This window comes from Ensifer oleiphilus (genome assembly GCF_013371465.1).
Taxonomy (GTDB): Bacteria; Pseudomonadota; Alphaproteobacteria; order Rhizobiales; family Rhizobiaceae; genus Ensifer; species Ensifer oleiphilus.
This window is the reverse complement of sequence record NZ_JABWDU010000002.1, coordinates 283008-339631: the sequence shown is the minus strand read 5'-3', so window position 1 is coordinate 339631 and position 56624 is coordinate 283008. Positions and strand designations below refer to the sequence as shown.

55 protein-coding genes (2 of these 55 cut by a window edge) are annotated in these 56624 nt (G+C 62.3%); 38 read left to right on the top strand and 17 right to left on the bottom strand.

Translation table 11 applies throughout. From position 1 onward, the window contains the following. A protein-coding gene (locus HT585_RS08350) for a lipoprotein-releasing ABC transporter permease subunit (RefSeq protein WP_176352479.1) crosses the window boundary here: on the bottom strand, positions 1–821 show its 5' portion. The gene continues 478 nt to the left of window position 1, outside the view; the window shows 821 of its 1299 coding nt (coding positions 1–821); its start codon is at positions 819–821; the stop codon falls past the left edge of the window. 354 nt (positions 822–1175) lie between these two features. Further along, positions 1176–1961 carry a TSUP family transporter gene (locus tag HT585_RS08345; protein ID WP_176352478.1) on the bottom strand — a complete coding sequence of 262 codons (786 nt, stop codon included), beginning with the start codon at positions 1959–1961 and terminating at the stop codon, positions 1176–1178. 455 nt (positions 1962–2416) lie between these two features. Between HT585_RS08345 and HT585_RS08340 the strand changes: the two genes are divergently transcribed. The 6 genes from HT585_RS08340 (at position 2417) to HT585_RS08315 (ending at position 7811) form a co-directional block, all read left to right on the top strand. Further along, positions 2417–2875 (top strand): cobalamin biosynthesis protein, encoded by a 459-nt coding sequence (locus tag HT585_RS08340; protein ID WP_176352477.1) that lies wholly within the window; start codon positions 2417–2419, stop codon positions 2873–2875. A 136-nt stretch (positions 2876–3011) separates the two neighbouring features. Next, the gene (gene cobA / locus HT585_RS08335; RefSeq protein ID WP_176352476.1) at positions 3012–3854 is read left to right on the top strand and encodes a uroporphyrinogen-III C-methyltransferase; all 843 of its coding nucleotides are present in this window, start codon (positions 3012–3014) and stop codon (positions 3852–3854) included. Continuing rightward, a complete protein-coding gene (locus HT585_RS08330) occupies positions 3851–5155 on the top strand; it encodes a cobyrinic acid a,c-diamide synthase CobB (protein ID WP_176352475.1) in 1305 nt (434 codons plus the stop codon). The genes cobA and HT585_RS08330 overlap by 4 nt, the downstream gene beginning before the upstream one ends. Next, the gene (gene cobD, locus HT585_RS08325) at positions 5152–6171 is read left to right on the top strand and encodes a threonine-phosphate decarboxylase CobD (protein WP_176352474.1); all 1020 of its coding nucleotides are present in this window, start codon (positions 5152–5154) and stop codon (positions 6169–6171) included. Before HT585_RS08330 ends, cobD begins: the two co-directional genes overlap by 4 nt. Beyond that, on the top strand, positions 6172–7146 hold the full coding sequence (cbiB, locus tag HT585_RS08320) for an adenosylcobinamide-phosphate synthase CbiB (RefSeq protein ID WP_176352473.1): 975 nt from the start codon (positions 6172–6174) through the stop codon (positions 7144–7146). Positions 7147–7421: 275 nt separating this feature from the next. Then, positions 7422–7811, top strand: coding sequence for a L,D-transpeptidase (locus tag HT585_RS08315; protein ID WP_246707644.1), 390 nt, complete (start codon positions 7422–7424; stop codon positions 7809–7811). Positions 7812–7931: 120 nt separating this feature from the next. Here HT585_RS08315 and HT585_RS08310 read toward each other — a convergent pair whose 3' ends face one another. Next, on the bottom strand, positions 7932–8669 hold the full coding sequence (locus HT585_RS08310; RefSeq protein ID WP_176352471.1) for a Crp/Fnr family transcriptional regulator: 738 nt from the start codon (positions 8667–8669) through the stop codon (positions 7932–7934). Positions 8670–8884: 215 nt separating this feature from the next. Here HT585_RS08310 and hemN point away from each other — a divergent pair, with 215 nt between their 5' ends. The 8 genes from hemN to HT585_RS08270 all read left to right on the top strand — a co-directional run bounded on the left by hemN (position 8885) and on the right by HT585_RS08270 (position 16905). Beyond that, on the top strand, positions 8885–10234 hold the full coding sequence (gene hemN / locus HT585_RS08305) for an oxygen-independent coproporphyrinogen III oxidase (protein WP_176352470.1): 1350 nt from the start codon (positions 8885–8887) through the stop codon (positions 10232–10234). A gap of 103 nt (positions 10235–10337) precedes the next feature. Next, complete coding sequence (locus HT585_RS08300; RefSeq protein WP_115420040.1) at positions 10338–10622, top strand: acyl carrier protein; 285 nt, start codon at positions 10338–10340, stop codon at positions 10620–10622. Positions 10623–10738: 116 nt separating this feature from the next. Continuing rightward, positions 10739–11224, top strand: coding sequence for a 3-hydroxyacyl-ACP dehydratase FabZ family protein (locus HT585_RS08295; protein ID WP_173420260.1), 486 nt, complete (start codon positions 10739–10741; stop codon positions 11222–11224). A gap of 2 nt (positions 11225–11226) precedes the next feature. Further along, a complete protein-coding gene (locus HT585_RS08290) occupies positions 11227–12429 on the top strand; it encodes a beta-ketoacyl-ACP synthase (RefSeq protein ID WP_176352469.1) in 1203 nt (400 codons plus the stop codon). Positions 12430–12441: 12 nt separating this feature from the next. Beyond that, the gene (locus HT585_RS08285; RefSeq protein ID WP_176352468.1) at positions 12442–13725 is read left to right on the top strand and encodes a beta-ketoacyl-ACP synthase; all 1284 of its coding nucleotides are present in this window, start codon (positions 12442–12444) and stop codon (positions 13723–13725) included. Between the two features lie 159 nt (positions 13726–13884). After that, positions 13885–14913: a zinc-binding dehydrogenase gene (locus HT585_RS08280; RefSeq protein WP_077503817.1), complete on the top strand. Its 1029-nt coding sequence runs from the start codon at positions 13885–13887 to the stop codon at positions 14911–14913. An 11-nt stretch (positions 14914–14924) separates the two neighbouring features. After that, positions 14925–15854 (top strand): lipid A biosynthesis lauroyl acyltransferase, encoded by a 930-nt coding sequence (locus HT585_RS08275; protein ID WP_176353234.1) that lies wholly within the window; start codon positions 14925–14927, stop codon positions 15852–15854. A 340-nt stretch (positions 15855–16194) separates the two neighbouring features. Beyond that, the gene (locus HT585_RS08270; protein WP_176352467.1) at positions 16195–16905 is read left to right on the top strand and encodes a PAS domain-containing protein; all 711 of its coding nucleotides are present in this window, start codon (positions 16195–16197) and stop codon (positions 16903–16905) included. A 259-nt stretch (positions 16906–17164) separates the two neighbouring features. Here the strand turns inward: HT585_RS08270 and HT585_RS08265 are convergent, their stop codons facing one another. Beyond that, positions 17165–17689 carry a hemerythrin domain-containing protein gene (locus tag HT585_RS08265; protein WP_176352466.1) on the bottom strand — a complete coding sequence of 175 codons (525 nt, stop codon included), beginning with the start codon at positions 17687–17689 and terminating at the stop codon, positions 17165–17167. Positions 17690–17878: 189 nt separating this feature from the next. On the opposite strand from HT585_RS08265, the gene ccoN reads away from it, so the two are divergent. From ccoN to ccoP, 4 genes are read left to right on the top strand one after another with little or no spacing between them, the layout of a single operon-like run. Next, complete coding sequence (gene ccoN, locus HT585_RS08260; protein WP_176352465.1) at positions 17879–19501, top strand: cytochrome-c oxidase, cbb3-type subunit I; 1623 nt, start codon at positions 17879–17881, stop codon at positions 19499–19501. Positions 19502–19514: 13 nt separating this feature from the next. Continuing rightward, a complete protein-coding gene (gene ccoO, locus HT585_RS08255; RefSeq protein WP_176352464.1) occupies positions 19515–20246 on the top strand; it encodes a cytochrome-c oxidase, cbb3-type subunit II in 732 nt (243 codons plus the stop codon). Between the two features lie 12 nt (positions 20247–20258). Next, positions 20259–20411: a cbb3-type cytochrome c oxidase subunit 3 gene (locus HT585_RS08250; protein ID WP_176352463.1), complete on the top strand. Its 153-nt coding sequence runs from the start codon at positions 20259–20261 to the stop codon at positions 20409–20411. Between the two features lie 2 nt (positions 20412–20413). Further along, positions 20414–21277 carry a cytochrome-c oxidase, cbb3-type subunit III gene (gene ccoP, locus HT585_RS08245; protein WP_176352462.1) on the top strand — a complete coding sequence of 288 codons (864 nt, stop codon included), beginning with the start codon at positions 20414–20416 and terminating at the stop codon, positions 21275–21277. A 365-nt stretch (positions 21278–21642) separates the two neighbouring features. Here the strand turns inward: ccoP and HT585_RS08240 are convergent, their stop codons facing one another. The 6 genes from HT585_RS08240 to HT585_RS08215 all read right to left on the bottom strand — a co-directional run bounded on the left by HT585_RS08240 (position 21643) and on the right by HT585_RS08215 (position 26375). Further along, complete coding sequence (locus tag HT585_RS08240) at positions 21643–22092, bottom strand: VOC family protein (RefSeq protein WP_176352461.1); 450 nt, start codon at positions 22090–22092, stop codon at positions 21643–21645. A gap of 164 nt (positions 22093–22256) precedes the next feature. After that, on the bottom strand, positions 22257–23153 hold the full coding sequence (locus tag HT585_RS08235) for a hypothetical protein (RefSeq protein ID WP_176352460.1): 897 nt from the start codon (positions 23151–23153) through the stop codon (positions 22257–22259). Positions 23154–23277: 124 nt separating this feature from the next. After that, complete coding sequence (locus tag HT585_RS08230; RefSeq protein WP_176352459.1) at positions 23278–23631, bottom strand: VOC family protein; 354 nt, start codon at positions 23629–23631, stop codon at positions 23278–23280. Beyond that, complete coding sequence (locus HT585_RS08225) at positions 23624–24046, bottom strand: SRPBCC family protein (RefSeq protein WP_176352458.1); 423 nt, start codon at positions 24044–24046, stop codon at positions 23624–23626. The genes HT585_RS08230 and HT585_RS08225 overlap by 8 nt, the downstream gene beginning before the upstream one ends. A gap of 80 nt (positions 24047–24126) precedes the next feature. Continuing rightward, the gene (locus tag HT585_RS08220) at positions 24127–24915 is read right to left on the bottom strand and encodes a helix-turn-helix domain-containing protein (RefSeq protein WP_176352457.1); all 789 of its coding nucleotides are present in this window, start codon (positions 24913–24915) and stop codon (positions 24127–24129) included. Between the two features lie 41 nt (positions 24916–24956). Beyond that, the gene (locus HT585_RS08215) at positions 24957–26375 is read right to left on the bottom strand and encodes an alanine/glycine:cation symporter family protein (protein WP_176352456.1); all 1419 of its coding nucleotides are present in this window, start codon (positions 26373–26375) and stop codon (positions 24957–24959) included. Between the two features lie 187 nt (positions 26376–26562). Here HT585_RS08215 and ccoG point away from each other — a divergent pair, with 187 nt between their 5' ends. From ccoG to HT585_RS08185, 6 genes are all read left to right on the top strand, one after another. Beyond that, complete coding sequence (gene ccoG / locus HT585_RS08210; protein WP_176352455.1) at positions 26563–28137, top strand: cytochrome c oxidase accessory protein CcoG; 1575 nt, start codon at positions 26563–26565, stop codon at positions 28135–28137. Then, positions 28134–28631 (top strand): FixH family protein, encoded by a 498-nt coding sequence (locus HT585_RS08205; protein WP_176352454.1) that lies wholly within the window; start codon positions 28134–28136, stop codon positions 28629–28631. Before ccoG ends, HT585_RS08205 begins: the two co-directional genes overlap by 4 nt. Further along, positions 28628–30916, top strand: coding sequence for a cation-translocating P-type ATPase (locus tag HT585_RS08200; RefSeq protein ID WP_176352453.1), 2289 nt, complete (start codon positions 28628–28630; stop codon positions 30914–30916). Before HT585_RS08205 ends, HT585_RS08200 begins: the two co-directional genes overlap by 4 nt. Beyond that, on the top strand, positions 30913–31071 hold the full coding sequence (gene ccoS, locus HT585_RS08195; protein WP_077503804.1) for a cbb3-type cytochrome oxidase assembly protein CcoS: 159 nt from the start codon (positions 30913–30915) through the stop codon (positions 31069–31071). The genes HT585_RS08200 and ccoS overlap by 4 nt, the downstream gene beginning before the upstream one ends. A 180-nt stretch (positions 31072–31251) precedes the next feature. After that, the gene (gndA, locus tag HT585_RS08190) at positions 31252–32682 is read left to right on the top strand and encodes an NADP-dependent phosphogluconate dehydrogenase (RefSeq protein WP_176352452.1); all 1431 of its coding nucleotides are present in this window, start codon (positions 31252–31254) and stop codon (positions 32680–32682) included. A 179-nt stretch (positions 32683–32861) separates the two neighbouring features. Then, positions 32862–33428 (top strand): dienelactone hydrolase family protein, encoded by a 567-nt coding sequence (locus HT585_RS08185; RefSeq protein WP_176352451.1) that lies wholly within the window; start codon positions 32862–32864, stop codon positions 33426–33428. Between the two features lie 12 nt (positions 33429–33440). On the opposite strand, the gene HT585_RS08180 is transcribed toward HT585_RS08185, so the two are convergent. Both HT585_RS08180 and HT585_RS08175 read right to left on the bottom strand, forming a co-directional pair. Continuing rightward, the gene (locus HT585_RS08180) at positions 33441–33887 is read right to left on the bottom strand and encodes a GNAT family N-acetyltransferase (protein ID WP_176352450.1); all 447 of its coding nucleotides are present in this window, start codon (positions 33885–33887) and stop codon (positions 33441–33443) included. Between the two features lie 134 nt (positions 33888–34021). Then, complete coding sequence (locus HT585_RS08175; protein ID WP_176352449.1) at positions 34022–35080, bottom strand: LacI family transcriptional regulator; 1059 nt, start codon at positions 35078–35080, stop codon at positions 34022–34024. 472 nt (positions 35081–35552) lie between these two features. On the opposite strand from HT585_RS08175, the gene HT585_RS08170 reads away from it, so the two are divergent. The 11 genes from HT585_RS08170 (at position 35553) to HT585_RS08120 (ending at position 48432) form a co-directional block, all read left to right on the top strand. Beyond that, positions 35553–36788 (top strand): ABC transporter substrate-binding protein, encoded by a 1236-nt coding sequence (locus HT585_RS08170; RefSeq protein ID WP_176352448.1) that lies wholly within the window; start codon positions 35553–35555, stop codon positions 36786–36788. A 211-nt stretch (positions 36789–36999) separates the two neighbouring features. Then, positions 37000–37908, top strand: coding sequence for a carbohydrate ABC transporter permease (locus HT585_RS08165; protein ID WP_176352447.1), 909 nt, complete (start codon positions 37000–37002; stop codon positions 37906–37908). Between the two features lie 124 nt (positions 37909–38032). Continuing rightward, positions 38033–38860 (top strand): carbohydrate ABC transporter permease, encoded by an 828-nt coding sequence (locus tag HT585_RS08160; protein WP_246707643.1) that lies wholly within the window; start codon positions 38033–38035, stop codon positions 38858–38860. Between the two features lie 4 nt (positions 38861–38864). Then, positions 38865–39956, top strand: a complete 1092-nt coding sequence (locus HT585_RS08155; RefSeq protein ID WP_176352446.1) for an ABC transporter ATP-binding protein — start codon at positions 38865–38867, stop codon at positions 39954–39956. A 90-nt stretch (positions 39957–40046) separates the two neighbouring features. Beyond that, positions 40047–42521 carry a glycoside hydrolase family 2 protein gene (locus HT585_RS08150; protein ID WP_176352445.1) on the top strand — a complete coding sequence of 825 codons (2475 nt, stop codon included), beginning with the start codon at positions 40047–40049 and terminating at the stop codon, positions 42519–42521. Between the two features lie 6 nt (positions 42522–42527). Further along, entirely contained in the window at positions 42528–43223 is a 696-nt protein-coding gene (locus tag HT585_RS08145; protein WP_176352444.1) for a D-lyxose/D-mannose family sugar isomerase, read from the top strand. Between the two features lie 75 nt (positions 43224–43298). Continuing rightward, entirely contained in the window at positions 43299–44060 is a 762-nt protein-coding gene (locus HT585_RS08140; RefSeq protein WP_176352443.1) for a sugar phosphate isomerase/epimerase family protein, read from the top strand. 16 nt (positions 44061–44076) lie between these two features. Beyond that, positions 44077–45255 (top strand): Gfo/Idh/MocA family protein, encoded by a 1179-nt coding sequence (locus HT585_RS08135; RefSeq protein ID WP_176352442.1) that lies wholly within the window; start codon positions 44077–44079, stop codon positions 45253–45255. Between the two features lie 114 nt (positions 45256–45369). After that, positions 45370–46398 (top strand): L-glyceraldehyde 3-phosphate reductase, encoded by a 1029-nt coding sequence (gene mgrA / locus HT585_RS08130; protein ID WP_176352441.1) that lies wholly within the window; start codon positions 45370–45372, stop codon positions 46396–46398. Between the two features lie 377 nt (positions 46399–46775). After that, positions 46776–47882 (top strand): TRAP transporter substrate-binding protein, encoded by a 1107-nt coding sequence (locus tag HT585_RS08125; RefSeq protein WP_176352440.1) that lies wholly within the window; start codon positions 46776–46778, stop codon positions 47880–47882. Between the two features lie 136 nt (positions 47883–48018). Then, positions 48019–48432, top strand: a complete 414-nt coding sequence (locus tag HT585_RS08120; RefSeq protein ID WP_176352439.1) for a cupin domain-containing protein — start codon at positions 48019–48021, stop codon at positions 48430–48432. Positions 48433–48758: 326 nt separating this feature from the next. Here HT585_RS08120 and HT585_RS08115 read toward each other — a convergent pair whose 3' ends face one another. After that, a complete protein-coding gene (locus HT585_RS08115) occupies positions 48759–50606 on the bottom strand; it encodes a TRAP transporter large permease (protein ID WP_176352438.1) in 1848 nt (615 codons plus the stop codon). Further along, a complete protein-coding gene (locus HT585_RS08110) occupies positions 50603–51178 on the bottom strand; it encodes a TRAP transporter small permease subunit (protein WP_176352437.1) in 576 nt (191 codons plus the stop codon). Before HT585_RS08110 ends, HT585_RS08115 begins: the two co-directional genes overlap by 4 nt. Before the next feature lie 354 nt (positions 51179–51532). Here HT585_RS08110 and HT585_RS08105 point away from each other — a divergent pair, with 354 nt between their 5' ends. Both HT585_RS08105 and HT585_RS08100 read left to right on the top strand, forming a co-directional pair. After that, entirely contained in the window at positions 51533–53164 is a 1632-nt protein-coding gene (locus HT585_RS08105) for a glycoside hydrolase family 43 protein (protein ID WP_484840037.1), read from the top strand. 112 nt (positions 53165–53276) lie between these two features. Continuing rightward, positions 53277–53669 carry an RcnB family protein gene (locus tag HT585_RS08100; protein WP_176352435.1) on the top strand — a complete coding sequence of 131 codons (393 nt, stop codon included), beginning with the start codon at positions 53277–53279 and terminating at the stop codon, positions 53667–53669. 46 nt (positions 53670–53715) lie between these two features. Here HT585_RS08100 and HT585_RS08095 read toward each other — a convergent pair whose 3' ends face one another. The 3 genes from HT585_RS08095 to znuA all read right to left on the bottom strand — a co-directional run bounded on the left by HT585_RS08095 (position 53716) and on the right by znuA (position 56293). After that, complete coding sequence (locus HT585_RS08095; RefSeq protein WP_176352434.1) at positions 53716–53934, bottom strand: hypothetical protein; 219 nt, start codon at positions 53932–53934, stop codon at positions 53716–53718. Continuing rightward, complete coding sequence (gene zigA, locus HT585_RS08090; protein WP_176352433.1) at positions 53934–55136, bottom strand: zinc metallochaperone GTPase ZigA; 1203 nt, start codon at positions 55134–55136, stop codon at positions 53934–53936. The genes HT585_RS08095 and zigA overlap by 1 nt, the downstream gene beginning before the upstream one ends. Before the next feature lie 113 nt (positions 55137–55249). Next, the gene (gene znuA / locus HT585_RS08085; protein WP_176352432.1) at positions 55250–56293 is read right to left on the bottom strand and encodes a zinc ABC transporter substrate-binding protein ZnuA; all 1044 of its coding nucleotides are present in this window, start codon (positions 56291–56293) and stop codon (positions 55250–55252) included. Positions 56294–56495: 202 nt separating this feature from the next. Here znuA and HT585_RS08080 point away from each other — a divergent pair, with 202 nt between their 5' ends. Then, on the top strand, positions 56496–56624 hold the 5' portion of the coding sequence (locus HT585_RS08080; RefSeq protein WP_176352431.1) for an ATP-binding cassette domain-containing protein. 777 nt of this gene lie beyond the right edge of the window; the window shows 129 of its 906 coding nt (coding positions 1–129); the start codon lies at positions 56496–56498; its stop codon lies off the right edge, out of view.

Sequence of the window (56624 nt, the reverse complement as noted above, 5' to 3'; positions counted from 1 at the left end):
TCGCGCCAGTCGGTGATGAAGATCTGCCGTCCGGCGGCGTCCTCGATCGGCTGGCGCAGTTCATGGACAAGATCCGGGTACTCGACGAAGATCTCGATGGACTGCGCAAGTCCTTTGGCATTGAAGAACAGCTGGGCCTCTTCGAGCGGCATAAAGACGATCGTCGAATCATATTCCCACATCCCGATCTCGTAGATCGCCGAAACGGTATAGGCTTTTACGAGCGGCAGCGTCCCGCCGCCATTGGACGATGTCAGTGTGATAGTGCCGCCCACCTGGATCCCGAGCTGGTGGGCCATGCGCGAGCCGATCGCCACGCCGGTGTCGGCTGCAAAGCCGACGAGATCGCCTGATTTGATATGTTCGGAGACCGATTTCATCTTGCCGAGATCGTCGGAGCGGATGCCGCGCACGAGCGCGCCGGTCGAGCTGTCGCCGACGCCCTGGGCCAGAACCTGACCCTCGATTAGCGGGATCGCCATCGTTACGCCCTTCACGCCGGAAAAGCGGGTGGCGAGGTCGGCGTAGTTGTTGAGCGGGCCGTCGATCGGCTGCACGATCACATGACCGTTGATGCTGAGAATGCGCGAGATCAGCTCGGTGCGAAAACCGTTCATCACCGCCATGACGATGATCAGCGTCGCAACGCCGAGCATGATGCCGATGAAGGAGAAGCCGGCGATCACCGAAATGAAGGCCTCCTTGCGCCGCGAGCGCAGATAGCGCCAGGCGACCATGCGCTCGAAGGCGGAAAAGGGGCGGCTGGCGGGCTTTGCGGACTGGCCTGCAGTCTGCACCTGATCTTCAGTCAAGGCGATCATCCTGCATCCCCTCGTCTCGTACTTGTCGTTATCAGCTTGTTGAGACCCGTCTCGACAGCCAGGGGCTCGCGTAGAGTTCGACTTCGCCATTAACGCTCGAACATTGCATGACGATGATCTGGATTGGCAGGCTGATCAGATCTCGTCATCGGTCTACAACCCGAACCGCGAGTGTCTGACCCACACCGACGTCGGTCTACTCGGGGCCACCGCTGGTGACAGCAGGAAAAGTGGTCTCTTCAACGGCCAGTGCGAAACAGGCTCCCCACTGGGGATGGTAGGCAGGTGGTCCGCGCCCGGTCAAAGCTGCAGGCCAAGCCGCGGTTCGATAAGCCGCGCCAAGGTCACTGCAGCTCAGAGCCCCACCCAGATCCGCAGTGGATGCGCCGGGTCCGCAAGCAACCGGATGGCGAGCGCGATCGAGACGATGACGAGCAGCGGCTTGATGATCTTGGCGCCCTTGGCCATGGCGTATCGCGAGCCGACCTGGGCGCCGAGAAACTGGCCGACGCCCATCATCAGGCCGACTTTCCAGAGGATCGCGCCGAAGAACAGGAAGACGGCGAAGGCGCCGACATTCGAGCCAAAGTTCAGGAATTTCGTGTGCGCCGTCGCCTTGAGGACGCCGAAGCCGGCAAGCGTGACGAAGCCGAGCATGAAGAACGAGCCGGTGCCGGGGCCGAAAACGCCATCGTAAAAACCGATCAGCGGCACGAGCGTCAGCGTGAACAGGAAGGGCGTGATGCGGCGATGCTGGTCGACGTCGCCCATGTTCGGCTTGAGGCCGAAATAGAGCGCGATGGCAATCAGCAGGAAGGGCAGGACCGCCTTCAGAACGTCACCGGGAACGATGGTCGCGAGCAGCGCGCCCAACACGGAGCCCGCCGCCGACATCAGCGCCATCGGCAATTGCTCTTTCAGGTTCACCTGACCGCGCCGGGCATAGGAAAGGGTGGCCGAGCCGGAGCCGAACAGCCCCTGCAGCTTGTTGGTGCCGAGCGTCTGGAGCGGCGGGATGCCCGCAATCAGCATGGCGGGAATGGTGATCATGCCACCACCACCGGCGATCGAATCGATGAAGCCGGCAATGAAGGCCGCAACGAACAGGAACACGAGCAGGTGGAAAGCGAGATCTTGCACGGGAGGGACTCGGAGAAGGGAGGAGTATGCAGGCCTTTCTGGCCTTGTGTCAGAGCCCGCGGCGAAATGCAAAGCCTTCTGTCATGCCGCATCTCTCACGCGCGTTTCGACGTGTGGATTCACGCAAGAAATCAGCGTCTTATCCAGATGTTCCGGGTGCCGGGGCGGGCGTCTGCCGCCTCCGGTCGATTGCCGGTTCTGGCGCTTTGCGCGCGCCCCGGTCGGGTGGTGAATTCCCCCAAACGCGACATGGTGATGGCGCAATCCGGTTTGACCCGTGCGATTGCCTCCGGTAAAAATGACGGATGTGCGACGGCGTCCGCTTCAGGCGGACTGAAAGAGCGTCCGGTGCGGCTGACCCAGGCAGGGGGCTTGAACCGGTGCTGTCCAGACCGACCCGGACTTGAGCCGGGCGGCGCTTCGTGTTGATTGCCGCGAAGGGGCCGAGGTCGAGCATGATATCATCCAGCATAACGCCGCCGCTGCCAGGGCCACTCGTCCTTGGGCTTGGCTGCGAGCGTGGCACGCCGGCCGATGAAGTGATTGCCCTTGCCGAAAAGGCGTTGGCGAAGGTGGGTGGCGCGAAAGCCGATATCGGCTTCGTCGCCTCGCTTGACGTCAGACGCGGTGAGCCCGCCATCCATGCCACCGCCGAGCACTTTGCCGTAGAGGCGCGTTTTTTCGATGCGGCCACGCTGGAGGCCGCAGCACCCAGGCTGCAAAACCCTTCGGCGATCGTCTTTGCCCACACCGGTTGCCACGGCGTTGCCGAAGGCGCGGCGCTGGTCGGCGCCGGCCCGGCAAGTGTGCTGCTCGTGGGCAAGCTCACCGCATCGCATGCGACCGCAGCAATCGCCGGACCTGTTGAGCGCCTGCCAGTGAGCGCTGCGACACCTGTGGTGGCGGCACCATGAGCTATTTGACGAGCCACATTTCGCAAAGAATGTGCGAACCATTTCAAATCTCTATGCGGATTTCTTGCGGATCTGAATCCGCTCCTTGCCAAGGCAAGTCAACGGCGGCGTGCAGGCGAATGGCAGGAGTTGCGGTATGAGCGAAACGATCTTTGCCGGTCTGCCTGAACTTGAGGCCGGTCACGTCTGGCTCGTCGGTGCCGGTCCCGGCGACCCCGGCCTCTTGACGCTTCACGCCGCCAATGCGCTCGGGCAAGCCGATGTCATCGTGCACGATGCGCTGGTCAACGAGGACTGCCTGAAGCTTGCCCGACCGGGCGCCGTGCTCGAATTTGCCGGCAAGCGCGGCGGCAAGCCGTCGCCGAAACAGCGCGATATTTCATTGCGGCTTGTCGAGTTGGCGCGTGCCGGTCAGCGCGTCCTGCGGCTGAAGGGCGGCGATCCCTTCGTCTTCGGGCGGGGCGGCGAGGAGGCTTTGACGCTGGTCGAAAACCGCATTCCGTTCCGCATCGTGCCGGGCATTACCGCGGGGATCGGCGGGCTTGCCTATGCCGGCATTCCCGTCACCCACCGCGAGGTCAACCACGCCGTCACCTTTCTGACAGGTCACGATTCCTCCGGTCTGGTGCCGGACAGGATCAACTGGCAGGGCATAGCTTCGGGCTCGCCTGTGATCGTCATGTATATGGCGATGAAGCATATCGGCACGATTGCCGCCAATCTCATCGCCGGCGGACGATCGCCTGAGGAGCCGGTTGCCTTCGTCTGCAACGCGGCCACGCCGGAACAGGCGGTGCTTGAAACAACGTTGGCGCGCGCCGAGGCCGATGTCACCGCTTCGGGTCTGCAACCGCCGGCAATCGTCGTCGTCGGCGAGGTCGTGCGGCTCAGGGCATCGCTCGACTGGATCGGGGCACTTGGCGGTCGCCAGCTTGTGGCCGATCCCTTCGCAAGCCGCGAGCTCAGGGATCCTGCATGAGCGGATTGCTGATCGCCGCGCCCTGTTCGGGTTCCGGCAAGACCACGGTGACACTCGGCCTGATGCGCGCCATGCGGCGGCGGGGCATGGCAATCGCGCCCGGCAAGGCGGGACCCGACTATATCGATCCGGCGTTCCACACCTTTGCCAGCGGCGAGCCATGCCTCAACTACGACCCATGGGCCATGCGACCCGACCTTCTGGCAGCAAACGCCGCGCACGCCGCAACAGAGGGGCGCACGCTGGTTGTCGAGGCGATGATGGGCCTGCACGACGGTGCGGCCGATGGCAGCGGCACGCCGGCCGATCTGGCTGCCGCCCTCGATCTTGCCGTCATCCTCGTGGTCGATTGCGCCCGCATGTCGCATTCGGTCGCCGCACTCGTGCGCGGCTATGCCGATTACCGCGGGGATATCCGGGTTGCCGGCGTCATCCTCAACAAGGTCGGAAGCGACCGGCATGAAATGATGCTGCGCGATGCGCTGACGCGCGTGGGCATGCCTGTTTTCGGCGTGCTCAGGCAGGACAGCGCCCTGAAACTGCCCGAGCGGCATCTCGGCCTGGTGCAGGCCGGCGAACATGGCTCGCTTGAGACATTTATCGATTATGCGGCTGATCGGATCGAGGCGACCTGCGATCTCGATGCGATCCGCGCTGCCTCCGCCCTCTCGCCTTCCGAACGTGCACAGAGCGAAGTCATCCGCTTCAAGCCGTTCGGGCAGCATATCGCGGTGGCGCGGGATGTGGCATTCGCCTTTAGCTACGAGCACCTCCTGTTCGGCTGGCGCCGTGCCGGGGCGCAAATCTCCTTCTTCTCGCCGCTTGCCGACGAAAGCCCTGATGCCACGGCCGATGCGATCTATCTGCCGGGTGGTTATCCCGAGCTTCACGCCAGCCGGCTGCAGGCGGCAGCAGCGTTTCGATCCGGCATGGCTGCGGCGGTCAAGCGGGGCGCGCGGATTTTCGGCGAGTGCGGGGGCTACATGGTGCTGGGCGAGGGGCTTGTCGCCGCCGATGGCGCGCGCTACCAGATGCTCGGCCTGCTGCCGCTCGTCACAAGTTTTGCCGAGCGCAGGCGGCACCTCGGCTACCGCCGTGTCGTGCCTCTCGACACCACGTTCTTCGATGGACCCATGACGGCGCACGAATTCCACTACGCGACCATCGTCTCTGAAGGTACCGCCGACCGGTTGTTTTCCGTCAGCGATGCCGCCAGCGTCGATCTGGGGCCGGCAGGTCTGAAGCGCGACAATGTCGCCGGCTCTTTCATGCACCTCATCGACATTATGGATCGGCCATGAGCGCGCCGATCGTGCATGGCGGTGGCATCACCGAAGCCGCCGCCCGATTCGGTGGTCGCTTCGAGGATTGGCTCGACCTGTCGACCGGCATCAATCCACGGGCGGTCGATCTGCCGCCGGTGCCGCTGCAGGCCTGGCACAGGCTGCCCGACAATCTGACGATCGACAGCGCCCGCGCAGCTGCCGCCGGCTATTACAGGACCAGCGGCATTCATCCCTTGCCGGTGCCCGGTACGCAATCGGTGATCCAGCTTTTGCCGCGCCTCGTTCCGGCCGGCCGCCGGGTTGCCGTTTTCGGCCCCACCTATGGCGAATATGCGCGCGTACTGACGGCAGCCGGTTTTGCCGTCGATCGGGTGGTGCGTGCCGAGGAGCTTGGGCCCGAGCACGGTCTTGCGGTGGTGGTCAACCCCAACAACCCGACCGGACGCGCCTTTCATCCGGCAGACATCCTGGCAATGGCGGCAGCGATGAAGGCGAACGGCGGCGCGCTTGTCGTCGATGAGGCGTTCGGCGACCTTCAGCCGGATTTGAGCGTCGCCGGCCATGTGGCCGCCAACGACAACCTCATCGTCTTCCGCTCCTTCGGAAAATTCTTCGGTCTGGCCGGTCTGCGCCTCGGCTTCGTCGTGGCAAGCGATGCCGTGCTCGAAGCCTTTGGCGAACGGCTCGGCCCCTGGGCGGTGTCCGGACCGGCACTGGTCATCTCCACGGCATTGATGTCCGGCGACACTGAAGCGATCGCCGCGGGTATTCTCGAGCGCCGCGCCGGCCTCGATGCGGTGCTTGATGACGCAGGTCTCAAACGTATTGGTGGAACCGGCCTGTTCGTGCTGGTGGAGCAAGCCGACGCCAGCGCCTTGCATCAGCATCTCTGCAAGGCACAGATCCTGACACGCAAATTCGACTACGATGCCCGCTGGCTCAGGATCGGGCTTGCGCCCGACGCAGAAGGCGACCAGCGGCTGGCGGATGCATTGCGCCACTGGAACACCCTGCGCCCTGGGGAGTGCTGAGTGTCAGGCGAGATCCTCCTCATCCTTGTGGCGGCGCTGCTGCTCGATCGCGTCGTCGGCGATCCGGACTGGCTCTGGTCGCGTCTGCCGCATCCCGTGGTCTTCTTCGGCAAGGCGATTGCGGTCTTCGATGGCGCGCTGAACAGGCATGAGACCCTTGGCGCCGGCGGCTTGAAGCTTCGCGGCGTCGTAGCGATCGGCCTGCTGTTGCTTGCAAGCGTGGTCTTCGGTTGCATCCTGCATAGATTGTTCGGCACGATGGGCCCACTTGGCTATCTGCTCGAGACTGTCGTCGTTGCGGTGTTTCTGGCGCAAAAGAGCCTAGGCGACCACGTCGGGCGCGTTGCCGAAGGCTTGCGGTACGGTGGCCTTGAAGGTGGGCGTGCCGCCGTCTCGATGATCGTGGGGCGCGATCCGAAGACGCTCGATGCGCCCGGAGTCTGCCGCGCGGCGATCGAGAGCCTTGCCGAGAACTTTTCCGACGGTGTCGTCGCTCCCGCCTTCTGGTATGCGGTTGCCGGCCTTCCCGGCCTGCTCGCCTACAAGATGCTGAACACCGCCGATTCGATGATCGGCCACAAATCGCCGAAATACCTCTACTTCGGCTGGGCCGCCGCCCGGCTAGACGACGTCGCCAACCTGCCGGCCGCAAGGCTGTCCATCCTTTTGATTGCCGCTGGCGCTCTGTTGCGCCGTGGCCGTCGCGCCGCGGTCGATGCGATCGGCGTGGCGCTGCGCGACCACGGCTTGCACCGCTCGCCCAATTCCGGCTGGCCGGAGGCTGCAATGGCCGGTGCGCTGAACCTGCAGCTTGCCGGGCCGAGAATCTATGGCGGTGTCAGGGTCAGCGAGCCGATGATCAATGGTCCGGGCCGTGCTATTGCCGCAAGCGAAGATATCGATGCAGGAATTGCCGTATTCTACGGCGCCTGTTCGGCGATGACTTTGGCTGTTCTTCTGATCGCCATGATTTGATGGGCACTCGCCATGTATCCACGCCACGTCGATCTTTGTGTTAAGACTCTGCTTTCCATATGTATTAAACTCGGATCATGACGAGCCGGTTATTCTTTGCGAACGTTTGGTTCCACCGTTTGCAGCGCGCGCGCCCGGTGACGCGTGAGAGACGCTGCTGCGCCTGAAGCCTGCTGCATGATCTTCCCGACAGGTCGGGATCTTGCGGTCGAGGTTTCGCACGCGGAGAGTGAAGCATGCGACACGCATTCCTGACTGTGCTGATTGCCGCTTTGATGCAGTTTCCCGCTCAGCCGCTGAGCGCCGCCAATCTCGTTGCCAAGATCAGCCTCTCCTCCCAGACGATGGTGGTGAAGCAGAACGGCGTGGTGATGTATCGGTGGAAGGTTTCCACGGCGCGCAAGGGCTATGTCACGCCCAAGGGAAGCTGGAAGGCGAAATGGCTTTCGCGAAACCATCGCTCGCGAAAATATGACAATGCGCCAATGCCTTACGCGGTGTTCTTCAACGGCGGATACGCCGTGCATGCAACCTACGACCTGAAGCGGCTCGGCCGACCCGCATCGCATGGCTGCGTGCGACTGCATCCAAACAATGCTGCGGAATTCTTCGCGCTGGCGCGTGAACACGGGCTTAGCAACACGCGGATCGTCATCACGCGTTAGAGCATTCCCAGGAAAAGTGCGCAGCGGATTTCCGCTAGGGAATGCGAAACAACAAAGGATGTAGCGCGTTTCTGCGACCGGCTTAACGCGGAAACGCGCTGAGATGCGGAATGGGAGGGCTCAGTCGATGCCGGCGACGTGCATCAGCCTATCCATGCTGGGCACGGTGACACGGCGGCTGTTTTCGATGCGGATGACATTGTCCTTGCGCAGCTTGGTGATCTGCCGGCTGACGGTCTCTATTGTCAGGCCGAGATAGTCGGCGATATCGGCGCGCGACAATGGCAGGTCGAACTCCGTTGCCGTGCCGTTTTCCGGATCGATGTGGGTGGCGATGATATAGAGGAAGCTTGCGACCTTCTCCTGCGCGGTCTTGCGACCGAGCGTGAGCATCCAGTCGCGCGCCTCGTCCAGTTCCTTCAGTGCCTGTTCGTGCAGGCGGTGTTCAAGCCCCGGCGCCTCGGCGACCAGCCGCTCCATGACATTGCGCGGGAACGAGCAGATGTCGGTGTCGATCGCCGCTTCCGCGGTCAACGCGCTTTCGCGCGTGAAGGGGCGCCCCATGAAATCGGGTGCGAACTGCAGGCCGACGATCTGCTGGCGCCCATCAGATAGAACCTTGCTGAGCTTGACGACGCCGCTGATGATGTTGGCGTAGCTGTCGGTCATCTCGCCCTGACCGACGACCTCGCGACCGGGCTCGACGCGCCTGCGGGTCGAATGCCGGCTAAGGTCAAGAAGCTGGTCGGGGGTCAGCGTGCCGCAAACGCCGCCGTGGCGCGCCTCGCAGGCAGCGCAGACGGATGGAATGTCCGAATTGTGGATATCCTTGCGGCGATGTTCGGTCACGATCTGCAAATCTTTCTTCCCTGCATCGGGTTTGTTCCGGGGACCAAAGAGGATGCGGGCGGTTAAATCAAGAGTTGACAGGTGCTAATTCCGGAAGCGCGAAACAATGTCTCATGCCAAATTGCGAATTGTCAAATTTAACGTGTTAATTCTGCAACTTGATCAAAATCAAAGGTCTCCTTCGCCATCCGTCCTATGCCTTGACCAACTTGACGGAGAGACCGATGGACGACGCTCTGATCCTGAAATATGCGAGCCCCGTGCCGCGCTATACCAGCTACCCGACCGCGCCGCATTTTTCCGAAACGGTCGGTCAGGCTGAATACCAATCCTGGCTCGACGCGATCGAACCTGGTGAGGCGCTGTCGCTCTATGCGCATGTGCCCTATTGCGACCGGCTGTGCTGGTTCTGTGCCTGCCACACCAAGCAGACGCTGCGTTACGACCCGGTGACGACCTATCTCAACGGTCTGCACCGCGAGATTGCGGCGATCGGCGGACGGGTGAACGGCCAGGCGAAGGTCACGGCGCTGCATCTGGGCGGTGGATCGCCGACATTGCTGAGGCCAGACGATCTGATCGCGCTCAGGCAGGCCTTCAACCGTCACTTTCAGTTTTCCAGTGATTGCGAAATCAGCGTCGAAATGGACCCGAACGATCTCGACGAGGCGCGCCATGATGCGCTGGCGGCGATCGGCATGACGCGGGCGAGCTTCGGCGTCCAGGATTTCGACCCGGTGGTGCAAAAGGCGATCAACCGCATCCAGACCTATGAGCAGACGCGCGACGCGATCGAGGCGTCGCGGGCGCGGGGCGTGCGCTCGGTCAATTGCGATGTGCTTTACGGCTTACCCTATCAGAGCCTGTCATCGCTTGAAGCCACGATCGATGCCGTTCTGTCCTTGGCGCCCGACCGTGTCGCGCTCTTCGGCTACGCCCATGTGCCGTGGATGAAGAAGCACCAGTCGATGATCCCGGACGAAAGCCTGCCCGGTATCGTCGAGCGCTTTGCCCAGATGAGCCGGGCAGCCGAAATGCTTGTCGCCGCCGGATACGAGGCTGTTGGCATCGATCATTTCGCCAAGCCCGGTGACAGCCTGGCGATCGCCAGCCGGGAAGGGCGCCTGCGCCGGAACTTTCAAGGCTATACCACGGACAGCGCCGAAACCCTGATCGGTCTCGGTGCCTCTTCGATCGGTCAGTTTCGTCAAGGTTATGTGCAGAACATGCCGGCAACCGGCGAATATCTGCGCCAGGTCGAGCAATCCGGTCTGGCGGCGATGCGCGGTTACATGCTGACGCCGGACGACCGCCTGCGATCGCGGGTGATTGCGGCGATCATGTGCGATTTCGCCTTTTCCTTTTCGCGACTCAGGGCCGAATTTCCTGAATGCGCCGGGACGGTTATCGAGGAGGCAAAGCTCTTTCGCGCAAGGGATGTGGACGGGTTGACGGCGATCGAGGACGGCTTCTTTCGACTGACCGAACGCGGCCGGCCATTTGCCCGGTCGGTTGCGGCGGTTTTCGACGCTCATCTTCAATCGGGGCGCGGGCGTCATTCGGTCGCCGTTTAGCAACACCGCAGTCAAATCGCGGCGCTTGTTATCAAGGCCATTGGCTTTTGCGGCGCATTTACCTATAGGATCGCCGAGACTCGGAATAAAATAATAAAGAGGTATGCGCGTGACTGCTACATTCGACAAGGTTGCCGACATCATCGCGGAAACGAGCGAGATCGATCGCGAGACGATCACGCCGGAAAGCCACACGATCGACGATCTCGGCATCGACAGCCTGGACTTCCTCGACATCGTCTTTGCGATCGACAAGGAATTCGGCATCAAGATTCCGCTGGAACAGTGGACGCAGGAAGTCAACGAAGGCAAGGTTTCGACCGAAGAATACTTCGTTCTCAAGAACCTCTGCTCCAAGATCGACGAGCTGCGGGCTGCCAAGGCCTGATTGGGCCAAGGTTCAAGCCTTTCCAATCGATTTCCAATGCCGCCGGTCGCGCCTCGCGCTTGACAGGCGGCATTGGCGTTTTTACTTGAGCCCGAAACCAAACGGGGTGAGCCTCCATGCTCCTTGAATACTTCCAGATGATCGATCGTGTCGAAACGGTCGATCTTTCGGCTGGCCGGCTGACGGCGCGATCCGTCGTTCCCGAAAAGAGCCCGGTATTCGAGGGCCACTTCCCAGGCTATCCGCTGGTGCCGGGTGTGCTTCTGATCGAGACGATGGCGCAGGCTTCGGGATTTCTCGTTCTGGCCTCGACCAATTTCGCGGCAATGCCGTTTCTGATGTCGGTCGACGGCGCCAAGATGCGGACCTTCGTCGAACCCTCGGCCGAACTCGATATCGAAGCCTTCCTCGAGCACGACGGTTCCGGCTTCGCGGTCACCAAGGCGAAGATCACGTCTGCGGGCAAGAAGGTCTGTGACGCACAGTTGAAACTCAGAACGATGCCGTTCGATCAGGTGCCGCTCGGCGATATCGTGCGCAAGCGCGCCGTCGAGGTGGGCCTGATGGCGGCGATTGCGGCAGACGCCGCTTCGGAGAAGTGAAGATGAGCAAATCCGCAAACGACGTGGTGATCACCGGTGTCGGTATCGTCACGAGCCTGGGTGTCGGCGTCGAGCCGCATATTGCGCTTCTGAGCGCAACCGAGACGCCGGCTGCACGCGTCGAGACGGAAAAGTTCAAGCCCTATCCAGTGCATCCGCTGCCGGAGATCGACTGGTCCCAGCAGATCGCCAAGCGCGGCGACCAGCGACAGATGGAAAACTGGCAGCGCCTCGGCGTCTTTGCCGCCGGTCTGGCGCTTGACGATGCCGGTCTCAAGGACAATCTCGACGCTTGCGGCAGCATGGACATGATCGTTGCTGCCGGTGGCGGCGAGCGCGACATCAACGTCGATTCGCTGATCGTCGACGAGGCGCTGAAGCGCAACGACCGCGAGCAGCTCTTGAACGAGAAGCTGACGACCGAACTGCGCCCGACGCTGTTCCTGGCCCAGCTTTCCAACCTTCTCGCCGGCAACATTTCCATCGTGCACAAGGTGACGGGTTCGTCGCGCACCTTCATGGGCGAAGAGGCAGCCGGCATTTCGGCAATCGAAACGGCCTTCTTCCGCATCAAGGCCGGACAGTCGACGCACACGCTGGTCGGCGGTGCGTTTTCCGCCGAGCGTCTCGACATCATGCTGATGATCGAGGCGATCCAGGGGCAGGCAACGGGCGACTGGCACCCGATCTGGTCACGCAGCCGTGAAAACGGTGGCGGCATGATCCCCGGATCCGTCGGCGCCTTCCTGGTGCTGGAATCCCGCGAATACGCCGAAGCGCGCGGCGCGCGCATCTATGCGACGATCGACGCGATCGGCAGCGACCGCGGCAGCCGCGTCGACGGCAAGCTGGAAGCGCGCCTTGCGGACCTAGCAAAGCCGGCGGAAAAGCTCGATCCGGCGCAGACGGTCGTCTTCTCCGGCACATCCGGTTTCCATGACCTCGTCGCCAGCGAAAAGGCGTTTCTGGAAGGTAAGCTCGCCGACGCGCCGGTGCGCGCCTATGGCGGTCTTGTCGGCCACAGCATCGAAGCACAGTTTCCGGCAGGCCTTGCGCTTGCAGCACTCACGCTCGGCCACGGCGCCAAGGTTCCGGCCTTCGACGCAAGCTTCGAAAAGCCGATGACGGCTGCCGCCCGGTCGGCGGTCGTGACCACCATCGGTCACTCCCGCGGCGAAGGCGTCGCGGTCCTTTCGGCCGAATAAGAGGAACGATTGATGAGCAATGCTTACAAGGATCATCTCGGTCGTCCGATCGTCGCCGTCACCGGCATGGGCGTCATCACCTCGCTCGGCCAGGGGCTCGAGGACAACTGGTCGGCGCTGACCGGCGGCGCCTCCGGCATCCGCAAGATCACCCGTTTCCCGACGGAGGGTCTCAACACCCGCATCTCCGGCATGGTCGACTTCATCGAGGTGCCGGTGGCCAATTCGGTCGAGCGCTCCTATGCCATGGCCCGCGAGACCACGCTCGAGGCGCTGGCGCAGGCCGGCCTGTCCGGCGATTTCAACGGCCCGCTGTTTCTCGCCGCTCCACCAATCGAGCCGGAATGGAGCGCGCGCTTCGAACTGGCCGACCGGTCGCCGCCGTCCACGCAGCCGGGCGACGCCTACAATCGCTTCCTTGCCGCCATGCGCGAGAAGGCCGATCCCGGCTTCCATGAAGCCGTGCTCTTCGGCGCGATCTCCGAGCGTCTTGCCGATCGGTTCGGCACCCGCGGCCTGCCGGTGACGCTGTCGACCGCCTGTGCTTCTGGTGCAACGGCGATCCAGCTCGGCGTCGAAGCCATTCGCCAGGGCCGCACCGATCGCGCGCTGACGGTCGCGACCGACGGATCCGTCAGCGCCGAAGCGCTCATCCGCTTTGCTCTTCTGTCGGCGCTGTCGACCCAGAACGACCCGCCGGAAAAGGCGTCCAAGCCCTTCACCAAGGATCGTGACGGCTTCGTCATTGCCGAGGGTGCTGCAACCCTGGTGCTGGAATCGCTGGACGCGGCCGTCGCACGTGGCGCCCGCGTCTACGGTATCCTGAAGGGTTGTGGCGAGAAGGCCGATCTCTTCCACCGCACGCGCTCGTCGCCCGATGGCGGGCCGGCGATCGCGACGATCCGCGCGGCGCTCGCCGACGCCGGCATTGACGAAGGGGGCATCGGCTACATCAATGCCCACGGCACCTCGACGCCGGAAAACGATAAGATGGAATATCTGTCGATGTCGGCCGTCTTCGGCGAACATCTGCCGTCGATCCCTGTTTCGTCGAACAAGTCGATGATCGGCCATACGCTGACGGCTGCCGGTGCGGTCGAAGCGGTGTTCTCGATCCAGACGATGCTGACGGGCACCTTGCCGCCGACGATCAACTACCAGAACCCCGACCCGGCGATCGTGCTCGACGTCGTGCCGAACGTGAAGCGCAGCCAGCAGGTCTCGGCAGTGCTGTCCAACTCCTTTGGCTTCGGCGGACAGAACGCCAGCCTTGTCATGACCGCCGAGCCGGCCTAAGCCGACGGCGACAGCGCTACGCGCCGGGTGTGGCGCGCAGCGGACGCTGCAATGCATTAGACCTGCTGCACGGTGTTTCCTTCAACCGGATCCGGTTTGAGGGAACAGGCAGCGGAACCTTCAAGACGAATTGATGCCGCCCAAGGCAGAGGAAAGATCATGCGCGCCCTGCAACTGCTCGATGACCGCAAGCTCGAAATCACCGACATTCCCGAGCCGGAAGCGCCGGGCCCGGGCGAGGTGACGCTCCGGGTCAAGGCGGTCGCGCTTAACCACATCGACGTCTGGGGCTGGCGCGGCATGGCCTTTGCCAAGCGCAAGATGCCACTCGTCATCGGCGCCGAGGCAGCCGGTGTCGTCGACGCCATCGGCCCGGGTGTTTCGAGCGTTTTGCCCGGCCAGCTCGTGTCGATCTATGGCGCGCGCACCTGCGGCCTCTGCCGCCCGTGCCGCGAAGGCCGCGACAACCTCTGCGAACATGTCGGCGGCGTGCACGGCTTCCACCTCGACGGCTTCGCGCAGGAGAAGATCAATCTTCCCGCCCGCCTGCTGGTGCCGGCACCTCCGGGTATCGATGCTGTTGCGGCAGCCCTTGCGCCGGTGACCTTCGGTACGGTCGAGCACATGCTCTTCGACAATGCCAAGCTCGAGCCCGGTGAAACCATTCTCGTCCATGCCGGCGGCTCCGGCATCGGCTCGGCGGCGATCCAGCTTGCCAAGAAGATCGGCTGCACGGTCATCACCACCGTCGGCTCCGACGACAAGATCGAGAAGGCCAAGGCCCTTGGCGCCGATCACGTCATCAACTACCGCACCGACCGCTTCGAAGGCGTCGTGCGCAAGCTCACCAAGAAGAAGGGCGTCGACGTGGTGTTCGAACACGTCGGCAAGGACACCTGGGCCGGCTCCATGCTCTGCATGAAGCGGGGAGGCCGCCTGGTCACCTGCGGCTCGACCTCGGGCGTGTCGACCGACATGAACCTGATGATGCTGTTCCAGCAGCAGCTGAAGCTGCTCGGCTCCTTCGGCTGCCGCATGGAGAACATGGCCAACGCCATGCAGAAGATGGCGCGCGGCTTGGTGCATCCGGTCATCGACACGCAGGTCGGTTTCGACGAGATCGACCGGGCTCTGGAGCGGATGGAATCGCGCCAGATCTTCGGCAAGATCATCCTGAAGATGGATTGATCCACGTGCGCATGCTGATCACACGGCTGGTTCTGGCGGCGGATCATTTCCGGCAGTGGCTGATTGCGCAATTCGTCTTTCTGCTTCTGACGATCCTGAAAATGTTTCCGGCCGACGGCGCGATCCGGTTCATGGATCGCGTCGCGCGCTTCATCGGCCCCAAGACCGGCCGGCACAAGCTGACGCTGACCAATCTGCGCAACGCCTTTCCCGAAAAGAGCGAAGCCGAGATCGAAGCGATCGCCATGGAGAGCTGGGGCAATATGGGCCGCATGGCGGCCGAATATGTCTTCCTCGACCGGCTATTCGACTTCGACCCCGAAGCGACCACGCCCGGCCGTGTCGAAGTTTCGGGTGTTCCGCTGTTCCTCGAATTGCGCGACAATCCGCGCCCCTTCATCGTCTTTACCGCTCACAGCGGCAACTTCGAGATGCTGCCCGTCGCAGGCTCTGCCTTCGGGCTCGAAGTGACGGTGCTCTTCCGCCCGCCGAACAACCCTTACGTCGCCGAAAAGGTGTTCGAGTTTCGCAAGCAGCGCATGGGCAATCTTGTGCCGTCGCATGCGGGCTCGTCCTTTGCGCTCGCGCGCCAGCTTGAACGCGGCAATGGTGTCGGTGTGCTCGTCGACCAGAAGTTCCGCAAAGGGCTGAAGACCAAGTTCTTCGGGCAGGACGTGCAGACCAACCCGCTGCTGGCCAAGCTCGTGCGCCAGTTCAACTGCGAGGTTTACCCCGCCCGCTGCATCCGGCTTCCCGGCAATCGTTTCCGGCTGGAACTGGAACCGGCGATCGACATCCCGCGCAAAGCCGACGGCGCCGTCGACGTCAACGCAACGGCACAGGTGCTCAACGACAAGGTCGAGAGCTGGGTCCGGGAATATCCCGGCCAGTGGTTGTGGTACCATGATCGGTGGCACATCAAGCGCCATCTGAAGGACTGATTCTCCTTGAAGTCGAAGAAGTGTTGCGCTCGTGGGTATGCAACGCTGGATTCCATGTCGTCTTTTTACCTCTGACGCCGGAAAACGTCGCCTTTGCGTTTCTGAAAACGTTTGCAGGCGCCAAGCTATCCTTTCTGATGTTGAACGGCGCGGCAATGAGTGTAAACTCACCGTTGTGTCGCGGGGGACAGACTGCAAGCGCTTTGGGTGATCAAAGTCGCGCAGTTTTCGCGAAAGGTGTGAGGGAGGCGTCAAAACCTGGATCAGCGTCTACACCATTAAAGCCTGTCGTTTAAGTGCATCGGCGCGGCCTCGGCCGTGGGGGAATTGGGGTTTCGAATTGAACGCACTGATTGAGCTGTTCTGGTTCAAATATTCACAGCTGCAGTATGCTGTACGTACGGCAGACGAGCATCTGATTGGACTTCTGGATCGCGAACTCGATCCGATTTTGAAGTCGGTCTATGACGAGAAGGCCGTGAGCGTCGAGGATGCCCGCCTTCAGTTCCAGTTTTTGATCGATATTCTGCGCGTCGAGGCCGACGACATTTCCTGCGTGCTGCGCCATTCGCAGCTGCTGCAATCGCTGATCAATCGCTATTTCGCAGCCACCGGCGCGGTCAACGCCGCCGAGCTGCGCCTGGAGCGCGCGCCTGCTGCGCCAAACAAGGGTCGGGCAGACGAGGGGTTGCTCAACGAAGCGATCCTCGACAGCTTTCCGGACCGCATCGCGGTCATCACGCCGGACTATCGGTATCTCTATACCAATCCGCTCAATGCCAACCATCTCGAAAGCCGTCCGATGGATCTCATCGGCCGGCACATCGTCGAATTCATCGGCATCCAGCGCTTCGAGCTGCGGGTGAAGAACTATCTGGATCGCTGTTTTTCGGGTGAGGTGGTCGACTACACGTTCGCCAAGACCGTTGATGCGCGGACGGTCGTCGTGCGCTGCCGGCTGACACCGTGCATGTCGAGCGGCGGCAAGCTCATCGGCGCCATCCTGGTCATCCAGGAACACGCGGACCGGCGCCGGGCTATTGCCGCCTGAGGACATTCGTCAGGCTGGTTGCGAAAAGGCGGCGGCGTCTGAGGCGCCGCGCGCCGAACGTGGCGCGTGGGCGCTGTGACGCATTGTACGTCTAGAATCATTTCGTCCCCGGATCGCATTCGACCCAGGGAATTAGGCCGCAGGGCTGTGGCGCCTTAGAGCGCGTCGCGATCTTTCTGAATCACTTTGCGCGCTTTACGTTCTTGTTTTCACGCATGTTGTTATCGCAAAACCGCGGAACACTTTTGCGCGAGATGCTTTAGTTTATGTCGGCGCGGGCGACGTCCGAACTGGCCGGAAGCAGCGTGCGAAGACATTCCTGCTCGAAGCCGATGTGCCTGCGTAGATTTGTGAAGAAGCCGCGCAGCATGTAGCCTGCGGTCTCCGCGTTCACGGTCTTATCGGCTGCGCCGAGCTTCACCAGCATCTCCGCCAGTTCCTCGGCAAAGCACTCGTCCTCGCAGTGCTCGTATTTCAGCCGCGCGAGCGTGGCTGATATCGCAGGGTCGTCGCCGCAGTTCTGCTCGACCCAGCGAAACACCGCACTTTCTTCGCCGGAATGCAGCTCGCGGATCAGCGGTTCCAGCATCTTGGCGGCGTAGGCGCATTTCTGTCGGTCGATTTCGGCCGGCAGGCTGTCGGCGATTTCTTCCAGGCTGTTGCAGAGCGCAAGCTGCTCCTGATGCGCGCGCGCCAGCCAGGCCCGCGGTTCGCCCGAAAGGGCAGGGCGTGGCGGCAAACCGGTCCATGGCCTGATCCGGCCGTTGTCATTCGTTCTCTTCATGCTGTTCTGACGCCAACTCCTATGGCGCTCCCTCATTGTTTCCTGAGGGTGATGCAAGTCGGCACCGCCGGCCTTGATCTGAATCAAGGTGGAGGCGCCCCGATTCTGACAGGTTCCGGCAAGCTGCGCTGCCATGCCACCTCTAGGTGTGTGCCCGCGTCTGCATCGGATAAAGTTGGGGACCCAACCATGAAATACACTTTCGAGACGATCCTGCTGGGGGTCGGCGCATTCCTGGCGCTTCTAGGCGCCGGATTTGCGCAGGACCGGCAGTTTGAGGCCCATATGTGGGTGCTGTTCTTCGTGCTGCTCGGTGGCACCATCGTAATGTTGCGGCGCCTCGATTTCAGCCCGGCATCCGCTGGCAAGGCGGCCGCACCGCTGTCGGAATATTCCGACGATGTGGTGAAGTACGGCGTCATCGCCACTGTCTTCTGGGGCGTCGTCGGCTTCCTCGTGGGCGTTGTGGTTGCGCTCCAACTCGCCTTTCCGGACCTCAACATCGAGCCCTGGTTCAACTTCGGCCGCATGCGGCCGCTGCACACCTCGGCCGTGATCTTCGCGTTCGGCGGCAACGCGCTGATCGCGACCTCGTTCTACATCGTCCAGCGCACCAGCCGCGCCCGCCTGTTCGGTGGCAATCTCGCCTGGTTCGTGTTCTGGGGCTATCAGCTTTTCATCGTCATGGCCGCCACCGGCTATCTGCTGGGCATCACCCAGTCGAAGGAGTATGCGGAGCCGGAATGGTACGTCGACCTGTGGCTGACGATTGTCTGGGTTGCCTATCTTGCGGTGTTCCTCGGCACGCTTCTGGTGCGCAAGGAGCCGCATATCTACGTGGCGAACTGGTTCTACCTGGCCTTCATCGTCACCATCGCGATGCTGCATATCGTCAACAACCTGGCGGTTCCGGTATCGTTCCTCGGCTCCAAGAGCTACTCGGCCTTTGCCGGCGTGCAGGACGCGCTGACGCAATGGTGGTACGGGCATAACGCCGTCGGCTTCTTCCTGACGGCCGGCTTCCTCGGCATGATGTATTACTTCATCCCGAAGCAGGCCAATCGCCCCGTCTATTCCTACCGGCTGTCGATCATCCACTTCTGGTCGCTGATCTTCATGTACATCTGGGCCGGCCCGCACCACCTGCACTACACGGCTCTGCCGGACTGGGCACAGACGCTCGGCATGGTCTTCTCCATCATGCTGTGGATGCCTTCGTGGGGTGGCATGATCAACGGCTTGATGACGCTCTCGGGCGCCTGGGACAAGATCCGCACCGACCCGATCATCCGCATGATGGTAATGGCCGTCGCGTTCTACGGCATGGCGACCTTCGAAGGCCCGATGATGTCGATCAAGACGGTGAACTCGCTCAGCCACTACACCGACTGGACGATCGGCCACGTGCACTCGGGTGCGCTTGGCTGGAACGGCCTGATCACCTTCGGCGCGATCTACTATCTCACACCGAAGCTGTGGAACCGCGAACGGCTCTATAGCGTGCGCATGGTCAACTGGCACTTCTGGCTCGCCACGCTCGGCATCGTCGTCTACGCGGCCGTCATGTGGGTAGCCGGCATCCAGCAGGGCCTGATGTGGCGCGAATACGACGACCAGGGTTTCCTCGTCTATTCCTTCGCGGAATCGGTGGCGGCCATGCTGCCCTACTACGTGCTGCGTGCTCTGGGCGGTGCCCTGTTCCTCGCCGGCGCTCTGCTCATGGCCTTCAACGTAACAATGACCATCCTTGGCCGCGTGCGCGACGAAGCTCCGATCTTCGGTGCGACGCCCGCGCTCAAGCCAGCCGAATAGGAGGGCAGTACCCATGTCCATTCTCGACAAACACGCCCTGTTGGAACGCAACGCCACGCTGCTGCTCGTCGGCTCGCTTCTCGTCGTCTCGATCGGCGGCATCGTTGAAATCGCGCCGCTGTTCTATCTCGAAAACACCATCGAGAAGGTTGAAGGCATGCGGCCCTATTCGCCGCTGGAGCTTGCCGGCCGCGACATCTACATTCGCGAAGGCTGCTACGTCTGTCACAGCCAGATGATCCGTCCGTTCCGCGACGAGGTGGAGCGTTACGGTCACTACTCGCTGGCAGCGGAGTCCATGTACGACCATCCGTTCCAGTGGGGATCGAAGCGGACTGGGCCGGATCTGGCCCGTGTCGGCGACCGCTACTCCAACGAATGGCACGTGCAGCACCTCATCGAGCCGCGCTCGGTGGTGCCGGAATCCGTGATGCCGAGCTACGCCTTCCTCAAGGCGACGCCGCTCGATGTGCGCAACGTCGCGGGCCAGTTGAAGGCCAACAGGGCCGTCGGCGTACCCTATTCGGACGAGATGGTCGAGAACGCCGCCGCCGACATCAAGGCGCAGGCCGATCCGAATGCGGACACGTCAGGCATCGAGGCACGCTACCCCAAGGCCAAGCTCGGTGATTTCGACGGTGACCCGCAGAAGCTGACGGAGATGGACGCGCTCGTCGCCTATCTCCAGATGCTCGGCACGCTCGTCGACTTCTCCACCTATGACGACACGACCGGCTATCGCTGAGGAGATACGCACATGGAAACCTATACGGCCATGCGCCAGTTCGCCGATAGCTGGGCGCTTCTTGCCATGACGCTCTTCTTCCTCGGCGTTGTTGCCTTCATATTCCGGCCCGGCGCCAAGAAGGCCGCCGAAGATGCCGCAGCCATCCCCCTGAAGGAGGACTGATAATGGCGGAAAAACATGTCGACGAAATCAGCGGCGTCGAGACCACCGGCCACGAATGGGACGGGATCCGCGAACTCAACAACCCAATGCCGCGCTGGTGGGTCTATACCTTCTACGCCACCATCGTCTGGGCGATCGGCTATATGGTCGTCTATCCGGCGGTGCCGCTTCTGACCGATGCGACCAAGGGCGTCTTCGGTTACTCCAGCCGTGCCGAACTCAGCGTCGAGCTTGCCGATGCCAAGGCGGCGCAGGCCGGCAACCTGGAAAAGATTGCGGCAAGCTCGCTCGATCAGATCATCGCCGACCCGCAACTTCACCAGTTTGCGGTTGCGGCCGGCGCCTCGGCCTTCAAGGTCAATTGCGCCCAGTGCCACGGTTCGGGTGCTGCCGGTTCGGCAGGCTTCCCCAACCTCAACGACGACGACTGGTTGTGGGGTGGCAAGCCTGAGGAGATCTACCAGACGGTGGCGCATGGCATTCGCTATACCGGCGACGACGACACACGCGTCTCCGAAATGCCGTCCTTTACCGAGATCCTGAAGCCCGAGGAAATCAAGCAGACGGCAGCCTATGTCGTCAGCCTGACTGGCACGCCTTCGGATGCGGCAATGGTCGAGCCGGGCAAGGCGCTGTTCGAGGCCAACTGCGCCTCCTGCCACGGAGCGGATGCCAAGGGCAACCGCGAGTTCGGTGCGCCCGATCTTGCCGATGCGCTGTGGCTCAATGGCTCGAGCGAACAGGCAATCATCGCCCAGATGAAGGCACCCAAGCACGGCGTCATGCCCGCCTGGCTGCCGCGCCTCGGCGACACCACGGTCAAGCAGCTTGCGGTGTTCGTGCATTCGCTGGGTGGGGGCGAGTAAGACTCAACGGCGGTCGTTTCGCTGGAGGCGCCCCTCACTGTCCTGCCGGACATCTCTCCCCGCCAGCGGGGAGAGAACTGCTGGAGCGACACTTTCGCCAAACTTAGACGTTGACGAATGGCGCTGCCGTTCAGGTTTGCTCCCTTCTCCCCGCAGGCGGGGAGAAAGTGCCGGCAGGTGGATGAGGGGCGGCGCAGACCGTCAAGCTACAAGAGAAGGCCGCGTCGAACGACGCGGCCTTCGGCCTAAATGCTGTATCGCAGAGCCACCTGTCGCGATGCCGCTCTGACACCCGATGTCGGGACATTTCCTATGCCGAACGTTCCAAGGGAGCGCCGATGGCAACTGTGGGCCATAGGCGGTCGTCAGCATCTCGGTCGATTACAGATCTGCTCAAGCTCCACGACGTTTCCCTCGGGATCGCGTGCATAAGCGATAAGAAATGGCCTATCCGGTGTCCCAAAGTCCGTGATTTCGCCGATCTGCGCCCCGCCAGCTTGGATGATCTCCTCGATCACGACGCTGATATCTTCCATCTGGAACGATAGGTGACCAAAGCCGGGCTCGTTCACCCTTGGCTGGGCCCGGTCATGAGTGAACTTGTGCTCATGTATCTCCAGGAAAGGACTTTCGATTCCGGGGAATGTGAGCCAGATCGTATATATCTCAGAGTTCGAAATCCCATTGCCTCGGGACACTTTTTCCCCGGACAATATCTTGGGTGCACGAAGGGATTCGCATTTCATGACATTCGTGTAGAACGCTGCGAGCGCTTTCGCATTTCGGGCTACCAGGTTGATGTGAGCAAGCTTCATGATCGTTGATATCCCTGGCTATAAGGCAGCCAATTTCCATAGGTCGAAACACCGAAAGACGTCTCCTTCGGGCCAACAGGGGCATCGATCAAGAATGCGGGAACCGCGAAACCTGAGTGATTCCACATTTATGTTGGTGGCCACGTCGAAGGACGCGGCCTATCTCATTCCAGCGCTGCAGCGATGGTGGCGCCGACCACAACGCTCGAAAGGGCGGCACCCAAAAGCAGCGGCGCGTTGACCGGCCGGCGCACGACGGTGCCGAAGTTGAACAGGTTCATCGGCAGCAGGTGAAAGCCGCCGCCCTCGGGCTTGCTGCGCGGCGCTTCCATGAAACATTCGTCATCGAACCAGATCCAGTCGTCGCGCCAGGTCCAGCAGCCGTTGTCGCGATAGACGGCAGCGACCTCCTCGGCAAAGGCCTTGTCGGCCGGCAGCCTGATGTAGTTGACCGGCTTTCGGCTGAAATACTGCATGGCGAGCGGCATCGAACGCTCGGTGCAATAGTTCGACATCCATAGCTTGAAACCGATCTCGTCGCGCAGGCGGTCCAGCACGCGAAAAACCTGCACATGATCCTCGTGGCCATATTCGCCCCAGGGATTGTGGGTGAAGACGTTCATCTCGGGCTTTAGCAGCGGCAGCAGCGTACGGTAGAGCGTTTCGTAGTTGTCGCGATAGGCCTGGGCAATCGGTCGCGTCGAATGTCGGAAGCTGCCGGGCATGAACTGTGACAGCGACTTTTTCACCACCCGCTTTGCCTCGCGCCGGGTCCCCTCGGTGCCGAACTCCATACCATAGGGGCCGGGCTTCGGGCTCGCCCAGTCGGCGCAATCGAAGGAGCCGGTCTCTTCCATCTCGAGGAAGCGGACATTGCCGCGCGGGTAGGCCTTGATGGCGGCAACGCGCGCGTTGCCCATGTGCGGCTCCGACCAGATGTCGCGATAGAGAATGATGACTTCGTCGACCTTTTTCAGGATCGAGGTGAACCAAAGGAGTTCGTCGTCGGGATGGGCGCCGATGATGACGGAATTGCGCAGAAAATCGTGTTCGCAAGACATTGCCCAGCACCTTTTGCCGCGATCTTTCTTCGGCGCAATCTTGAGGTGCAAAGATTAAACCGGCGTAAAATCTCAAGACGTAAGCGCCGGCTGTCCACAGGGGCGAAGCCGGCGCGTGGGGCGATTACTGCGCCGACCAGACCGCAAGTTCGTAACCGTCGGGATCGGCGAAGTGGAAGCGACGCCCGCCGGGGAAGGCGTAGATCGGCTGCAGGATCTTGCCTCCGGCCGTCTCGACCTTTTTCAGGGCTTCCTCCAGGTTGTCCGCGTAGATGATGATCAGCGGTCCGCCTGATCTGACCGGGCCTGTCGTGGTAAAGCCGCCGGTGAGCCGCCCATCCTGGAACTCGCAATATTGCGGCCCGTAGTCGGTGAAGGTCCAGCCGAAGGCGCCGCCATAAAACGCCTTACTGGCGGCGATGTCGGAGACGTTGAATTCGACATAGTCGATGCGGCGGTCGTTGCCCTTGTTACCCATGATGTGTCCTGCCGTTTTCAGATTCCAGAATTGACTTCAGCGCGGCCAGATCCTTTGCCACCCATTCCCCGTCGCCGGCGAATTGTTCATCGCTCATATCGGCTTGCCGCAGAAGCGTGAACATCACCTCGGCGCCATCGCCGTTTGGCACGACGCGCAGGGCGTTCTGCACCTTCAGGCCGTTCTCGAGCGTCACCAGATGGTCGACGACGCCGAAGGCGTTGTCTGGCGCAAAGCGCACGCGCGCGTTGCCGAGGGGACCGGGGGCGATCCATTCGTCACCGTCGCGCGTCAGGCCGGACGACAAGCCTGATGCCCAGAGCGGCATGTTTTCCGGCGTGGCCATGAAGGCGTAGACGTCGTGCCAGTCGCGCTCGATGGAGATGTGGATGATGGTCGCTGCCAGTGTCGTCATGCGTTCGCTCACCTTGCCTTTGCTGCTGCAATCAAGGGGATAGCATCGCACGGCTTTGCCGTCTTGAACGAAACGGCCAATCAGTTCGCGAGTTGACGCCGGATTTCTCGTGGCGACAGCGAGGTCAGCTCCCGGGTCTCCCGGGTCAGGTGTGCCTGGTCGGCATAGCCGGCGTCAAGGGCAAGCGTGGTCAGGCTTGGCTGCGCATCGCTTCGGCAGGCGGCGAGAAAACGCTGCAGGCGGAGGATACGGTCGAGCGTCTTGGCGCCATAGCCGAAGTGTTCGTGGCAGCGGCGGCGCAGCGTGCGCGCGCTGCTTCCTGTTGCTTGCGCCAGAGACCTGATCGGGTTGTCCGACGACGTGGGGCGCACCTGTCGGAGTTGCGCGAGGCAAGCGCCGATGTCGGCAGGCGGCGCGGCGATCATCGGCAGTCTTTGTTCTGCCGCTTGTGCAAGGATAGCGGCCCGCGCAGCCACGCTGCCGGCCTCGGCCATCCGCGCAAAGAGCTCGCCTGCCGCAGCACCCCAGAAGGCTTCCAGTGGCACGACCGAGCCGGTCAGCTCGCAGAGCGACGTGCGTAGCCAGGAGGCTGCCATGCCGGTGCGAAAGCGCAAGCCCACCACGGTCTCGCCGGGCCCGATGGCCGGAAAGGCGGCAACCCGGTCTGGCCCAACGACGGCAATGCCCACGCTCGACCAGATGATATCGACGCAACCGTCGGGAACGACAGCCATGGGTAAGCGCGGCCCTGCTGGTATGGCATGGCTCCAGAGGCATTCGACGTGGGCGGCGAGCGAGGCAGGCGCCGAGCGCTCGCGGTAGATGCCGCAGCGCTTGGCAAGCGTTATGGGTTGAAGCGTACCGTGCATGCCATGCTCCCCGTCCGCCGCGCTTTCAGCTTATTGCCGCCTCAGTCGCGCGACCAAATCTCGCCGTCGATCTGCCCCTGCAGTTCCGGGTAGTCGGCGGCGTGGAACACCGGTTCGACACCCTGTCTGCGCTGGGCGAAATAGTCTTTCGTCAGCTTGGCAATGGTACCGGACAGAAGCAGGATGGCAATGAGGTTGATCGTTGCCATCAAGCCCATGGAGGCATCGGCAGCGTCAAAGACGGTGGCGATGCTCTCATAGGCGCCCCAGACGACCATGGCGAGAACCGCGCAGCGCATGAGGGTGACGCCGAGCCGGTTGGCGCCGCCTAGATAGGTCAGCGCGTTCTCGGCGTAGGAATAGTTGCCGATGATCGAGGTGAAGGCGAAGAAGAAGATCGCGATGGCGATGAAGTAGCTGCCGGCCCAGCCGATATGGGCCTTCATCGCTGCCTGGGTCAGCTGCGTGCCGGTGATCCCTGAGCCGGGCTCCAGTGTGCCCGAGAGCAGGATCATCACAGATGTCGCGGTGCAGATCAGGATCGTGTCGATAAAGACGCCGAGCGACTGCACGAAGCCTTGCGAGGCCGGGTGATGCGGAACCGGCGTGGCGACGGCTGCGATGTTGGGAGCCGAGCCCATGCCGGCTTCGTTGGAGAAGAGGCCGCGCTTGACGCCGTTCATCATGGCGGCGGTCACGCCGCCGGCGACGCCGCCCGCCGCTTCCTGTAGGCCGAATGCGCTGGAAATGATGGTCCAAAGCACGTTCGGGACCAGCGAGGCGTTGGCGATGAGGACGTAGATCGCCATCAGCAGATAGGCACCGGCCATGAACGGTACGACGATTTCGGCAACGCGGGCGATCTGGCGGATGCCGCCGAAGATGACGATGCCCGAGAGAGCGGCAACGGCGATCCCGACCACGATCTTCGGAACGCCGAAAGCGCCTTGGACAGCGTCGGCGATCGAATTGGCCTGGACAGCGTTCAAGACGAGACCGAATGACAGAATGAGGCAGACGGAGAAAATCGTCGCCGCCCAGGGCGCGTTGAGGCCGCGGGCGATATAGAAGGCAGGACCACCGCGATACTGGCCGTTGTCGTTCTTGACCTTGTAGAGCTGGGCAAGGGCGCTTTCCGCATAGGCGGTCGCCATGCCGACAAGCGCGACCATCCACATCCAGAAGGTGGCGCCTGGGCCGCCGAGATAAAGGGCGACTGCAACGCCGGCGAGATTGCCGGTGCCGACCCGTGAGGCGAGGCTGACGGTCAGCGCCTGGAACGGGCTGATGCCGGCCGCATCCTTCGAGCCGCCCGAGCTTAATACGCGGAACATCTCGCCGAAATGCACGATCTGGGGAAAGCCGAGCCGGATGGTGAAGAAGATGCCGACGGCGAGAAGGCCATAGATCAGCACATAGCCCCAAAAGATCGTGTTCAGAAAGCCGATGATCGTGTCCATGCGGTCCTCGTTGGTTTGGCGGGATGTCGTGGTGTGGCGAGTGCCAACAGGTCGTGCGGCATTAGGGCCGGACGTTTCGACGCATGCGGTCGCTTTAGCCCGCAAACTTGACACAGATCAACGTTTCGGGCGGGCAAATCAGGCAAAACAGCGTTCAATACGCGATATATTCGGGGATTTCCCACACATGCAGCCTCAATCCGCCACAAACGCCCCCATCGTCGAACGCCACGAGGCCGAGGCGGTCAACGCGGCGCATGTGCGCAAGCCACTCTACGAAAAGCGCAAGAAAATCTTCCCGAAGCGCGCCGAGGGACGATTCCGCCAGTTCAAATGGCTGGTGATGCTGGTGACACTCGGCATCTATTATCTGACGCCCTGGATTCGCTGGGACCGCGGCGAACATGCGCCCGACCAGGCGGTGCTCGTCGATATCGCCGCCCGCCGGTTCTACTTCTTCTTCATCGAGATCTGGCCGCAGGAGTTTTTCTTCGTTGCAGGCCTTCTCGTCATGGCCGGCTTCGGCCTCTTCCTGGTGACGTCGGCCGTCGGGCGCGCCTGGTGTGGCTACACCTGTCCGCAGACCGTCTGGGTCGATCTGTTTCTGGTGGTCGAGCGCTACATCGAAGGCGACCGCAACGCCCGCATGAAGCTCGACGCCGGGCCGTGGACAATGGCCAAGATCGTCAAGCGGGTGACGAAACATTCGATCTGGATCCTGATCGGCATTGCCACCGGCGGCGCCTGGATTTTCTATTTTGCCGATGCGCCGGCCTTGCTGAAGAGCTTCATTTCGCTCGAAGCGCCTGCTGTCGCCTATATGACCGTGGCGATCCTGACCGCCACGACCTATGTTTTCGGCGGGCTGATGCGCGAGCAGGTCTGCACCTACATGTGCCCGTGGCCGCGCATCCAGGCGGCGATGCTCGACGAGAACTCGCTGGTCGTCACCTATAACGACTGGCGTGGGGAACCGCGCTCGCGCCACCAGAAGAAGGCCGCTGCGGCCGGCGAGAGCGTCGGCGATTGCGTCGACTGCAATGCCTGCGTCGTCGTCTGTCCGATGGGCATCGACATCCGCGACGGCCAGCAGCTCGAATGCATCACCTGCGCGCTTTGCATCGACGCCTGCGACAACGTCATGGACAAGCTCGGCCGCGAGCGCGGGCTGATCGCCTATGCGACGCTGAGCGACTACGCCTCCAACATGGCGCTTGCCACCAATGGCGGCACGACGGCAATCGAGCCTGCCCGGGTGCGCGATGCCGACGGCACGTTCGTCGACAAGGTCAAGCATTTCAACTGGAAGATCGTCTTCCGGCCACGCGTGCTGGTCTATCTCGGTGTGTGGACGCTTGTCGGCATCGGCCTGCTCTATGCGCTGCTTGCGCGTGACCGGCTCGAACTCAACGTCCTGCACGATCGCAACCCGCAATTCGTGGTCGAATCGGATGGCTCGGTGCGCAACGGCTACATGGTCAAGCTCTTGAACATGATCCCCGAACAGCGCACGATCACGCTCACCATCGACGGCATGCCGTCGGCGATGATGCGCATTGCGGGCCATGCGCCGGGCGACGGCCGCAGTTTTGCCGTCGGCGTCGATCCGGACAAGGTGACGGCGCTGAAGGTGTTCGTGACCGTGCCGAAAGACAAACTCGGCGAAGCGGAAGACGGCTTCAGCCTGATTGTGGAGGATCCGTCGAGCCATGAACGCGATGTCTACAAGGCCAACTTCAACACACCGGGAGCCGCGAAATGACCGCTGATCAAGGCAGGCAACCCCGCGTCTTCACCGGCTGGCACATGCTCGGCGTGATGGTGCTGTTCTTCGGCACCATCATCACCGTCAACCTGATCATGGCGTGGAACGCCAGCCATAGCTGGAGCGGGCTGGTGGTGCAGAACACCTATGTCGCCAGTCAGCAGTTCAACGGCAAGGTCAAGGAGGCGCGCGCCTTTGCGGAAAGCGGCCTGGACGGCAAGCTGAGCCTTGAGCCGGGCGCCGTTCGCTACACGCTGACGCGTCAAGGCAAGGCCGAAACCTCGGCCGACAAGGTCGTTGCCGTGTTCAAGCGCCCGGTCGAGGAGCACGAGGACGTGCAAGTCGAAATGGCGCATCAGGGCGAGGGCGTCTTTGTCGCCGCTACCGACCTGAAACGTGGCCAATGGATTGCCGATATCACCGCGACCTCGGGTGACAAGGTCGTCTACCGCCAGGCCATTCGCTTCATCGCCCCGGGAGAGCGTCCATGAGTTGCTGCGCTGCCGGCGCCGAAACCGCGCTGGAGATCGACAGATCAGGGCAAGCCTTGCCCAGCTCCGAGGAGCTGTGGCTGACCAGCCGGGCCCTGGGCGGCGGTCTGCGCCAGACCGATCTCAGCGTGCCCGGCATTCATTGCGGCGCCTGCATCTCCACCATCGAAAGTGCCCTGAAAGCCCGGCCGGAGGTGGAGCGCGCCCGCGTCAACCTTTCCTCGCGCCGGGTGTCGATCGTCTGGAAGGAAGACCTATCCGGCGAGCGCACCGATCCGCGCGAACTGGCGCGCGCAATCCGCGAGCGCGGCTACGAGACGCATCTGTTTGCGCCCGGCGAGGAAGAGGGCGACACGCATCTGAAACAGCTGGTGCGGGCCGTGGCCGTCGCCGGCTTCGCGTCCACCAACATCATGCTGCTTTCGGTCTCGGTCTGGTCCGGTGCCGAGGCGGCAACGCGCGATCTCTTTCACTGGATTTCGGCACTCATCGCCGCGCCGACGCTGATCTATGCCGGCCGGTTCTTCTATGCGTCCGCCTGGAATGCGCTCAAGCATGGGCGCACCAACATGGACGTGCCGATCGCGCTGGCGATCACGCTGTCGTTCGGCATCTCGCTCTATGAAACGATCACCCACGGCACCCACGCCTGGTTCGACGGCACGGTGATGCTTCTGTTCTTCCTGCTCATTGGCCGCACGCTCGACCACATGATGCGCGGCCGTGCCCGTTCGGCAATCAGCAGCCTCGCGCGCCTCTCGCCCCGCGGAGCCATGGTGATCGATGCGGATGGTGGCCGCGAATACCGGCCCGTCGATGAGATCAAGCCGGGCGAAAAGCTGGCGATTGCGGCCGGCGAGCGCATTCCGGTCGATGGGCGCATCCTCACTGGCTCCAGCGACCTCGACCGGTCGATCGTCAACGGTGAAAGCGCGCCGGCGCCGGTGCATACAGGCGACACGGTGGAGGCCGGCACGCTCAACCTGACGGGTCCGCTGACGGTCGAGGCGACGGCGGCTGCGCGCGACTCGCTGCTCGCCGAAATTATGGGGCTGATGGAAGCCGCCGAAGGGGGCAGGGCACGCTATCGCCGCATCGCCGATCGTGCGGCTCAATACTACTCGCCCGCGGTGCATCTGCTGGCCTTTCTGAGCTTCACCGGCTGGATGTTGATCGATGGTGATTTCCATCATGCCATGCTGGTGGCCGTCGCCGTCCTGATCATCACTTGCCCCTGCGCGCTCGGGCTGGCGGTGCCGGTCGTGCAGGTGATTGCCGCAGGCCGCCTCTTCCAGAACGGCGTCATGGTCAAGGATGGCTCCGCCATGGAGCGCCTGGCCGAGATCGATACGGTTCTGTTCGACAAGACAGGCACGCTGACGGCGGGTGAACCGCGCTTGACCAATGGTGCCGACATCAAGCCGACGGTGCTGGCGACCGCTGCCGGCCTTGCCGTGCATTCGCGCCACCCTCTGGCGATGGCCATCCACGATGCGGCGCCGATCGCGCCGGTTCTTTCCGGCGATATCCGGGAGATCCCGGGTGCCGGCATCGAAGCTGTGACCGCAGACGGCATCTATCGTCTCGGCAGTCGCGCTTTTGCCTGCGGCGACGCCGGCGAGGCGAGCGGCCAGTCTGAGGTGATCCTGTCGCTCGATGGACGCGAGCTTGCCTGCTTCCGCTTCGAAGACCGGCTGCGGCCGCTGGCGCGCGAAAGCGTCGACAAGCTGACCCGCATGGGGTTTGGAACCGGCATTCTCTCCGGTGACCGCGAACCCGTCGTAGCAGCGCTTGCCCGCAGGCTCGGCATCGAGCGCTGGCGCTCCGAACTGTCGCCGCGCGGCAAGGTCGACGAATGCGCGGCTGCGGCCGAGGGCGGCCACCGCGTGCTCATGGTCGGCGACGGCATCAATGACGCGCCGGCGCTGCGCGCCGCCCACGTGTCGATGGCGCCGGCAACGGCAGCCGATGTCGGTCGGCAGGCTGCCGATTTCGTGTTCCTGCACCAGGGTCTCGACGCCGTGCCGATGGCGATCGACACGTCGTGCCGCGCCGGTAGGCTGATCCGGCAGAACTTCGCGCTCGCGATCGGCTACAACATCATCGCCGTGCCTATCGCCATCATGGGCTACGCCACGCCGCTGATTGCCGCCGTCGCGATGTCGACCTCGTCGGTGATCGTCGTTGCCAATGCGTTGCGGCTGCGGGCGGGTAAGGCCAAGAGTGCTGCAACGACCGAACGACAGGCGCCCACAGCAATGGACGCGATGGGAGCCGCCTCATGAACACGCTGATCTATCTCATTCCGATTGCGTTGTTCCTGGGCGGTCTCGGTCTCGTCGCCTTCCTCTGGGCGCTGAAGAGCGGCCAGTACGAAGACCTCGAAGGTGCCTCCTGGCGGGTGCTCGACGATGGCGACGGCAAGCCCGAAAAGGAGTGATTTTCTCAAGAATCGCTTGTCGTTAATCGATTTGAATGCCAAAACAGCCTCCGCCGTCGCATCTTGCGTCCGCCCCTTTCCCGAGGGGCAATGCGAGCGCGCGAAGTTCAATTCGAGGGGCCGGCTCCCACGCGCTTATCCAGATCGCGTCCGGCTCTCCTGTCCAATGGAGGCAATCACGTGTCACAGGCGGAAATCGGCCTTATCGGTCTCGGCGTCATGGGCTCGAACCTGGCGCTCAACATCGCTGAAAAAGGCAACAAGATCGCGGTCTTCAACCGCACCGTCGAGGCGACGCACAAATTCTACGCGGAAGCCGGCGAACTCCAGGGCCAGATCGTGCCCTGCGATACCATCGAAGAGTTCGTTGCCGCCATCCGCCCGCCGCGCCCGATCATCATCATGATCAAGGCCGGCGAGCCGGTCGACCAGCAGATGAAGATCCTCGAGCCGTACCTTGCCAAGGGCGACATCATGATCGATGCCGGCAATGCCAACTTCCGCGACACGATGCGCCGCTTCGATGCGCTGAAGGACAGCGGTCTTACCTTCATCGGCATGGGCGTTTCCGGCGGTGAAGAGGGTGCGCGCCACGGTCCGTCGATCATGGTTGGCGGCACGGAAGACTCCTACAAGCGCGTCGAGACTGTGCTGACCTCGATCGCCGCCAAGTACGACAACGACCCGTGCGTTGCCTGGCTCGGCGAAAACGGCGCCGGCCACTTCGTCAAGACCATCCACAACGGTATCGAATATGCCGACATGCAGATGATCGCCGAAATCTACGGCATCCTGCGCGACGGCCTGAAGATGACGGCCGGCGAAATCGGCGAGGTCTTCGGCGCCTGGAACAAGGGCCGCCTGAATTCCTACCTGATCGAGATCACCGAGAAGGTGCTGAAGGCGGCGGATCCGCTGACCGGCAAGCCGATCGTCGACCTGATCCTCGATAAGGCCGGCCAGAAGGGCACCGGCAAGTGGTCGGTGATCGAAGCGCAGAACATGGGCGTACCGGCGACCGCGATCGAAGCGGCCGTTGCCGCGCGCAGCATCTCATCCGCCAAGGACGAGCGCGAAGCCGCCGAAAAGATCCTCGGCCTGCCTGATGTCGGCGAGTTCAAGGTTGCCGACAAGGCTGCCTTCATCAAGGACCTGGAAAACGCCCTGCTGGCCGCCAAGATCGGCGCATATGCGCAAGGCTTTGCCGTCATGTCCGCCGCCTCGAAAGAGTTCAATTGGTCGCTGCCGATGCCGACGATCGCCAAGATCTGGCGCGCAGGCTGCATCATCCGTTCGCAGTTCCTGGATGAAATCACCACTGCCTTCACCAAGGCGCCGGATGCCGCCAACCTGATCGTCACCCCGGCGTTTGCCGCGATGGTCAAGGAAACCGACGGAGCGCTTCGCCGCGTCGTTTCGGCGGCAGCGCTTGGCGGCCTGCCGGCACCGGCGCTCGCTTCGGCTCTCGGCTACTTCGACAGCTACCGCCGCGGCCGCGGCACGGCCAACGTCATCCAGGCCCAGCGCGACTTCTTCGGCGCCCATGGCTTTGACCGCGTCGATGGCGCAGACGCCCATCACGGTCCGTGGGGCAGCGGTCTCAACGCCTGATCGGGCGAAGACCGGATTTTCGAACGGGGCGGCCTTGGCCGCCCCTTTTCGTTTGGCGCCTGTGGCGTCTTCACGCTTAGGCCGCAGGCGCGGATGTCAGGTCACGGACGGCATTGCCTCGTTCACTACGCTATCCTATGTCACCTGTCAGGCTGGCAGCCGACGTGAGGAGCAAATCGATGGCGACAGTGATCCTGTTTCATTCCATCCGCGGGTTGCGCGCACTCGAACGCGACGCCGCCACGCGGCTGCAGGCCCTTGGTCATCACGTTCTCACGCCGGATCTCTTCGACGGCCAGGTTGCCGGCTCGGTAGACGAGGGCTTCGCGCTCAAGGACAGGATCGGCTGGCGCACACTATGCGAGCGGGCGGAAGCGGTCGTCGCCGGCCAGCCGGCATCGGCTGTCCTTGGCGGTTTCTCCTTCGGCGCTGCCGTCGCGTCACACCTCTGGGCGAAGCGGCCGGAAACGTCGGGTGTTCTGCTGCTGCATAGCATCGTCGGGATTCCTGAGAATGCACGCGACGGCGTGCCGGTACAGCTGCATCTGGCCGATCCGGATATCTACGAGCCGGCGGAGGATGTCGCCGCATGGCGGGCACTGGCGGACCGGTCGCCGATTGCACTCGAAGCCTTCAGCTATCCCGGTGTCGGACATCTCTATACGGACGCCTCTCTGCCGGATTTCGACGCCGAAGCTGCAAGTCTCACCTGGGGCCGTGTCGAACGGTTTCTCGGGGCGCTGTAAGTCCGAGCCTTTTCATAGGGGACGCCGCTTCTCGTATCGGACGTCGCCATTCGCCATCGTGTCGACATGGATCCAGCCGTGTTTGCGGTAGAAGCCATTGGCGCGGATGCCTTCGCGGCCGTCGGTCTCGAGCCAGATGGTCTCGTGGCTGCGGAAGAGGGCGGTTTCCGCCTCCTGCAAGAGCAACCGTCCAAGTCCCAGCCCTTCGAAATCAGGGTTGACGAAGAGCGCGAAGACGGAGCCGTCCTCTTCGTCGATCGAGGAGAATGCGGCGGGGGTGCCGTCAACCTCGGCGATCCAGATACCGGCGTCGGCTGCCAGCATTTCGACCAGTGTCGCCGGCGTGATGCCCATTTCCGACAGCTGTTCGCGCGAGAGGTGGTTCTGGACGACGCTGGTGCGGATGTCGAAGATCGCCCCGACGTCTTCGGCTCTGGCTTTTCTCACGACGATGTTCATCTCGGACCCTCTGCTTTCTGCACGAGTGTCGTCTACCGATGCGATGTCAGTGCGTCCACAGCTTGCCGCACGGCGCGACAAGCTGATCGGTGTTGGTGCCGCAATACCACAGGGCGCATTCGCTGGGCCGGGCGTTACCGCTTGATCGAGACGGGGACGGCGGATTGAAACTCCGGCTGGCTGAGGCTTTGCAACGTCTCGGACGGCTGGCCGTCGATATGGCCGATCACCGCCTTGGCGAGTTCGCGGCCGGCAACCCGGATGTCCTCGTACATGGTCACCACTTCGGGGCGGAGCCAGCGCAGAAAGTCGCTCGGCACCTTGGACACCATGTCGGCATCCTTGCCGAGCGTCTTTTTGGCGGCCTCCAGCCCGGCAATCAGCGCGATCGCGCCCGAGCCGCTGCCCGATACGATGCCGTCGGGTGGATCGTCCGATCGCATCAGCGTCTCGAAGGCGTCGCGGATCTCGACCAGCGTGTGGTCGATGTTGATGTGGTGGAAGCTAACCGCATCCGCCTGGAAGTCGCGAAGTGCGCGTTCGAAACCGGCTCGCATGTGGGAATAGAAGGTCAGGTGCGGCGGCGGCTCCAGGAGCACCAGCCGTTTGCGGCCGCGCTCCACCAGCTCGCGCACGGCCTCATAGGCAAAACGTTCATTGTCGAAGTCGTGATAGGGGTGGACGACCCCCATTTCGGTCCGGCCATGGGTGACGAAGGGCAGGCCGCGCTCCGTCAGAAGTGCCACGCGCGGATCGTGCGGTTCCGTGCGCGAGATGATCACCCCGTCGGCAGCACCGGTATCTAGGATGTAGCGGATCGGCGCCAGCGCATCCTTTGTGGCGCTATAGGGCGTCACGACAAGATGATAGGGCGTGCCGGCAAGCACTTCCGTGATGCCGACGACCATGGGGCTGGTGATGCCCATGATTTCTTCTTCCAATGTCAGCACCAGGCTGATGACATTGGTCTTGCCCGTTCTCAGCCGCACGCCGGCGCGGTTCGGCTGGTAGCCGATCTGCTTGGCGACGAGGCGTACGCGCTCCTTGGTTTCAGCGCCGATATCGGGTGCATCCTTCAGCGCGCGCGAAACGGTGGTGATGCCAAGCCCGGTCATGAAGGCGATCGTCTTCAGCGTCGGCCTGCCGCCATCCGGCGGCGGCGTCAGCGGTCTGTTCTTCGTCTTGCTGTCCATCGCCGTCCCCACACCCGCCCTTGCCGTTGTCGCCCGCCGTCCCATATCGCGTCACTTCTTCGCCTTATATACGAAATGTGACGAGGAGCTATCCTGCTTCGGGAAGATGGTTCTGCGATAAATCTGTAACGATACAGTAGCGCTGTCGAGCATTTTTGTTGCTGCACTGCGGTGAATGAAACACTCTGGTTGAGTGGCCTCCGTCGCATCAAGCATTGTGCGCCTGCGAGAGAGCATATGCAGCAAAATCGGTGGCACTTTGCGCAATATGCATCAGAAACAGTGAGATATTCGCCTGTCGTGTTTTGCTTTCCAGATCCATCCGTAAGGATCGAGTGTTCATTTGATGGCCGTAAACACCCCTATAGGTTGCAACAAAAGTTTCTGTTTAAATTCATTGGGGTGGGAGTTGCGGACTGAGAATGTTTCCTCTAAGTTTTTTACGGTAACGTTACAGTGAGGGAGGAGACTCATGAATTTACGTTCTTTCGCGGCCGCTTTGGCGGTGACGGTGGCGCTGCCGCTCGGTGCGGCAAGTGCAGCAGATCTTGAAGTAACCCATTGGTGGACATCGGGCGGCGAGGCGGCTGCAGTGGCCGAACTCGCAAAGGCTTTCGATGCGACCGGCAACCATTGGGTTGACGGTGCAATCGCCGGCGCGGGCAGCACGGCGCGGCCGATCATGGTCAGCCGCATCACCGGTGGCGACCCGATGGCAGCCACGCAGTTCAACCATGGTCGCCAGGCTGAGGAGCTTGTCGAAGCCGGGCTGATGCGCGACCTTACCGATGTCGCGACCAGGGAGAAATGGAAGGACATCATCAAGCCGGCAAGCCTGCTCGATTCCTGCACCATCGATGGCAAGATCTATTGCGCACCGGTCAACATCCACTCCTGGCAGTGGCTCTGGCTGTCGAATGCCGCCTTCAAGCAGGCGGGCGTCGACGTGCCGAAGAACTGGGACGAGTTCGTCGCAGCAGCGCCGGCGCTCGAAAAGGCCGGCATCGTGCCGCTCGCCGTCGGCGGACAGGCGTGGCAGGCCGCTGGTGCGTTCGACGTGCTGATGGTGGCGATTGCCGGCAAGGATACGTTCCAGAAGGTCTTTGGCGACAAGGACGAGGAAGTGGCCGCCGGTCCCGAAATCGCCAAGGTGTTCAAAGCTGCGGACGATGCGCGCCGGATGTCGAAGGGCACCAATGTACAGGACTGGAACCAGGCGACGAACATGGTCATCACCGGCAAGGCCGGCGGGCAGATCATGGGCGACTGGGCGCAAGGCGAGTTCCAGCTTGCCGGCCAGAAGGCCGGAACGGACTACACCTGCCTGCCGGGTCTCGGCGTCAACGAGGTCATCTCGACCGGTGGCGACGCCTTCTACTTCCCGCTTCTGAAGGACGAGGAAAAGTCCAAGGCGCAGGAAGTGCTGGCATCGACGCTGCTGAGCCCTGCGACGCAGGTTGCGTTCAACCTGAAGAAGGGTTCGCTGCCGGTGCGTGGTGACGTCGACCTTGCTGCCGCCAACGACTGCATGAAGAAGGGCCTGGACATTCTTGCCAAGGGCAACGTGATCCAGGGCACGGACCAGCTTCTGTCGGCCGACAGCCAGAAACAGAAGGAGGATCTGTTCTCGGAGTTCTTCGCCAATGCGTCGATGACGCCGGAAGATGCGCAAAAGCGCTTTACCGACATCATCGCCTCGGCGGAGTGACCGACCAGCTCTGACCTGCCGGCCGCCCAGGCGTGGCCGGCCCTGGTCTCCCGTTCGGCGTGGCGCTAGCCGTGCCGTCGGTCCGTGTCGAACCGGTTTCGACACGGACCGGGGAGGGCTGTCAACGTGACGAGGCGGCTGCCGGGGGATCTTCCTTCGCGCACTTTCTGCCCGTCATCCGAAGCAGAATGCAGTTCCGGAGGAACGAAACATGGCGGGTCACACACGCGGTTCGGGTCGACCGAACCAGTGGTCGCGGAACCTGAATGCGAAATTTGCCTCCGTCCCGATGATCCTGACGGCCGTGGTCATCTTCCTCGGCGGCACGATCTGGACGGTCGTCTATTCCTTCACCAATTCCAAGCTCTTGCCGCGGCTCTCGTTCGTCGGCCTTGATCAGTACGAGCGGCTCTGGGCGGCGCCGCGCTGGCTCATGTCGGTCCAGAACCTGTTGATTTACGGGTTCTTCTCGCTGGTTTTCAGCCTCGTCATCGGCTTCGTGCTCGCAGCGCTGATGGATCAGAAGATCCGATTTGAAAACACTTTCCGCACGATCATGCTTTATCCCTTCGCGCTGTCCTTCATCGTGACGGGCCTCGTGTGGCAGTGGTTGCTCAACCCGGAATTCGGCATCCAGTCGGTGGTGCGCTCGCTCGGCTGGACGAGCTTTGCCTTCGATCCGCTCTACAATTCCAACATCGTCATCTACGGCATCCTGATTGCCGCACTCTGGCAGGGAACCGGGCTCGTGATGTGCCTGATGCTCGCCGGCTTGCGCGGCATTGACGAGGACATATGGAAGGCGACCCGCGTCGACGGGATCCCGATGTGGAAGACCTATCTGCTGGTGATCATCCCGATGATGCGCGGCGTCTTCATCACCACGCTGGTGATCATCGCGAGTGGCATCGTCAAGGTCTACGACCTCGTCGTGGCGCAGACGAGCGGCGGCCCGGGAATCGCTTCGGAAGTGCCGGCCAAATACGTTTACGATTACATGTTCCAGGCGCAGAATCTCGGCCAGGGCTTTGCCGCCTCGACCATGATGCTCGTGACTGTCGCCATCATCATCGTGCCCTGGGCCTATCTCGAATTTGGGGGAGGGCGCAAGCGTGCCTGAGATCGTCGCTTTCAACACAATCGACGCGGGCATCGAGCCCGAAGCGGAAAAAGTCCAGGCGCGGGCGACCCAGGCGGGTCCACGGGGCCGAAAGCCGCGCCGGGCGCTTTCGGGCCGCAACATCATGATCTACGGCACCCTGATCGTCGTGGCGCTCTACTATCTGCTGCCGCTCTACGTCATGATCATGACGTCGCTGAAGGGCATGCCGGAAATCCGGCTCGGCAACATCTTTGCACCGCCGCTTGAAATCACCTTCGAGCCCTGGGTCAAGGCCTGGTCGAGCGCCTGCACCGGCCTCAATTGTGACGGGCTTTCGCGCGGCTTCTGGAACTCGGTGCGCATTACCGTTCCCTCGACAATCGTGTCGATCGCGATTGCCTCGATCAACGGTTACGCGCTTGCCAACTGGCGGTTCAAGGGTGCGGACCTGTTCTTCACCATCCTGATCGTCGGCGCCTTCATCCCCTATCAGGTAATGATCTACCCGATCGTCATCGTGCTGCGCGAGCTTGGCGTCTATGGCTCGCTGACCGGGCTGATCATCGTGCACACGATCTTCGGCATGCCGATCCTGACGCTTCTGTTCCGCAACTATTTCGCCGGCCTGCCGGAAGAGCTGTTCAAGGCGGCGCGCGTTGATGGTGCCGGTTTCTGGACGATCTATTTCCGCATCATGCTGCCGATGTCGATGCCGATCTTCGTCGTCGCCATGATCCTGCAGGTGACCGGTATCTGGAACGACTTCCTGTTCGGCGTCGTGTTCACAAGGCCCGAATACTACCCGATGACCGTTCAGCTCAACAACATCGTCAACTCGGTGCAGGGCGTGAAGGAATACAACGTCAACATGGCGGCGACCATCCTCACAGGCGCCGTTCCGCTTTTCGTCTACTTCGTCTCCGGGCGGCTTTTTGTCCGCGGCATCGCCGCCGGCGCAGTGAAAGGGTAAGGGCATGGAAAACGTCAGCGTATCGGTCAAGGATCTGTCGTTGAGCTTCGGTGCCGTCACTGTGCTCGACACGCTCAACCTCGACATCAAGGACGGCGAATTCCTGGTGCTGCTCGGCTCGTCCGGCTGCGGCAAGTCGACCTTGCTCAACTGCATCGCCGGCCTCTTGGATGTCAGCGACGGCCAGATCTTCATCAAGAACAAGAACGTTACCTGGGAGGAGCCCAAGGACCGCGGCATCGGCATGGTGTTCCAGTCCTACGCGCTCTACCCGCAGATGTCGGTGGAGAAGAACCTCTCCTTCGGGCTCCAGGTGGCGAAGGTCGAGAAGACCGAGATCGACCGGCGGATCAGCCGCGCCGCCGAAATCCTGCAGATCCAGCCGCTCTTGAAGCGCAAGCCCGCCGAGCTTTCCGGTGGCCAGCGCCAGCGCGTGGCGATCGGCCGGGCGCTGGTGCGCGATGTCGACGTGTTCCTGTTCGACGAGCCGTTGTCGAACCTCGATGCCAAGCTGCGCTCGGAGTTGCGCGTGGAAATCAAGCGGCTGCATCAGTCGCTGAAGAACACCATGATCTACGTCACCCACGACCAGATCGAGGCATTGACGCTGGCCGATCGCATCGCGGTGATGAAGAGCGGCGTCATCCAGCAGCTTGCCGATCCGATGACGATCTATAATGCGCCGGAGAACCTGTTCGTCGCCGGCTTCATCGGCTCGCCGTCGATGAACTTCTTCCGCGGCGAGTTGCAACTGAGAGACGATCGGGCCTTCGTGCATGCCAATGGCGTCGATTTCGACGTGTCGGCCTATCCGTCGCGTGGGCCCTTCAAGGCAGGGCAGAAGGTCGTTCTCGGCGTCAGGCCCGAGCATGTGCGCGTCGACGAGGCATCGAGCGGCCAGCCGTCGCATCAGGCCGTCGTCGATATCGAGGAGCCGATGGGCGCCGACAATCTGCTCTGGCTGAAGCTTGCCGGACAGTCGATGTCGGTGCGCATCGCCGGGCAGCGGCGCTACAAGCCGGGAACGGCGGTCACGCTGTCCTTCGACATGGCGGTCGCCTCGATCTTTGACGCGGTGAGCGAAAACCGTCTTTGAACATTGCGAGACGCGCCGGCTTCCATCACCCGGCGCGTTTCGACACACTGGCATGCCGGCACCGTCGCCGGGGATCAACGGAATGTGGAAATGCTCTTAGAGGACCTGAACCGAACCGCTGTCCATCTCGACCTTTCAGGCGACTGGCAGCTCATTGCCAGCGACCAAAGCCATGCCGTCCCCATGGTGCTGCCGGGCGACGTGCACACGGCGCTGCAAAGGGCCGGCATCATCGACGACCCCTATGTAGGCCGCAACGAGGACGACGTTCAGTGGGTCGCGCACAAGGACTGGGTGATCGAGCGCACGGTGTCGATCGCTTCAGGCGATCTCGGCGGCTACTGGTATCTCGACCTCGACTGCATCGACACGGTCGCCTCCGTCTTCGTCAACGACCTGATGGTGCTCGAAGCCGACAATTGCTTCCGCCGCCATCGCCCGGATGTGTCACGCGCGCTGGTCGCGGGTGAAAACCGCATCCGCATCGTGCTGCCGTCCTCGATAGCTGAGGGCGCGCGCCGGCAGGCGGCCCAGCCCTTCTACGTGCCCTATCACCCCGGCAACTCGCCGATCGCCAACGGCAACATGCTGCGCAAGCCCCAGTGCCACTTCGGCTGGGACTGGAACATCGCGATTGCGCCGCTTGGCGTTTACGGAACGCTGGCGCTGCGGCGGCTGGAGATCGCTCGCATCGAGCATGTTACGACAAAACAGATCTGGCTCGACGACGGATCGGTCGATCTGCAGGTGACCGTCACGCTTTTCTCTGACGGCCCGGGCATCCTGCCCATTCATTTCTCGCTCGACGACCAGAGGGAGCGGCTCGATTGCGCCGTCGGGACTGGGGAGACCCGGATCACCCATGTCTTTACCGTGACTGCGCCGAAACGCTGGTGGCCGGCCGGAAGCGGCGAGCAAAACCTTTCGCTGCTGACTGTCGAGGTGCCGCAGGAGCATGTGAGCCGACAGATCGGTTTTCGCACGATCGAACTCCTGACTGACAAGGACGACGCGGGCAGCCGGTTTGCCTTCCGCGTCAACGGTCGGGAGATCTTCTGCCGGGGCGCCAACTGGATACCGGCCGACGCGCTAATGTCGCGGGTAACGCCAGAGGGTATCGAGGACCTGCTGACGTCGGCGGTCGATGCCAACATGAACATGATCCGCGTCTGGGGCGGCGGCTTCTACGAGCCGGACTGGTTCTACGATCTTTGCGACCGGCTGGGCCTGATGGTCTGGCAGGACTTCATGTTCGCCTGCAATCTCTATCCCTCGACGCCGGATTTCCTCGACAATGTTGCCGCCGAAGTCGACTACCAGGTCAAACGCCTGTCCTCTCATCCGTCGATCGCGCTCTGGTGCGGCGACAACGAGCTGGTCGGTGCGCTCACCTGGTTCGACGAGCCGCGCAAGGATCGCGACCGTTATCTCGTTTCCTATGACCGGCTGAACCGGACGGTGGAAGTGGCGCTGAAGGGCGCCTTGCCGGAGGCGTTGTGGTGGCCCTCAAGCCCGGCATCCGGCTATCTCGATTTCGGCGACGCCTGGCATTCGGACGGTTCCGGCGACATGCACTACTGGTCGGTCTGGCACGAGAACAAGTCCTTCGACAATTACCGCTCCGTGCGACCGCGCTTCTGCTCGGAGTTCGGCTTCCAGTCCTATACGTCGATGCCGGTCATTCGCCAGTTTGCGGCTGAGAAGGATCTGAACATTGCCGCCCCGGTGATCGAGAGCCACCAGAAGAATGTCGGCGGCAACGAGCGCATCGCCGGCACGATGTTCCGCTACTTCCGATTTCCTAAGGACTTTCCAAACTTTGTCTATCTGAGCCAGATCCAGCAGGGGCTGGCGATCCGCACGGCCGTCGACTACTGGCGCTCGCTCAAGCCCCATTGCATGGGCACGCTCTACTGGCAGCTCAACGACACCTGGCCGGTGGCCTCCTGGTCGAGCCTCGATTACGGCGGCAGCTGGAAGGCAATGCACTACATGGTGCGGCGCTTCTTCCAGCCGGTGGCCGTTGCCGCCATTCCGTCAAACGACGGCAGGGAGATCAGATTCTCGATGGTCAACGACACCGCCGCGCCGGTGACGGTGGAGCTGCAGGCCTTCGTCGTCACGCTTGACGGCAAGCGCGAACCGCTGATGGCAGCAGCCGGCACATGCCCGCCGGACCGGGCCACGACCCTGGTGAGCATCGCTGCACGCGACATCCCCGCCAACGCGCTGTTGTTCTGGTCCTTCGAGGCATCCAACGGCATGCGGGGCGAGGGGCATCACGTGAACGCAACCTACAAGGCGCTCGATCTTCAGCCTTCCGGGCTGACGCTTGCCGTAGCGCCGGCGGATGACGGTGTCTTCGACGTTTCAGTCACGGCCGCCGGCTTGGCCCTGCATGTGATGATCGAGGCCGATGTTGCCGGGCGCTACTCCGACAATGCCTTCGATCTGACTGCAGGGGAAACCAAGGTCATCCGCTTCACGCCGAAGACGCGATTCGCCGAAGGTGTGATGCCACGTTTTGCCGTGTTCGATCTTGAATCCTGCCAGGGAAAGGGGTGACCCATCATGAAACGTAGCCACGTCAACGACATCATCGCCCGTAGCGATGCCTTCATGCGCAGCTTCGGCTTCACGCTTCCACCCTTTGCCTACTGGAAGCCGGAGGAGCTGAAGGCGCGTGTCGCCTCCGATTGCCCTGCCATCTTCGATGCCCGCCTCGGCTGGGACATTACCGATTACGGCAAGGGCCGTTTCGACGAATTCGGCCTGGTGCTCTTTACGCTTCGCAACGGCGATGCCTCGAACCTCAGGGCGGGGCAGGGCATGGTCTATGCCGAAAAGCTGATGATCACCCTGAACGGACAGGTCAATCCGCTGCATCGCCACGCCATCAAGACCGAGGACATCATCAACCGCGGCGGCGGCACGCTGGTGCTGCAGATGTACAATTCGCGCCCCGACGGCAGCGTCGATGAGGACAGCGATGTCGAGGTTGCGACCGATGCGCGGCTGAGAAGGCTGAAGGCCGGCGATCTGCTGAAGCTCCTTCCCGGCGAGAGCGTGACGCTTCTGCCCGGCAACTGGCACGCCTTCTGGGCGGAGGATGGAGACGTGTTGATGGGCGAGGTTTCGACCGTCAACGACGACCTCACGGACAATTACTTCCGCGAACCCGTCGGTCGCTTCTCGGCGATCGAGGAAGACACATCCCCCGTCCACTTGCTGGTGTCGGACTACGACACCTGGCTCAGGGCGGGATGACAACACGGGCGGGAGGTCCCTGTCCCGTTCCCACCGATCAGACCGATCACGATGATTTCCCGAGGAGGATCTTTGATGAAAGACGTCAGTTTCCAGCTCTATAGTGCCCGCAATTTTCCGCCCTTTGCCGACGTTTTGAAGGCGCTTGGCGAGGCTGGCTACAGCCAGGTCGAAGGCTATGGTGCGCTCTATGCGGCGCTCAGCGATGCCGAAATCGCAAGTTTCAAGAGCGGTCTCGACGACAATGGCCTGGCCATGCCGACGGCCCATTTCGGCCTCGATATGCTCGAGAGCGATCCGGCGCGGGTGCTCGAAATCGCCAAGGCGCTTGGCATCCAGGCGATCTATTGCCCTTACTTGCTGCCGGAACACCGCCCGACGGATGCTGCCGGATGGCGCGCCTTCGGCGAGCGCCTGCAGAAAGCCGGCAAGCCCTATCGCGAGGCTGGCCTGATCTTCGGATGGCACAACCATGACTTCGAATTCGCAGCCCTGCCGGATGGCAGCATTCCGCAGGACCTGATCTTTGCCGGCGGGCCGGATCTGTCCTGGGAAGCCGACATCGCCTGGATCATCCGCGGCGGCGCCGATCCGATCGCCTGGATCAAGAAATATGCCGACCGGATCACCGCCGTGCATGTGAAGGACATCGCGCCATCAGGCGAGAAGAAGGACGAGGACGGCTGGGCCGATGTTGGCGAAGGTACGGTCGACTGGAAGGGGCTGTTCCAGGCGCTCTCGGCCACCAAGGCGCGCTATTTCATCGCCGAGCACGACAATCCGAGCGACTTCCAGCGTTTTGCCAAGCGCTCTCTCGCCTCCATCCAATCCTATTGAGAAACAGGTTTAGTCCATGACCAAGGAACTTGGCGTCGGCATCATCGGATGCGGCAACATCTCCACCACCTATTTCAAGCTTGCGCCGCTCTTCAGGGGCATCAAGGTCGTTGCCTGCGCGGACATCAATCCGGCGGCGGCGCAAGCACGCGCCGCCGAGTATGGCGTCAAGGCCGAGAGCATCGAGGCGCTGCTCGCCAACCCGGATGTCGACATCGTCGTCAACCTGACGATCCCGGATGCCCACTTCCCGGTGTCGAAGAGCATTCTGGAAGCCGGCAAGCACGTCTACTCGGAAAAGCCGCTGGTGCTGTCGCTGGAGCAGGGTGAGGAACTCCGCGCACTTGCCAGGGCGAAGGGCCTGACGGTCGGCTGCGCGCCCGACACCTTCCTCGGCGGCGCGCATCAGCTTGCCCGCAGCTTTATCGACGCCGGCAAGATCGGTCGCGTGACGTCGGGTACCTGCCACGTGATGAGCCCCGGCATGGAGATGTGGCATCCGAACCCGGACTTCTTCTTCCTGCCGGGAGGCGGGCCGATCCTCGATCTCGGGCCTTACTACATCGCCAACCTGATCAATCTCATCGGTCCGGTGAAGCGCGTGGCGGCACTGTCGTCGATGGCCAATCCGACGCGCACGATCACCAGCGAGCCGCGCAACGGCGAAGAGATCCCGGTGAAGACGCCGACCAACATCCACGCACTGCTGGAATTCGCAAACGGCGCGACGATCACGCTGTCGGCAAGCTGGGATGTCTGGTCTCACCGCCATGCCAATATGGAACTCTACGGCACTGAAGGTTCGATCTTCGTGCCCGATCCCAATTTCTTCGGCGGGACGGTGGAAGCAAGCGGCCGCGACAAGAACATCCAGCCGCTCGAAATGTGGGATCATCCCTTCGCGGTCGAAAACCAGGAACACCCACAGGGGCCGATGGCAAACTACCGCACGGCCGGTCTCGCCGACATGGCGATCGCCATTCTCGAAGGGCGTGATGCTCGCTGCTCGCTCGACCGCGCGCTGCACGGCGTCGACGTGATGGTGTCGATCCTGAAATCCGGCGAGGAAGGGCGGTTCATCGAGCTTTCGACCACCTGCACCCAGCCGGCCGCACTTGGGATCGAGGAGGCGAGGGCGCTGCTGATCGAGCCGGAAGAAGAAATATCGGGAAATCGTACCGCTGCCGCTTCATAGCCGCACCGGACCAGTTTAGACGTTTCTGAACAGAGGTTTCCGCAGCCGCGGAAACCTTTCTCATTTTGCAGGATGGCGGGTGTTTGCCGCCATCGAAATCGCGGAGGAATTGCGATGACCTGGCTACCGGCGGAAAACCGCTACGACACCATGAAGTACAACCGGGTCGGGCGCTCCGGCCTGAAGCTGCCGGCGATCTCGCTGGGGCTCTGGCACAATTTCGGCGGCGACACCCCGCACGACCGCAAGGTCGACATGTGCCGGACCGCATTCGACCTCGGCATCACCCATTTCGATCTCGCGAACAATTACGGCCCGCCTCCGGGCTCGGCCGAGACCGCCTTTGGCGAAATCATGCGCACGGACTTCGCGCAGTTACGCGATGAACTGATCATCTCGTCCAAGGCCGGCTACGACATGTGGGCGGGTCCTTATGGCGAGTGGGGCAGCCGCAAGTATCTGATCGCGTCCTGCGACCAAAGCCTGAAGCGCATGGGCCTCGACTATGTCGACATCTTCTATTCGCACCGCTTCGATCCGGACACGCCACTCGAAGAGACCTGCGGCGCGCTCGACCATATCGTGCGTTCGGGCCGGGCGCTGTATGTCGGCATCTCCTCCTATAATTCGCAGCGTACCCGCGAAGCGGCCGCGATCCTGAAGGAGCTGGGCACGCCGTGCCTGATCCACCAGCCGAGCTATTCCATGCTCAACCGCTGGATCGAGGACGACGGTCTCGTGCACACGCTGGAAGATCTCGGCATCGGCTCGATCGTCTTCTCGCCGCTCGCCCAGGGCATGCTGACGACGAAGTATCTCGGCGGCATTCCGCAGGACAGCCGTGCCGCACAGAACCACTTCCTCAAGAAGGACTTCATCCGGCCCGAGATCATCGACAATATCCGCAAGCTCAACGCCATTGCCGAAAAGCGCGGCCAGACGCTGGCGCAGATGGCGCTTGCCTGGGTGCTGCGCGGTGGCCGCATCACTTCGGCGCTGATCGGCGCGAGCCGTTCCGAGCAGATCGTCGATTGCGTCAAGGCGCTCGAAAACGACACGTTCACGGCGGAAGAACTGGCCGAGATCGATCTTTACGCCCGCGAGGCGGACGTCAATCTCTGGGCGACTTCGGCCGAGCTATAGTCAGCCGAAAATATTGATTTGCCTCGATTTTGGGCAATGAACATCGCCTTCCGGCGCATTAGACAAAAGTCGAACATGCGCCGGAAAGCGCCCGCTGGACATGCATAAGTGAGCGTGTAAGGTGCGTCGATGCCGCCGGTTCGCGTTGCGACACGGATGGCTCTGAGGCATGTCGCACAAAAGTGCGAAGCGGTTTTGTGATGACGGCATGCGCAGAAAAAAATGGAAAGCGCAGGGAGCGATCCCCAGAGATCGCGATGCGCTTGTGGAGGAGGAGCGGGGCCTCGCACGCATCACAAAGGCGGTGAGGTTCCATTTGGGCGGAGGCACAGCTGCGGCTGCGCCGGAATCTGCCTTGGCGGAAATCGGGAGGAACCATGGATCGCCGTTCATTCATTAAAAACGCAAGCCTCGGTGGCTTGGCTGCAGCCGGCGCGTCCGCGCTTGCATCGCCGGCGCTTGCGCAGGCAAATCCCAAGATCAACTGGCGCCTTGCATCGTCGTTCCCCAAGTCGCTGGACACGATCTATGGCGGCGGCGAAGTCCTGTCGAAATACGTTTCAGAAGCGACCGACGGCGCTTTCCAGATCCAGGTGTTTGCAGCGGGTGAAATCGTGCCCGGCCTGCAGGCAGCTGACGCGGCTGCTGCCGGTACGGTCGAAGCCTGCCATACGGTCGCATATTATTATTGGGGCAAGGATCCCACCTGGGCGCTCGGTGCAGCCGTTCCCTTCGCGCTCAATGCGCGCGGCATGAACGCCTGGCACTACCATGGCGGCGGCATCGACCTCTTCAACGAGTTCCTGGCGACCCAGGGTCTCGTCGGCTACCCCGGCGGCAACACCGGCGTGCAGATGGGCGGCTGGTTCCGCAAGGAAATCAAGACCGTTGCCGACATGCAGGGCCTGAAGATGCGCATCGGCGGCTTCGCCGGCAAGGTGGTTGAAAAGCTCGGCGTCGTGCCGCAGCAGATCGCCGGCGGCGATATCTACCCGGCGCTCGAAAAGGGCACCATCGACGCTGCCGAATGGGTCGGCCCCTATGACGACGAGAAGCTCGGCTTCTACAAGGTCGCGCCGTACTACTACTATCCCGGCTGGTGGGAAGGTGGCCCGACGGTCCACGCAATGTTCAACAAGGCGGCCTTCGACGGTCTGCCGAAGAACTACCAGTCGCTGTTGCGCACCGCCTGCCAGGCAACCGACGCGAACATGCTGCAGAAGTACGACTACCTGAACCCCTCGGCGATCAAGCGCCTGGTGGCTTCGGGCGCCAAGCTTAGCCCGTTCAGCGCGGAAATCCTGTCGGCCTGCTTCGACAAGGCGAACGAAGTCTACGCCGAAATGGAAGCGACGAACCCGACCTTCAAGAAGATCTGGGATTCGATCAAGGCATTCCGCGGCGAGTATTACCTCAACGCTCAGATCGCCGAATACAACTACGATACCTTCATGATGATCCAGCAGCGCGGCGGCAAGCTCTAAGCTTTCGGCTGCACTCGATTGCCAGAGCCACCCGCAACTTCGGTTGCGGGTGGCTTTTTTGTTCCACCTCCCGACCAGCATCTCCCCCGGATTTCGTGGTAAGGTTGCGGCATCAACGCCTGAGGAGGAGGATGTCATGCCGAGCGAAAACCAATCGATCGTGCACGGTCCGGATGGCGGCCGGCGCTACGACATGGGTGCGATACAGGCGGTGTTCAAAGCGGACGGCCCGGAAACGCAAGGCCGGTTCTCTATTTCGGAATGGTGGGTGGAGGCGCGGCACGAAGGCCCGGGCGCGCACAGCCATGACGACAATGATGAAATCTTCTACGTGATCGAGGGAACCGCCAGCATTCTCGTCGGCGACACCTGGCACCGGATGGAGAAGGGATCGATCTGCGTCATTCCGCGCGGAACCCTGCACGATTTTCGCAACGAGAGCACGTCGCGCATGGGCCTGCTCAATGTTTATGTCGGCGGGCCGTTCGAGTCGATGATGCCCATGATCGTCGACTGGTACCGCGACAACCCGGCAAAACGGCTGGAGTGAGCGGGGTCGCCCGCCGCATGCCGCAATCGTCCTGCCCATTGGCTGAGGTCAAGGCCGGAAGATGGTCTCCTGGCGAGAGGCGTATGCTTCTTCCCCTCATCTTCGCCCATGTGGCGGAGATCCAGCGACCCCACGTCCGCGGAGTCAAAAGACTGTTTTAGCCCAATAACTTGGGTTGCCTGGATTCCTGTGACGAGCACAGGAATGAGGGTGGGGTGGTCGGCGCAGACGCCTTGCTGCAAGCTTCCAGTGACTGGATACATCCTTGCCGAAATGAAAAGGGCGGCCGATGGGCCGCCCTTCGTATTTCCATCTGCCGGTCCGCTCTACTTGAACGACGGCGGCTGGCTGAGGTCGTTTGACGGTGCCGTCTGCGGCTGAGCACCTGGGCTGCCAAACGAAGGCGGCTGGCTGAGGTCGTTCGATGGTGCTGCCTGCGGCTGGGCGCCACCCTGGTCGGCCGGCTTCTGGTCGAGCGGGCTGCCGCCTGGAAGCTGCAGGCCGCCGGGAAGGCCGAGGCCGCCGCCGTTGTCGGGCAGCGTCAGCCCGCCGCCGCCAGCGCCGAAACCGGGCACCTCGATCTTGATCGTGTTCGGATCGATGACTTCACCGCTTCCCTTGTAGTGCATGACCATCTGCGGGAACATGATCGTTAGCGCGACCATGATGATCTGGATGCCGACGAACGGAACTGCGCCCCAATAGATCTGCCCGGTGGTGACCGGCTGCGTCATCTTGCCGGTGACCTTGTCGAGATAAGGCACCTTTGCCGCGACCGAGCGCAGATAGAAAAGCGCGAAGCCGAAGGGCGGATGCATGAAGCTGGTCTGCATGTTGATGCCGAGCAGAACGCCGAACCAGATCAGGTCGATGCCGAGCTTGTCGGCAGCCGGGGCCAAGAGCGGCACGATGATGAAGGCAAGCTCGAAGAAGTCGAGGAAGAACGCCAGGAAGAAGACGAGCAGGTTGACCGCGATCAGGAAGCCCGTTTCGCCGCCCGGCATCGCCGTCAGCAGATGTTCGACCCAGATGTGCCCGTTGACACCGTAGAAGGTCAGCGAGAACACGCGGGCACCGATCAGGATGAACAGCACGAAGGCCGAAAGCCGGGTGGTCGCCGCGAGTGCCGAACGCACGACTTCCATTGTGAGGCGCCCCTTGGCCGCTGCCATGATCAGGGCGCCGACGGCCCCCATGGCGCCGCCTTCGGTCGGCGTGGCGATGCCGAGGAAGATGGTGCCGAGCACGAGGAAGATCAGCGCCAGCGGCGGGATCAGCACGATGATGACCTGCTGGGCAAGCCGTGACATCGCGTTGATCTTGAAACCGCGATCGAGCAGCGCGACGACATAGATGAAGCCGACGCCAACGGTCGCGCCGAGGATGTCGGCGTTTTCGCCGTGGGTCGGGTAGAGATAGATATGCGCCGCATAGGCAAAGGCGCCGGCAACGATGAGGGCAATGATCAGCGACGTGACGCCGGAGCCGAGCGTGCGGGCTGCCAGCGGCAGCGCCGGCATCGAGTCGCGCCGGACGAAGGTCATGATCAGGATGTAGAGCATGTAGAGGCCGGTCAGAACCAGGCCCGGGATGAGGGCGCCGGCATACATGTCGCCGACCGAGCGGCCGAGCTGGTCGGCAAGAACGATCAGGACGAGCGACGGCGGTATGATCTGCGCGAGCGTACCGGAAGCGGCAATGACGCCCGAGGCAACCTTCCGGTCATAGCCGTAGCGCAGCATGATCGGCAGCGAGATCAGGCCCATGGCGATGACGGAGGCGGCAACCACGCCGGTGGTGGCTGCCAGCAGCGCGCCGACGAAGATGACGGCATAGGCCAGCCCGCCGCGGATCGGCCCGAAGAGCTGGCCGATGGTATCGAGCAGGTCTTCCGCCATGCCCGATTTCTCGAGCACGATCCCCATGAAGGTAAAGAAGGGGATGGCGAGCAATGTGTCGTTCGACATCACCCCCCAAAACCGGTCCGGCAAAGCGTTGAGCAATGGCCAGGACAGGTTGATGGAGTCCGACATGGGAGCGAGCTCCACGCCGATGATGAAGAACAACAGGCCGTTGGCGGCGAGCGAGAAGGCGACAGGGTAGCCCAAGAGCAGGAACACGATCAGCGAAACGAACATGATCGGTGCCAGGTTTTCAGCAATGAATTCGATCATGGACGGGCCTCCGGGGCGACGACGTCGTCAAGCGGCGCATGGGTCGGCACGTAGGGTGTCGGGTCGTCCATGTTGCCGGTCATGATCGCGACCTTCTTGATGATTTCCGACACGCCCTGGAAGGCGAGCAGCAGGAAGCCGAAGAGCAGGATGGCCTTGGCTGGCCAGATGATCAGGCCGCCCGCACTGGAGGAGACTTCGCCCGAGATGTAGGACATCTTCACGTAGGGCACGAAGTAGTAGAGCATCAGCAGCACGAACGGCATCAGGAAGAAGACGTGGCCGAACAGGTCGATCCAGTGTTGTACGCGGCGCGAGAACTGGCCGTAGACGACGTCGATGCGGATGTGCTCGTTCTGGCTCAGCGTGTAGGCGGCGGCAAACATGAAGGCGGCACCGAAGAGGTACCACTGCGCCTCGAGCCAGGCGTTCGAAGACATGTTGAAGATTTTCCGGATGACAGCATTGCCGGCGCTGACAAGCACAGCAACCAGAATGAGCCAGGAGACCGATTTGCCGATGAACTCGGTAATCGTGTCTATGAGTCGGCTGAAGCCGAGTAACGCTTTCATCGATTTCCTCCCCGCAGTGGCTGTTTTGGTTTTTGTGCCAAGCACAGGCAGAGTGCCGATTTCAAGCCCGCGTTCAAGTCCGAGGCTCGATTTTCCCTGTTAGTTCCGCCACCCCAGACTAAAGTCGAATAGAGCTTTGAGGCGATTGCCCAATCATTGGGCATGGCAGGCACTACCCAGTATCGCCAGTGGGTTTCACTTGCAGATGTGAAGGCCGGGAAGGACGATACTGCGGGAATCCCCTAGGGGGCGGTATATGTCGATCGGCCAACTGTAACGTTGCAGTCTTGAAAATAGCGATGGTTTGGGGCTGGATGCGGCCGATAAACGGAGGAAGTGCCCGGAATGACTGCCCTGATTCGCAACCCCATCCTGCCCGGCTTCAACCCGGACCCGTCGATCTGCCGCGTTGGCGAGGACTACTACATCGCCACGTCGACGTTCGAGTGGTATCCGGGTGTCCAGATCCATCATTCGCGCGATCTGGTAAACTGGCGGCTGGTGCGCCGGCCACTGGAGCGGGCAAGCCAGCTCGATCTGCGCGGCAACCCTGACAGCTGCGGCGTCTGGGCGCCGTGCCTCTCCTATGACGATGGGCTGTTCTTTCTCGTCTATACCGACGTCAAGCGCTTCGACGGCAACTTCAAGGACGCGCACAACTACATCGTCACGGCGGAGGCGATCGAAGCGGTCTGGTCCGATCCGGTCTACGTGAATTCATCCGGCTTCGACCCGTCGCTGTTTCATGACGACGATGGCCGCAAGTGGTTTCTCAACATGCAGTGGAACCACCGCAGCGAGAGCTTTGGCGGCTCGCCGAAGCATCCGGCCTTCGACGGCATTCTGCTGCAGCAATGGGACGAGCGGAAGCGCAGGCTTACCGGGCCGGTGAAGAACATCTTTGCCGGGTCGCCGCTCGGTCTGGTCGAGGGACCGCATCTCTTCAAGCGCGATGGCTGGTACTATCTGACGACGGCGGAGGGCGGAACCGGATACGATCATGCCGTGACCATGGCGCGGTCGCGCACGATCGAGGGTCCCTACGAGATGCATCCGGACACCTACCTGATCACCTCGAAGGACCACCCCGACGCGGCGCTGCAGCGTGCAGGGCACGGCCAGTATGTCGAGACGCCGGATGGGCAGGCCTATCACACGCATCTCTGCGGCCGGCCGCTGCCGCCCTCGCGCCGCTGCACGCTTGGCCGCGAGACGGCGCTGCAGAAATGCGTCTGGCGCGACGATGGCTGGCTCTATCTTGAAAACGGGGGCCTGGTTCCCGAGATCACGGTCCAAGCCCCGGAGGGCGCTCGGGCCCAGTCGGCGCCGCGTGTGGTCGAGACCGATTTCGACGAGACGGCGTTGCCGTCCGAATTCCAATGGCTGCGAACACCGCTGCCGGAGCGGATCTTTTCACTTGAAAGGCGGGCAGGGCACCTGAGGCTCTTTGGCCGCGAGAGCATAGGCAGCTGGTTCGAGCAGGCCCTCGTCGCCCGTCGGCAGGAGCATCATTCCTTCCGCGCTGAAACCTCCGTCGAATTCGCACCCGGGACCTACCAGCAGGTGGCGGGGCTCACGCACTACTACAACCGCCACAAGTTTCATGCGCTTGGCCTGACCTGGCATGAAACACTCGGGCGGGCGCTGACAATCCTGTCCTGTCCGGGCGACTTCCCGCATGCACGGCTGCAGTTTCCCGTCGGAAGCGGCATCGCTGTTCCGGCGGGACCGATCGGGCTTGCCATGGAGATCCACGACAATGACCTGCAGTTTTTCTGGCGCACCAAGGTTGGGATGGATTGGCAGGCGATCGGTCCGGTTCTCGATGCCGGCGTGGTGTCGGACGAGGGCGGCCGCGGCGAACACGGATCCTTCACCGGTGCCTTTGCCGGCATGTTCGCCTTTGACACGTCTGGCGCGGGATTGGCGGCGGATTTCGATCGGTTCCGTTACGTCAGCCTGTCTGAAGGAGGCGTCCGTTTGTAAGGAAACCCTCATAAGCATGGAATATCATTACGCATTTGTAATGTAGTGTTTCATATTCGGTTCAGGAAGTCGGGCCTATTTTCGGGGCGTAAATAACGAAAGGAATACCCCGATGAAACGTCTCCTGACCGCCCTGGTCGCCAGCTCCTTCCTGATCACGCCGGTCGCCGCCTTTGCGCAGCCGGCAGGTTCCTTCGAAGTCGCGCAGAACCATGACCGCTACCAGCGCCATCAGGTTGATCGCCATATGGACCGCAACGTGGAGCGCCGTGGTGACAGGCACGTGACCATCGAAAAGCGGGTCACCATCGAAAAGAGGCAGCGCTGGTCCCGCGGCCATCGCCTGAGCCCGGCCGAACGCCGCCATATGGCGCAGGTACGCGACTATCGCCGCTACAAGCTGCGCCAGCCGCCGCGCGGTCAGCAGTGGGTGCGCGTCGACAACGATTTCCTGCTGATCAGCCTTGCGACCGGCGTCATCGTTGGCCTGGCAACGGCCCGTTAAACCAAGCGATCGGGGCAGCTTTTCAGGGCTGCCCCCTCGATCCAATCTACGCCGTCGTCCGATACTTCGCGGGGAGGTCTGCGGCGGCGATCCTATCCCGCCCACCGAACAGCAGAAGTTCCACCGGGCCGGCAGGCATGAGACCTTCTCCCGCGTCATCCAGTCCGTCGAAGAACGGATCGAACATCGGCACCGGCCTTCCGGCCGCATTGAGACCCATGCAGGTGAAGCGCGGCCGCCGCTGCTGTCGTCCCGCCGGCTGCATCAGGCTGCCCGTAGCGACCAGCTTGCGAAGGGATCCGGCAGATCCCGCCATCGGTCCGGCTGAAAGCTGGTGTCGTTGACCAGGCAGGCGTCGAGTACGGCGGTCAGCGTGGCCTGGTCCATCGGGTCAGCGCCGATGAAGACGATCTCCTGGCGGCGATCACCCCAAACAGGGTCGATATAGGGACCGACGGCCTTCAGGAAGCCGGGCTCGCGCGGCCATTGTTCCTTGGGAACTGCCGCCCACCACAGGCCCATCTTCGAGGTCCTGACCAGCGCGCCGGCCTGGCTCAGTTCGCCGACATGATACGGCCGCGTTGCCAGCCAGAAGAAGCCCTTTGCACGCACCACGCCCGGCCAGGAGCGGTTGATAAACGCCTGAAAGCGCGTGGGATCGAACGGGCGGCGTGCCTTGTAGACGAAGGAGCGGATGCCGTATTCCTCGGTTTCGGGGATATGATCCTTGAAGCCGTGCAGTTCCTTGTACCAGAGCGGGTGCTGCTCGGCCTTGGCAAGGTCAAAGCGGCCGGTGCCGAGCACGTCGCGCAACTCGACCTGACCGAAATCCACTTCCACCAGTCGCGCATCCGGGTTCAACCCGACGATGATCTTGCGTGCGGCGTCCCGTTGCTCTGACGTTGCCGTGCCGATCTTGTTGAGCACGACGACGTCGGCAAACTCGATCTGCTCGACCAGCAGGTCGACTAGGGTGCGGGTATCGCCTTCGCCCGCTGTCTCGCCGCGATCGGCGAGGAAATCGAGCGAGGCATAGTCCGCAAGCAGATTGGCGGCATCGACCACCGTCACCATCGTGTCGAGACGGGCGACATCGGCAAGGCTCTCGCCGTCCTCGTCACGAAAGTCGAAGGTAGTGGCGACGGGCAGGGGCTCGGAGATGCCGCTCGATTCGATCAACAGGTAGTCGAACCGGTTCTGTTCGGCGAGCTGGCGCACCTCACGCAAGAGATCGTCGCGCAGCGTGCAACAGATGCAGCCATTGGTCATTTCGACCAGTTGTTCTTCGGTGCGCGACAGGTTGGCGCCGCCGTCGCGGATCAGTGCGGCGTCGATGTTGATTTCGCTCATGTCGTTGACGATCACGGCAACACGCAAGCCGTCGCGGTTGGTCAGCACATGGTTGAGCAGCGTCGTCTTGCCGGCGCCGAGAAAGCCGGACAGTACGGTTACAGGAAGTTTTTCCATATTTATCCCTATATGTTATACCGTTACGTACGTAGGGGAAAGAAAAGGGCGGGCGCGTGCGCCCACCCTAGCCGCCTTGGAAGGACGGACGGTTGCCGCCTTGGGAGGACGGATCAGTTTGCCGATGTGAGGCAGGTCTTGAGCGACGTGCCGATGCCTTCCATCAGCTGGAAATAGAGATCGGGACCGGCATCCAGCGTCGCTGCTTCCGGGTCCAGCGTGCCGGATTTGGCCGGCGTGCCTTCGATCACCACATTGATCAGTTTCGGCTCGAACTGCGGCTCGGCAAAGACGCAGGTCGCGCCCAGTTCCTTGATCTTGGCATGGATCTGCGACAGGCGCTCGGCGCCGGGCAGGACCTCCGGGCTGACCGTAATCGAGCCGGCCACCCGGACCTGGTAACGATGCTCGAAATACTGGTAGGCATCGTGGAAGACGATGAAGGGCTTGTCTTTCACCGGTGCGACGGTTTCAACCAGGGACTTGTCGAGCGCGTCGAGGCGAAGGTTGAGCTTTTCTAGGTTGGCCTTGTAGGCGGCCGCATTGTCCGGATCGGCTTCGGCCAACGTCTTTTCGATCTCTGTCGCCATCGCCTTGGCATTCTGCGGGTCGAGCCACAGGTGCATATCGAAGCCGTCGTGATCATGCCCCTCATGTGCGTGATCGTGGTCATGGGCGGCAGCCGTCTCGGGTGCTGCCGCGTGATCGTGTTCAGCCTCGCCCTCGGCGTGCTTGTGGCCTTCTTCGCCGTGGCCCGCTTCGCCTTCATGACCTTCGTGGTCGTGATCATGTGCCTCGAAGGCGCCGCCTTCGCGGAATTTCAGTTTCTCAAGCCCCGGGGCTTCGCTGAGTTCCACCACCTTGGCGCCGCCGCTCAACGCATCGAGCGGCTTGTCGAGGAAGGCTTCGAGCCCCGGGCCGACCCAGAAGACCACCTTGGCTGCCTGCAGTGCTGCGGCGTTCGACGGCTTCATGTTGTAGGTATGGGGCGAGGCGGCGCCTTCGACGATCAGCGCGGGCTCGCCGACGCCCTGCATGATCGAAGCGACGAGCGAGTGGACAGGCTTGATCGAAGCCACCACATTAGGCCCGGCCGCCGCAACGGGAGACGACAGCAGGATTGTGGAGGCAAAGAGCAGGGCGGAAGACGACTTCATCGGTTTCTCCGGGCTTGAATGTCACGCAAGGTCCTGAACCGCTTATCTTTTCGGTCAGGCACAGGCGCAGTTCGGACACTTGAAACAGCAGGCGCACGTCCGGTTGAACGTGTCGATGTTTCAATGTAATGTTATTACATCAATTGCGTTATGCTATAACGTGTGCGATAGCCAGTGGCAACTGCCAACCCGGAATTTTTTGATGCTGAATTTCCGATCCCCAGAAACGACCCCGCTGGTCCGGTTGAACAATGCCGGTGTGCGCCGCAACGGACGCTGGCTGGTGCGTGGCGTCGAGTTTTCGATCAGCCCGGGCGAGATCGTCACCCTG

Excerpts from the sequence above, each read along its gene's own strand:
- HT585_RS08340 (WP_176352477.1), top strand. The coding sequence starts at position 2,417 with ATGATATCATCCAGCATAACGCCGCCGCTGCCAGGGCCACTCGTCCTT.
- cobA (WP_176352476.1), top strand. The coding sequence starts at position 3,012 with ATGAGCGAAACGATCTTTGCCGGTCTGCCTGAACTTGAGGCCGGTCAC.
- HT585_RS08330 (WP_176352475.1), top strand. The coding sequence starts at position 3,851 with ATGAGCGGATTGCTGATCGCCGCGCCCTGTTCGGGTTCCGGCAAGACC.
- cobD (WP_176352474.1), top strand. The coding sequence starts at position 5,152 with ATGAGCGCGCCGATCGTGCATGGCGGTGGCATCACCGAAGCCGCCGCC.
- HT585_RS08315 (WP_246707644.1), top strand. The coding sequence starts at position 7,422 with ATGCAGTTTCCCGCTCAGCCGCTGAGCGCCGCCAATCTCGTTGCCAAG.
- hemN (WP_176352470.1), top strand. The coding sequence starts at position 8,885 with ATGGACGACGCTCTGATCCTGAAATATGCGAGCCCCGTGCCGCGCTAT.
- HT585_RS08300 (WP_115420040.1), top strand. The coding sequence starts at position 10,338 with ATGCGCGTGACTGCTACATTCGACAAGGTTGCCGACATCATCGCGGAA.
- HT585_RS08295 (WP_173420260.1), top strand. The coding sequence starts at position 10,739 with ATGCTCCTTGAATACTTCCAGATGATCGATCGTGTCGAAACGGTCGAT.
- HT585_RS08290 (WP_176352469.1), top strand. The coding sequence starts at position 11,227 with ATGAGCAAATCCGCAAACGACGTGGTGATCACCGGTGTCGGTATCGTC.
- HT585_RS08285 (WP_176352468.1), top strand. The coding sequence starts at position 12,442 with ATGAGCAATGCTTACAAGGATCATCTCGGTCGTCCGATCGTCGCCGTC.
- HT585_RS08280 (WP_077503817.1), top strand. The coding sequence starts at position 13,885 with ATGCGCGCCCTGCAACTGCTCGATGACCGCAAGCTCGAAATCACCGAC.
- HT585_RS08275 (WP_176353234.1), top strand. The coding sequence starts at position 14,925 with ATGCTGATCACACGGCTGGTTCTGGCGGCGGATCATTTCCGGCAGTGG.
- HT585_RS08265 (WP_176352466.1), bottom strand. The coding sequence starts at position 17,689 with ATGAAGAGAACGAATGACAACGGCCGGATCAGGCCATGGACCGGTTTG.
- ccoN (WP_176352465.1), top strand. The coding sequence starts at position 17,879 with ATGAAATACACTTTCGAGACGATCCTGCTGGGGGTCGGCGCATTCCTG.
- ccoO (WP_176352464.1), top strand. The coding sequence starts at position 19,515 with ATGTCCATTCTCGACAAACACGCCCTGTTGGAACGCAACGCCACGCTG.
- HT585_RS08250 (WP_176352463.1), top strand. The coding sequence starts at position 20,259 with ATGGAAACCTATACGGCCATGCGCCAGTTCGCCGATAGCTGGGCGCTT.
- ccoP (WP_176352462.1), top strand. The coding sequence starts at position 20,414 with ATGGCGGAAAAACATGTCGACGAAATCAGCGGCGTCGAGACCACCGGC.
- HT585_RS08240 (WP_176352461.1), bottom strand. The coding sequence starts at position 22,092 with ATGAAGCTTGCTCACATCAACCTGGTAGCCCGAAATGCGAAAGCGCTC.
- HT585_RS08235 (WP_176352460.1), bottom strand. The coding sequence starts at position 23,153 with ATGTCTTGCGAACACGATTTTCTGCGCAATTCCGTCATCATCGGCGCC.
- HT585_RS08230 (WP_176352459.1), bottom strand. The coding sequence starts at position 23,631 with ATGGGTAACAAGGGCAACGACCGCCGCATCGACTATGTCGAATTCAAC.
- HT585_RS08225 (WP_176352458.1), bottom strand. The coding sequence starts at position 24,046 with ATGACGACACTGGCAGCGACCATCATCCACATCTCCATCGAGCGCGAC.
- HT585_RS08220 (WP_176352457.1), bottom strand. The coding sequence starts at position 24,915 with ATGCACGGTACGCTTCAACCCATAACGCTTGCCAAGCGCTGCGGCATC.
- HT585_RS08215 (WP_176352456.1), bottom strand. The coding sequence starts at position 26,375 with ATGGACACGATCATCGGCTTTCTGAACACGATCTTTTGGGGCTATGTG.
- ccoG (WP_176352455.1), top strand. The coding sequence starts at position 26,563 with ATGCAGCCTCAATCCGCCACAAACGCCCCCATCGTCGAACGCCACGAG.
- HT585_RS08205 (WP_176352454.1), top strand. The coding sequence starts at position 28,134 with ATGACCGCTGATCAAGGCAGGCAACCCCGCGTCTTCACCGGCTGGCAC.
- HT585_RS08200 (WP_176352453.1), top strand. The coding sequence starts at position 28,628 with ATGAGTTGCTGCGCTGCCGGCGCCGAAACCGCGCTGGAGATCGACAGA.
- ccoS (WP_077503804.1), top strand. The coding sequence starts at position 30,913 with ATGAACACGCTGATCTATCTCATTCCGATTGCGTTGTTCCTGGGCGGT.
- HT585_RS08185 (WP_176352451.1), top strand. The coding sequence starts at position 32,862 with ATGGCGACAGTGATCCTGTTTCATTCCATCCGCGGGTTGCGCGCACTC.
- HT585_RS08180 (WP_176352450.1), bottom strand. The coding sequence starts at position 33,887 with ATGAACATCGTCGTGAGAAAAGCCAGAGCCGAAGACGTCGGGGCGATC.
- HT585_RS08175 (WP_176352449.1), bottom strand. The coding sequence starts at position 35,080 with ATGGACAGCAAGACGAAGAACAGACCGCTGACGCCGCCGCCGGATGGC.
- HT585_RS08170 (WP_176352448.1), top strand. The coding sequence starts at position 35,553 with ATGAATTTACGTTCTTTCGCGGCCGCTTTGGCGGTGACGGTGGCGCTG.
- HT585_RS08165 (WP_176352447.1), top strand. The coding sequence starts at position 37,000 with ATGGCGGGTCACACACGCGGTTCGGGTCGACCGAACCAGTGGTCGCGG.
- HT585_RS08160 (WP_246707643.1), top strand. The coding sequence starts at position 38,033 with ATGATCTACGGCACCCTGATCGTCGTGGCGCTCTACTATCTGCTGCCG.
- HT585_RS08155 (WP_176352446.1), top strand. The coding sequence starts at position 38,865 with ATGGAAAACGTCAGCGTATCGGTCAAGGATCTGTCGTTGAGCTTCGGT.
- HT585_RS08150 (WP_176352445.1), top strand. The coding sequence starts at position 40,047 with ATGCTCTTAGAGGACCTGAACCGAACCGCTGTCCATCTCGACCTTTCA.
- HT585_RS08145 (WP_176352444.1), top strand. The coding sequence starts at position 42,528 with ATGAAACGTAGCCACGTCAACGACATCATCGCCCGTAGCGATGCCTTC.
- HT585_RS08140 (WP_176352443.1), top strand. The coding sequence starts at position 43,299 with ATGAAAGACGTCAGTTTCCAGCTCTATAGTGCCCGCAATTTTCCGCCC.
- HT585_RS08135 (WP_176352442.1), top strand. The coding sequence starts at position 44,077 with ATGACCAAGGAACTTGGCGTCGGCATCATCGGATGCGGCAACATCTCC.
- mgrA (WP_176352441.1), top strand. The coding sequence starts at position 45,370 with ATGACCTGGCTACCGGCGGAAAACCGCTACGACACCATGAAGTACAAC.
- HT585_RS08125 (WP_176352440.1), top strand. The coding sequence starts at position 46,776 with ATGGATCGCCGTTCATTCATTAAAAACGCAAGCCTCGGTGGCTTGGCT.
- HT585_RS08120 (WP_176352439.1), top strand. The coding sequence starts at position 48,019 with ATGCCGAGCGAAAACCAATCGATCGTGCACGGTCCGGATGGCGGCCGG.
- HT585_RS08115 (WP_176352438.1), bottom strand. The coding sequence starts at position 50,606 with ATGATCGAATTCATTGCTGAAAACCTGGCACCGATCATGTTCGTTTCG.
- HT585_RS08110 (WP_176352437.1), bottom strand. The coding sequence starts at position 51,178 with ATGAAAGCGTTACTCGGCTTCAGCCGACTCATAGACACGATTACCGAG.
- HT585_RS08100 (WP_176352435.1), top strand. The coding sequence starts at position 53,277 with ATGAAACGTCTCCTGACCGCCCTGGTCGCCAGCTCCTTCCTGATCACG.
- HT585_RS08095 (WP_176352434.1), bottom strand. The coding sequence starts at position 53,934 with ATGCAGCCGGCGGGACGACAGCAGCGGCGGCCGCGCTTCACCTGCATG.
- zigA (WP_176352433.1), bottom strand. The coding sequence starts at position 55,136 with ATGGAAAAACTTCCTGTAACCGTACTGTCCGGCTTTCTCGGCGCCGGC.
- znuA (WP_176352432.1), bottom strand. The coding sequence starts at position 56,293 with ATGAAGTCGTCTTCCGCCCTGCTCTTTGCCTCCACAATCCTGCTGTCG.